The organism is Rhizobacter sp. Root404, from assembly GCF_001425865.1.
GTDB lineage: Bacteria > Pseudomonadota > Gammaproteobacteria > Burkholderiales > Burkholderiaceae_C > LMDS01.
Window position 1 is genome coordinate 332,928 of the sequence record NZ_LMDS01000005.1, and the last position, 55,330, is coordinate 388,257.

The 55,330-nt window shown below is 70.2% G+C and carries 53 protein-coding genes and 1 pseudogene (2 of these 54 only partly in view); 33 read left to right on the forward strand and 21 right to left on the reverse strand.

What is annotated here, in order from left to right; genetic code table 11:
* Window positions 1–46 carry the 5' portion of an L-histidine N(alpha)-methyltransferase gene (egtD, locus tag ASC76_RS15705; protein WP_056468247.1) on the reverse strand. It extends 917 nt beyond the left edge of the window, so 46 of the gene's 963 nt are visible here — the first part of the coding sequence; its start codon is at window positions 44–46; its stop codon lies beyond the left edge, outside the window.
* Between the two features lie 76 nt (window positions 47–122).
* On the opposite strand from egtD, the gene ASC76_RS15710 reads away from it, so the two are divergent.
* From ASC76_RS15710 to ASC76_RS15735, 6 genes are all read left to right on the forward strand, one after another.
* Window positions 123–689 (forward strand): TlpA disulfide reductase family protein, encoded by a 567-nt coding sequence (locus ASC76_RS15710; protein WP_162247131.1) that lies wholly within the window; start codon window positions 123–125, stop codon window positions 687–689.
* 83 nt (window positions 690–772) lie between these two features.
* The gene (gene lepB / locus ASC76_RS15715; RefSeq protein WP_056468252.1) at window positions 773–1,585 is read left to right on the forward strand and encodes a signal peptidase I; all 813 of its coding nucleotides are present in this window, start codon (window positions 773–775) and stop codon (window positions 1,583–1,585) included.
* Window positions 1,585–2,808 carry a bifunctional phosphopantothenoylcysteine decarboxylase/phosphopantothenate--cysteine ligase CoaBC gene (gene coaBC, locus ASC76_RS15720; RefSeq protein WP_056470920.1) on the forward strand — a complete coding sequence of 408 codons (1,224 nt, stop codon included), beginning with the start codon at window positions 1,585–1,587 and terminating at the stop codon, window positions 2,806–2,808. The genes lepB and coaBC overlap by 1 nt, the downstream gene beginning before the upstream one ends.
* Window positions 2,805–3,254 (forward strand): dUTP diphosphatase, encoded by a 450-nt coding sequence (dut, locus tag ASC76_RS15725; protein ID WP_056468255.1) that lies wholly within the window; start codon window positions 2,805–2,807, stop codon window positions 3,252–3,254. The genes coaBC and dut overlap by 4 nt, the downstream gene beginning before the upstream one ends.
* Before the next feature lie 151 nt (window positions 3,255–3,405).
* Window positions 3,406–4,623, forward strand: coding sequence for an efflux RND transporter periplasmic adaptor subunit (locus ASC76_RS15730; protein ID WP_056468258.1), 1,218 nt, complete (start codon window positions 3,406–3,408; stop codon window positions 4,621–4,623).
* Window positions 4,620–7,730: an efflux RND transporter permease subunit gene (locus ASC76_RS15735; RefSeq protein WP_056468261.1), complete on the forward strand. Its 3,111-nt coding sequence runs from the start codon at window positions 4,620–4,622 to the stop codon at window positions 7,728–7,730. Before ASC76_RS15730 ends, ASC76_RS15735 begins: the two co-directional genes overlap by 4 nt.
* Before the next feature lie 12 nt (window positions 7,731–7,742).
* On the opposite strand, the gene ASC76_RS15740 is transcribed toward ASC76_RS15735, so the two are convergent.
* Entirely contained in the window at window positions 7,743–8,264 is a 522-nt protein-coding gene (locus ASC76_RS15740; RefSeq protein WP_056468264.1) for a peptidylprolyl isomerase, read from the reverse strand.
* 24 nt (window positions 8,265–8,288) lie between these two features.
* On the opposite strand from ASC76_RS15740, the gene ASC76_RS15745 reads away from it, so the two are divergent.
* The 3 genes from ASC76_RS15745 to ASC76_RS15755 all read left to right on the forward strand — a co-directional run bounded on the left by ASC76_RS15745 (window position 8,289) and on the right by ASC76_RS15755 (window position 10,440).
* Window positions 8,289–9,428 (forward strand): JmjC domain-containing protein, encoded by a 1,140-nt coding sequence (locus ASC76_RS15745; RefSeq protein ID WP_056470921.1) that lies wholly within the window; start codon window positions 8,289–8,291, stop codon window positions 9,426–9,428.
* A gap of 13 nt (window positions 9,429–9,441) precedes the next feature.
* The gene (locus ASC76_RS15750) at window positions 9,442–9,936 is read left to right on the forward strand and encodes a hypothetical protein (RefSeq protein ID WP_056468268.1); all 495 of its coding nucleotides are present in this window, start codon (window positions 9,442–9,444) and stop codon (window positions 9,934–9,936) included.
* A 147-nt stretch (window positions 9,937–10,083) separates the two neighbouring features.
* On the forward strand, window positions 10,084–10,440 hold the full coding sequence (locus tag ASC76_RS15755) for a hypothetical protein (RefSeq protein WP_056468271.1): 357 nt from the start codon (window positions 10,084–10,086) through the stop codon (window positions 10,438–10,440).
* Window positions 10,441–10,524: 84 nt separating this feature from the next.
* Here ASC76_RS15755 and ASC76_RS15760 read toward each other — a convergent pair whose 3' ends face one another.
* The 5 genes from ASC76_RS15760 to ASC76_RS15780 form a co-directional block, all read right to left on the reverse strand.
* Window positions 10,525–11,304, reverse strand: a complete 780-nt coding sequence (locus ASC76_RS15760) for an MBL fold metallo-hydrolase (RefSeq protein WP_056468274.1) — start codon at window positions 11,302–11,304, stop codon at window positions 10,525–10,527.
* An 18-nt stretch (window positions 11,305–11,322) separates the two neighbouring features.
* Window positions 11,323–12,471 carry an outer membrane protein assembly factor BamC gene (gene bamC, locus ASC76_RS15765; RefSeq protein WP_056468275.1) on the reverse strand — a complete coding sequence of 383 codons (1,149 nt, stop codon included), beginning with the start codon at window positions 12,469–12,471 and terminating at the stop codon, window positions 11,323–11,325.
* 83 nt (window positions 12,472–12,554) lie between these two features.
* A complete protein-coding gene (dapA, locus tag ASC76_RS15770; protein WP_056468278.1) occupies window positions 12,555–13,436 on the reverse strand; it encodes a 4-hydroxy-tetrahydrodipicolinate synthase in 882 nt (293 codons plus the stop codon).
* On the reverse strand, window positions 13,433–14,029 hold the full coding sequence (locus ASC76_RS15775; protein ID WP_056470923.1) for a bifunctional 2-polyprenyl-6-hydroxyphenol methylase/3-demethylubiquinol 3-O-methyltransferase UbiG: 597 nt from the start codon (window positions 14,027–14,029) through the stop codon (window positions 13,433–13,435). The genes dapA and ASC76_RS15775 overlap by 4 nt, the downstream gene beginning before the upstream one ends.
* Window positions 14,030–14,039: 10 nt before the next feature.
* Window positions 14,040–14,999 carry an aldo/keto reductase gene (locus ASC76_RS15780; protein ID WP_056468283.1) on the reverse strand — a complete coding sequence of 320 codons (960 nt, stop codon included), beginning with the start codon at window positions 14,997–14,999 and terminating at the stop codon, window positions 14,040–14,042.
* A 58-nt stretch (window positions 15,000–15,057) separates the two neighbouring features.
* Here ASC76_RS15780 and ASC76_RS15785 point away from each other — a divergent pair, with 58 nt between their 5' ends.
* From ASC76_RS15785 to ASC76_RS15805, 5 genes are all read left to right on the forward strand, one after another.
* Window positions 15,058–17,031, forward strand: coding sequence for a DNA topoisomerase IV subunit B (locus ASC76_RS15785; RefSeq protein WP_056468288.1), 1,974 nt, complete (start codon window positions 15,058–15,060; stop codon window positions 17,029–17,031).
* 8 nt (window positions 17,032–17,039) lie between these two features.
* Complete coding sequence (locus ASC76_RS15790; RefSeq protein ID WP_235580483.1) at window positions 17,040–17,546, forward strand: GNAT family N-acetyltransferase; 507 nt, start codon at window positions 17,040–17,042, stop codon at window positions 17,544–17,546.
* A 17-nt stretch (window positions 17,547–17,563) separates the two neighbouring features.
* On the forward strand, window positions 17,564–19,189 hold the full coding sequence (locus tag ASC76_RS15795) for a long-chain fatty acid--CoA ligase (protein WP_056468292.1): 1,626 nt from the start codon (window positions 17,564–17,566) through the stop codon (window positions 19,187–19,189).
* A gap of 39 nt (window positions 19,190–19,228) precedes the next feature.
* Entirely contained in the window at window positions 19,229–21,544 is a 2,316-nt protein-coding gene (parC, locus tag ASC76_RS15800) for a DNA topoisomerase IV subunit A (protein ID WP_056468295.1), read from the forward strand.
* A gap of 114 nt (window positions 21,545–21,658) precedes the next feature.
* On the forward strand, window positions 21,659–22,174 hold the full coding sequence (locus ASC76_RS15805; RefSeq protein ID WP_056468297.1) for a pyridoxamine 5'-phosphate oxidase family protein: 516 nt from the start codon (window positions 21,659–21,661) through the stop codon (window positions 22,172–22,174).
* Window positions 22,175–22,184: 10 nt separating this feature from the next.
* On the opposite strand, the gene ASC76_RS15810 is transcribed toward ASC76_RS15805, so the two are convergent.
* The gene (locus ASC76_RS15810) at window positions 22,185–22,667 is read right to left on the reverse strand and encodes a disulfide bond formation protein B (protein ID WP_056468300.1); all 483 of its coding nucleotides are present in this window, start codon (window positions 22,665–22,667) and stop codon (window positions 22,185–22,187) included.
* Window positions 22,664–23,128 carry a RidA family protein gene (locus ASC76_RS15815; RefSeq protein ID WP_056468304.1) on the reverse strand — a complete coding sequence of 155 codons (465 nt, stop codon included), beginning with the start codon at window positions 23,126–23,128 and terminating at the stop codon, window positions 22,664–22,666. The genes ASC76_RS15810 and ASC76_RS15815 overlap by 4 nt, the downstream gene beginning before the upstream one ends.
* A gap of 48 nt (window positions 23,129–23,176) precedes the next feature.
* Between ASC76_RS15815 and ASC76_RS15820 the strand changes: the two genes are divergently transcribed.
* From ASC76_RS15820 to ASC76_RS15855, 8 genes are all read left to right on the forward strand, one after another.
* Window positions 23,177–25,615 (forward strand): DNA internalization-related competence protein ComEC/Rec2, encoded by a 2,439-nt coding sequence (locus tag ASC76_RS15820; RefSeq protein ID WP_056468307.1) that lies wholly within the window; start codon window positions 23,177–23,179, stop codon window positions 25,613–25,615.
* A 54-nt stretch (window positions 25,616–25,669) separates the two neighbouring features.
* Window positions 25,670–27,106, forward strand: a complete 1,437-nt coding sequence (locus ASC76_RS15825) for a circularly permuted type 2 ATP-grasp protein (protein WP_056468310.1) — start codon at window positions 25,670–25,672, stop codon at window positions 27,104–27,106.
* Window positions 27,107–27,128: 22 nt separating this feature from the next.
* On the forward strand, window positions 27,129–28,121 hold the full coding sequence (locus ASC76_RS15830) for an alpha-E domain-containing protein (RefSeq protein WP_056468312.1): 993 nt from the start codon (window positions 27,129–27,131) through the stop codon (window positions 28,119–28,121).
* Window positions 28,122–28,169: 48 nt separating this feature from the next.
* Window positions 28,170–31,592, forward strand: a complete 3,423-nt coding sequence (locus ASC76_RS15835) for a DUF2126 domain-containing protein (protein ID WP_056468315.1) — start codon at window positions 28,170–28,172, stop codon at window positions 31,590–31,592.
* Window positions 31,593–31,723: 131 nt separating this feature from the next.
* Window positions 31,724–34,216 (forward strand): circularly permuted type 2 ATP-grasp protein, encoded by a 2,493-nt coding sequence (locus tag ASC76_RS15840; protein ID WP_056468318.1) that lies wholly within the window; start codon window positions 31,724–31,726, stop codon window positions 34,214–34,216.
* Between the two features lie 2 nt (window positions 34,217–34,218).
* A complete protein-coding gene (locus ASC76_RS15845; RefSeq protein ID WP_056468322.1) occupies window positions 34,219–35,190 on the forward strand; it encodes a transglutaminase family protein in 972 nt (323 codons plus the stop codon).
* A gap of 152 nt (window positions 35,191–35,342) precedes the next feature.
* Window positions 35,343–35,753: a hypothetical protein gene (locus ASC76_RS15850; RefSeq protein ID WP_056468326.1), complete on the forward strand. Its 411-nt coding sequence runs from the start codon at window positions 35,343–35,345 to the stop codon at window positions 35,751–35,753.
* 96 nt (window positions 35,754–35,849) lie between these two features.
* On the forward strand, window positions 35,850–37,088 hold the full coding sequence (locus ASC76_RS15855; protein ID WP_056468330.1) for a serine/threonine-protein kinase: 1,239 nt from the start codon (window positions 35,850–35,852) through the stop codon (window positions 37,086–37,088).
* A 22-nt stretch (window positions 37,089–37,110) separates the two neighbouring features.
* On the opposite strand, the gene mltB is transcribed toward ASC76_RS15855, so the two are convergent.
* The 4 genes from mltB to ASC76_RS15875 are packed head-to-tail and all read right to left on the reverse strand — an operon-like array spanning window position 37,111 to window position 42,243.
* The gene (gene mltB, locus ASC76_RS15860; RefSeq protein WP_056468332.1) at window positions 37,111–38,235 is read right to left on the reverse strand and encodes a lytic murein transglycosylase B; all 1,125 of its coding nucleotides are present in this window, start codon (window positions 38,233–38,235) and stop codon (window positions 37,111–37,113) included.
* 29 nt (window positions 38,236–38,264) lie between these two features.
* Entirely contained in the window at window positions 38,265–40,307 is a 2,043-nt protein-coding gene (locus tag ASC76_RS15865) for a DUF3488 and transglutaminase-like domain-containing protein (RefSeq protein ID WP_235580485.1), read from the reverse strand.
* Entirely contained in the window at window positions 40,298–41,302 is a 1,005-nt protein-coding gene (locus tag ASC76_RS15870) for a DUF58 domain-containing protein (RefSeq protein WP_056468335.1), read from the reverse strand. Before ASC76_RS15870 ends, ASC76_RS15865 begins: the two co-directional genes overlap by 10 nt.
* A complete protein-coding gene (locus ASC76_RS15875; protein ID WP_056468337.1) occupies window positions 41,299–42,243 on the reverse strand; it encodes a MoxR family ATPase in 945 nt (314 codons plus the stop codon). The genes ASC76_RS15870 and ASC76_RS15875 overlap by 4 nt, the downstream gene beginning before the upstream one ends.
* Window positions 42,244–42,279: 36 nt before the next feature.
* On the opposite strand from ASC76_RS15875, the gene ASC76_RS15880 reads away from it, so the two are divergent.
* The 5 genes from ASC76_RS15880 to ASC76_RS15895 all read left to right on the forward strand — a co-directional run bounded on the left by ASC76_RS15880 (window position 42,280) and on the right by ASC76_RS15895 (window position 46,478).
* Window positions 42,280–43,215 carry a histone deacetylase family protein gene (locus ASC76_RS15880; protein ID WP_056468340.1) on the forward strand — a complete coding sequence of 312 codons (936 nt, stop codon included), beginning with the start codon at window positions 42,280–42,282 and terminating at the stop codon, window positions 43,213–43,215.
* On the forward strand, window positions 43,208–44,542 hold the full coding sequence (locus tag ASC76_RS15885) for a mechanosensitive ion channel family protein (protein WP_056468343.1): 1,335 nt from the start codon (window positions 43,208–43,210) through the stop codon (window positions 44,540–44,542). Before ASC76_RS15880 ends, ASC76_RS15885 begins: the two co-directional genes overlap by 8 nt.
* Before the next feature lie 102 nt (window positions 44,543–44,644).
* Complete coding sequence (locus tag ASC76_RS15890) at window positions 44,645–45,412, forward strand: hypothetical protein (RefSeq protein ID WP_056468347.1); 768 nt, start codon at window positions 44,645–44,647, stop codon at window positions 45,410–45,412.
* The gene (locus tag ASC76_RS25415; RefSeq protein ID WP_157615742.1) at window positions 45,409–45,576 is read left to right on the forward strand and encodes a hypothetical protein; all 168 of its coding nucleotides are present in this window, start codon (window positions 45,409–45,411) and stop codon (window positions 45,574–45,576) included. The genes ASC76_RS15890 and ASC76_RS25415 overlap by 4 nt, the downstream gene beginning before the upstream one ends.
* Window positions 45,573–46,478 carry a cytochrome c gene (locus ASC76_RS15895; protein WP_056468350.1) on the forward strand — a complete coding sequence of 302 codons (906 nt, stop codon included), beginning with the start codon at window positions 45,573–45,575 and terminating at the stop codon, window positions 46,476–46,478. Before ASC76_RS25415 ends, ASC76_RS15895 begins: the two co-directional genes overlap by 4 nt.
* Window positions 46,479–46,500: 22 nt before the next feature.
* Here ASC76_RS15895 and ASC76_RS15900 read toward each other — a convergent pair whose 3' ends face one another.
* The 3 genes from ASC76_RS15900 to ASC76_RS15910 all read right to left on the reverse strand — a co-directional run bounded on the left by ASC76_RS15900 (window position 46,501) and on the right by ASC76_RS15910 (window position 47,711).
* Window positions 46,501–46,764: a DUF5985 family protein gene (locus tag ASC76_RS15900; protein ID WP_056468353.1), complete on the reverse strand. Its 264-nt coding sequence runs from the start codon at window positions 46,762–46,764 to the stop codon at window positions 46,501–46,503.
* 209 nt (window positions 46,765–46,973) lie between these two features.
* Window positions 46,974–47,234: a DUF5985 family protein gene (locus ASC76_RS15905; RefSeq protein ID WP_056468356.1), complete on the reverse strand. Its 261-nt coding sequence runs from the start codon at window positions 47,232–47,234 to the stop codon at window positions 46,974–46,976.
* A gap of 99 nt (window positions 47,235–47,333) precedes the next feature.
* On the reverse strand, window positions 47,334–47,711 hold the full coding sequence (locus tag ASC76_RS15910) for a hypothetical protein (protein ID WP_157615746.1): 378 nt from the start codon (window positions 47,709–47,711) through the stop codon (window positions 47,334–47,336).
* 176 nt (window positions 47,712–47,887) lie between these two features.
* Between ASC76_RS15910 and ASC76_RS15915 the strand changes: the two genes are divergently transcribed.
* Complete coding sequence (locus ASC76_RS15915; protein WP_056468362.1) at window positions 47,888–49,021, forward strand: mechanosensitive ion channel family protein; 1,134 nt, start codon at window positions 47,888–47,890, stop codon at window positions 49,019–49,021.
* Between the two features lie 22 nt (window positions 49,022–49,043).
* On the opposite strand, the gene ASC76_RS25425 is transcribed toward ASC76_RS15915, so the two are convergent.
* The 4 genes and pseudogenes from ASC76_RS25425 to ASC76_RS15925 form a co-directional block, all read right to left on the reverse strand.
* Window positions 49,044–49,196: a hypothetical protein gene (locus ASC76_RS25425; protein WP_157615748.1), complete on the reverse strand. Its 153-nt coding sequence runs from the start codon at window positions 49,194–49,196 to the stop codon at window positions 49,044–49,046.
* 25 nt (window positions 49,197–49,221) lie between these two features.
* A complete protein-coding gene (locus tag ASC76_RS25430; protein ID WP_056468365.1) occupies window positions 49,222–49,443 on the reverse strand; it encodes a hypothetical protein in 222 nt (73 codons plus the stop codon).
* Window positions 49,415–49,597, reverse strand: a pseudogene (locus ASC76_RS26245) (alpha/beta fold hydrolase); the annotation flags it as partial. The pseudogene ASC76_RS26245 and the gene ASC76_RS25430, both read right to left, overlap by 29 nt.
* A 6-nt stretch (window positions 49,598–49,603) precedes the next feature.
* Entirely contained in the window at window positions 49,604–50,716 is a 1,113-nt protein-coding gene (locus ASC76_RS15925) for a DUF1615 domain-containing protein (RefSeq protein WP_056468368.1), read from the reverse strand.
* 80 nt (window positions 50,717–50,796) lie between these two features.
* On the opposite strand from ASC76_RS15925, the gene ASC76_RS15930 reads away from it, so the two are divergent.
* The 3 genes from ASC76_RS15930 to ASC76_RS15940 all read left to right on the forward strand — a co-directional run bounded on the left by ASC76_RS15930 (window position 50,797) and on the right by ASC76_RS15940 (window position 52,744).
* Complete coding sequence (locus ASC76_RS15930; protein WP_082549223.1) at window positions 50,797–51,627, forward strand: DUF2189 domain-containing protein; 831 nt, start codon at window positions 50,797–50,799, stop codon at window positions 51,625–51,627.
* 9 nt (window positions 51,628–51,636) lie between these two features.
* Window positions 51,637–52,110 (forward strand): YciI family protein, encoded by a 474-nt coding sequence (locus ASC76_RS15935; protein WP_056468371.1) that lies wholly within the window; start codon window positions 51,637–51,639, stop codon window positions 52,108–52,110.
* Between the two features lie 70 nt (window positions 52,111–52,180).
* Window positions 52,181–52,744, forward strand: coding sequence for a hypothetical protein (locus ASC76_RS15940; protein WP_056468374.1), 564 nt, complete (start codon window positions 52,181–52,183; stop codon window positions 52,742–52,744).
* Window positions 52,745–52,755: 11 nt separating this feature from the next.
* Here the strand turns inward: ASC76_RS15940 and ASC76_RS15945 are convergent, their stop codons facing one another.
* A complete protein-coding gene (locus tag ASC76_RS15945; RefSeq protein ID WP_056468377.1) occupies window positions 52,756–53,391 on the reverse strand; it encodes a glutathione S-transferase family protein in 636 nt (211 codons plus the stop codon).
* A 211-nt stretch (window positions 53,392–53,602) separates the two neighbouring features.
* Between ASC76_RS15945 and ASC76_RS15950 the strand changes: the two genes are divergently transcribed.
* Both ASC76_RS15950 and ASC76_RS15955 read left to right on the forward strand, forming a co-directional pair.
* Window positions 53,603–54,025 carry a MarR family winged helix-turn-helix transcriptional regulator gene (locus ASC76_RS15950; RefSeq protein WP_056468379.1) on the forward strand — a complete coding sequence of 141 codons (423 nt, stop codon included), beginning with the start codon at window positions 53,603–53,605 and terminating at the stop codon, window positions 54,023–54,025.
* Between the two features lie 102 nt (window positions 54,026–54,127).
* Window positions 54,128–55,330, forward strand: the 5' portion of a protein-coding gene (locus ASC76_RS15955) for a hypothetical protein (RefSeq protein WP_056468383.1). Its footprint extends 78 nt past the window's final position; only the first 1,203 of its 1,281 coding nucleotides appear in the window; it begins with the start codon at window positions 54,128–54,130; its stop codon lies beyond the right edge, outside the window.

Below are 55,330 nucleotides of genomic sequence, written 5' to 3' on the forward strand. Positions count from 1 at the left end.
CGGCGACATGGCGCTGGATGAATCGGGGCGTGCGCAATGGGGTCATGGACGGATGTGGTGCAATCGTCGTGGACACGGGTGTCGATCGACGTTGCCCGCACCTTACACCGGCTGGAATTCCGATGCAGACCATGGATGGGCAGGGCCCGAGTAGGACAACACGCCGTCGTTTCCTGACCGGGTCGGTGGCGCTTGCCGCGGTGGCAGCGGCCGGCCCTGCTCGCGCGGCCCACGTCGTTCGGCCCTGGCCTGCCGGCAGGCCGACCCCGGCCCTCGCGCTGACCGACCTGGACGGCAAGGCCTGGTCGCTTGCCGCGCTGAAGGGCCGGCCGGTCGTCCTGAACTTCTGGGCCAGCTGGTGCGAACCCTGCCGCGCCGAGATGCCGTCGCTCGAGCTGCTGCAGACGCGCCATGAGAAGGCCGGACTGGTGATCCTGTCCGTCAACTACCAGGAGCCGGCGCCGAAGATCAAGCGCTTCCTCGAGACGCTGCCGTTCTCGCTGCCGATCCTGCTCGACCGCGAGGGCGAGGCCGCCGCCGCCTGGACGCCGCGCGTGTTCCCGACCACGGTGTTGATCGATCGCGGCGGCACGGCCCGCAGTTCGGTGCTCGGCGAGCTCGACTGGCTGGGCGACACCGCGCGCGGCCTGGTCGAGCCGTTGCTTGCAGCAGCCCCGCGCGTCGCCTGATCATCGGTGCCCGTCGATAATCGGCCACCGTCCTACCGGACCGACGAGATGAACATGGACATGAAGATCCGCAGGTCGACCCCATGAGTGCCGGGTTGCAACTCGGTTTCTCGATCAACGAAATCCTTGCGCTCGCGACGCTGGCCACTGGCGCCTGCTGGGTCGCCTGGAAGGTTCGCAAGCGCCGCCTCGGCGGCGAGCCGGACAAGAAACCGCTGTGGGTCAGCTTCGGCGCCGAGCTGTTTGTCGTCGTCGCGCTGATGTTCACCTGCCGGATCGCGGTGGCCGACTGGCCGAAGGTGCCGTCGGGTTCGATGGAGCCGACGCTGCGTGTCGGCGACTACCTGCTCGTCAACCACCTGGCCTACGGGCCGCGGCTGCCGTTCACCAACACCGCGATCGAGTTCGGCCAGCCGCAGCGCGGTGACGTGGTGGTGTTCCGTTACCCGGTCGACGTGTCCGAGTTCTACGTCAAGCGGCTGGTCGGGCTGCCCGGCGACGTGGTCCGCTTCGACCGGGGCGTCGTCAGCGTCAACGGCGCGCCTTTCAACGTGCAGGTGGTCAGCGAGGGAACCGGGGCCAACGTGCCGCCCGAGGACCGCGGGCAATGGCTGCTGGACGAGACCGCCGGCAGCAAGAGCCGCACCATCAAGGTCAACCCGTTCGTGATGGGCCGCTTGGCGCCCACCGGCATGGGCGCGAGCTGCAGCACCGAGGGGGCGACGGCTTGGCAGTGCACGGTGCCGGCGGGCCAGTACCTGATGATGGGCGACAACCGCGACAACTCCTCCGACTCGCGGGTCTGGGGCTTCCTGCCGCACGAGCAGGTCTATGGCAAGGCGGTGCGCGTGCTGTTCAACCTGCACGACATGTCGCGCGCGTGGACGGCTCTCTGATGGCGGCTGCATCGCTGGGCCTGGCAGGCAGGCACATCGTGCTCGGCCTGTCGGGCGGCATCGCCTGCTACAAGGCGGCCGATTTCACCCGTGAGCTGGTCAAGGCGGGCGCCACCGTGCAGGTGGTGATGACCGAGGCGGCCGAGGAGTTCATCACGCCGGTCACGCTGCAGGCGCTGTCGAACCGCCGCGTCTACACGAGCCAGTGGGACGCGCGCGAGCCCAACAACATGGCGCACATCAACCTGACGCGCGAGGCCGATGCAATCGTCATCGCCCCGGCCAGCGCCGACCTGATCGCCAAGCTGGTCCAGGGCCGCGCCGACGACCTGCTCAGCCTGATGTGCCTGGCCCGGCCGATCGAGCGCTGTCCGTTGCTGGTGGCTCCCGCGATGAACCGCGAGATGTGGGCGCACCCGGCCACGAAGCGCAACCTGGCGCAGCTGCGCGCCGATGGCACCGCGATCCTCGGCCCCGGCAGCGGCGACCAGGCCTGCGGCGAGATCGGCGATGGCCGCATGCTCGAGCCGGCCGAACTGCTGGCCGACATGGTCGCTTGCTTCCAGCCCAAGCTGCTGGCGGGCAGGCGCGTGCTGATCACCGCGGGGCCGACCTTCGAGCCGATCGACCCGGTGCGCGGCATCACCAACCATTCGAGCGGCAAGATGGGATTCGCGATCGCGCGCGCCGCGGCCGATGCGGGCGCCGCGGTCACGCTGGTGGCCGGGCCGGTGCACCTGCCCACGCCGCGGGGCGTGGCCCGCATCGATGTGATGACGGCGCGGCAGATGTTCGATGCGACGCTGAGCGCGGTGGCCGCGCACGACGTGTTCGTCGCGACCGCCGCGGTGGCCGACTGGCGGCCGGCCCGCTTCAACGACCACAAGATCAAGAAGCAGGCCGGCGAGAAGGGCCCGCCGAGCTTCGAACTGGCCGAGAACCCGGACATCCTCGCCACCGTCGCGGCGCTGCCGAAGCCGCCGTACTGTGTCGGCTTCGCCGCCGAGAGCCACGACCTGCTGGCGCACGCGCGCGAGAAGCGGGTGCGCAAGGGCATCCCGTTGATCGTCGCCAACCTCGGCCCGGCAACCTTCGGGCAGGACGACAACGCGCTGACGCTGGTCGATGCGAATGGCGAGCGCGAGCTGCCGCGCGCCGACAAGTTGACGCTTGCCCGGCAACTGGTCGCCGAGATCGCGCGCCGCGTGGGAGTGGGGCAATGACGACCGTCGACGTCCGCGTGCTCGATCCGCGCATGGCCGATCAGCTGCCGGCCTACGCGACATCGGGCAGCGCCGGGCTGGACCTGCGCGCGTGTGTCGATTCGGCGCTGCCGATCGAGCCCGGGCAGACCGTGCTGATCCCGACCGGCCTGTCCATCCACATCGGCGATCCCGGGCTGGCCGCGATGATCCTGCCGCGCTCGGGCCTCGGTCACAAGCACGGCATCGTGCTGGGCAACCTCGTCGGGCTGATCGACTCGGACTATCAGGGGCCGCTGATGGTCAGCTGCTGGAACCGAGGGTCGACGACGTTCATCGTGCAGCCGCTGGACCGGATCGCGCAGCTCGTGATCGTGCCGGTGGTTCAGGCGAAATTTCGCGTCGTCGAGGCGTTCGACGCCTCGGGCCGCGGGGCGGGTGGTTTCGGATCGACCGGGCGCGGTTGAGGCGGCGCTGCGGAACTCGGCCCGGGCGAGCCGCACCAAGCGGCTTCCCCGTGGATCGGTGAGCGTTGTCGGCGGCGCGGCGATTGGCGAGAATCACAAGTTGTAACGAATTGGCGCGCTTCGCGGCGAACCGCGCCCAACCAGGATCTGCATGAACAAGAGCTTGATGCGCGGCACGGCGGCGCTGGTGTTGGCGACCGCCCTGGCGGGTTGCAGCAAGGAGTCGGCGCCGCCAGCCGCTTCGGCCTCCGGCGCGGCGCCGGCGTCCGGGGCAGCTTCGGGGGCCGGCGCACCGGTCAGCGTCAGCAGCGTGCGCGCCGTGGCGAAGAACGTCGACGTGATGCTGGAGGCCACCGGCATGATCAGTGCGCTCAACAGCGTCGACATCCGACCGCAGGTGTCCAGTGTGATCACCCAGGTCAACATCCGCGAGGGCCAGTTCGTCAAGGCCGGGCAGTTGCTGTTCACGCTCGATGCCCGCACCGACGAGGTCAATCTCGCCAAGGCCAAGGCGCAACTCGCACGCGATCAGGCCGCGCTGGGCGACGCGCAGCGCCAGCTCGCCCGCTCGCGCGAGTTGCTGGCGCAGGGTTTCATCTCGCAAGGCGCGGTGGACACGAACCAGACGCAGGTCGATACGCAGCAGGCGGTGGTCACCGCCGACAAGGCCGCCATCCAGGCCGCGCTGGTCGGGCTCTCGTACAACCGGATCGTCGCGCCCGCCGCCGGCCGCGCTGGTGCGATCAACGTCTATGCCGGCAGCACGGTGCAGCCGGCTGGCGCTGCGCTGGTGACGATCACGCAGCTCGACCCGATCGCCGTCAGCTTCAGCCTGCCGCAGCGCCACCTCAACGACGCGTTGCAGACGCTGCGCAGCGGCGGCGGCAAGGTTGTCGCGGTGCTGCCGGAGGCGCGCGGCGAGGTCGTCGGCAAGCTGCAGTTCGTCGACAACCTGGTCGACGCGAACTCCGGCACCGTCAAGGTCAAGGCGCAGTTCGACAACGCGAAGGAAGCGCTCTGGCCGGGCGGCTTTGTCACCGTCCGGTTGGCGGTGCGCACGCTGAAGGACGCGATCGTCGTGCCGCAGGCGGCGGTGATCCAGGGGCCGCGGGGCAGCATCGTCTACACGATCGACGCCGACAACAAGGCGGTCTCCAAGCGCGTCGACGTGCTGTATGCGCAGGGGCCGGATGCGGTGGCGAGCGGTGTCGCGGCGGGTGACCGCGTGGTCGTCGACGGCCGGCAGAACCTGCGGCCGGGCGCACGCGTGGTCGAGCGCGACGCCACCGGCGCGGCCGGCTCGCGCGCTGCGTCGGCGCCGGGCACCGGGGCCAGCTCCGCCGGGGCCGGTGCGGCGGTGACGCCATGAACCTGTCCGAGCTCTTCATCCGCCGCCCGGTGCTGACGGTGCTGCTGAACGCGGCGATCGTCGTCGCGGGCGTCATCGCGTACAGCAGGATCCCGGTGGCGGCGCTGCCGAGCTACAACACGCCGGTCATCAACGTGTTCGCGCAACTGCCGGGTGCCAGCCCCGAGACGATGGCCACCTCGGTCGCGCTGCCGCTCGAGAAGCAGTTCTCGACCATCCCGGGCCTGGCGATCATCAGCTCCAGCAACACGCTGGGCAGCACCGATCTGACGCTCGAATTCGACGAGGGTCGCGACATCGAGGCCGCGGCGGTCGACGTGCAGGCGGCGCTGCTGCGCGCCCAGCGCGCCCTGCCGCAGGACATGACGGCGCCGCCGTCGTACCGCAAGGTCAATCCGGCCGATGCGCCGGTGCTCTTCATGGCGCTGACCTCGCCGTCGCTCGAGCTGTCCGAGCTCAACGACTTCGCCGAACACCTGATCTCGCCGACGCTCTCGACGCTCGAGGGCGTGGCGCAGGTCACGATCTTCGGGGCCAAGCGCTTCGCGGTGCGGGTGCGGGTGCAGCCCCAGGCGCTCGCGGCGCGCAACATCGGCCTGGACGAACTCAGCGCCGCGCTCGGCGCCGCCAACGTCAACACGCCCGTCGGCACGCTCGAGGGGCCGCAGCAGACGCTGACGCTGCAGGCGAACCGGCAATTGCGCAATGCGGCGGAGTTCGGCGACCTGATCGTCAGCATCCGCGGCGGCAACCCGGTGCGGCTGCGCGACGTGGCCTCGGTCGAGGACAGCTACGAGTCGGTCAAGACATTCGCCAGCTTCAATGGTGAGCGCTCCATTTCGCTCGCGGTCTACCGCCAGCCCGATGCCAACACCGTGAAGGTGGTGGATGCCGTGAAGCGCGCGCTCCCCAACTTCCAGTCGCAGCTGCCGCAATCGGTGCGCGTCTCGCTGGTCAACGACCGCTCGGTGTCGGTGCGCGAGGCGCTGCACGACGTGTCGCTCACCATGCTCGGCACCATCGTGCTGGTGGTCCTGGTGATCTTCCTGTTCCTGCGCCGTTTCATGGCGACGGTGATCCCGACGCTGTCGCTGCCGGTCTCGCTGTTGGGCGGGGTCGCGCTGCTCTGGGCCTTCGGCTACACGCTCGACAACATCTCGCTGCTGGGGCTGACGCTCGCGGTCGGGCTGGTCGTCGACGACGCGATCGTGATGCTCGAGAACATCATGCGCCACGTGGAAGAGGGCGTGCCGCCGTTCCAGGCCGCGCTTCGCGGCTCGCGCGAGGTGGGCTTCACGATCATCTCGATCTCGACCTCGCTGATCGCAGTGTTCATCCCGATCTTCTTCATGCCGGGCGTGATCGGCCTGTTGTTCCACGAGTTTGCCGTGGTGGTCACGCTGGCGATCATCGCGTCGGCGTTCGTCTCGCTGACGCTGGTGCCGATGATGGCCAGCCGGTTCCTCAGCGACGAGGCGCACAAGAAGCCGCCCGGCTGGCTGGTGCGCCAGTTCGAGCGCGGCTTCGACGCCGTGCTCGGCGCCTACAGCCGCTCGCTCGACGCCGCGCTGCGGCACCGCTGGCTGGTCGGCGCCGTGGCACTGCTGACCTTCGCGGCGACCGCGTGGCTGTTCGTCACGATCCCGAAGGGTTTCTTCCCCGAAGAGGACATCGGCCAGATCCGCGTCAGCACCGAGGCGGCCGAGGACACCTCGTTCCCGGCGATGGTGCAGCTGCAGGACCGCGTCGCGACGATCTTCCGCAACGACCCGAACGTCGCCACCGTCAATTCGTTCAACGGCGGCGGCGGAGCGCAGAACACCGGGCGCCTGTTCCTGAACCTGAAGCCGCGCGACCAGCGCGCGCCGATGAAGGAGGTGGTCGAAGGCCTGCGCCGCAAGCTGCGTGAGGTGCCGGGCATCACGGTGTTCATGCGACCGATCCAGAACCTGCAGCTCGGCGGCCGCCAGAGCAAGGCGCAGTACCAGTACATCCTGCAGAGCGTGAAGGCCGACGAGCTCAACACCTGGGCCACCAAGCTGCAGGAGCCCATGCGTGCCGACCCGATGTTCCGCGACGTGACGAGCGACTCGCAGCTCAAGGGCCTGCAGGCCTCGCTGAAGATCGACCGCGACCTGGCCAACACGCTCGGCGTCTCCATCAACAGCGTGCGCAACGCGCTGTACAGCGCGTTCGGCGAGCGCCAGGTGTCGACGATCTACACCAGCGCCGACAGCTACCAGGTCATCATGGAAGTCGCGCCGGAAGCCAAGCAGGACGAGAGCGCCTTCAATGGCATCTACGTGCGCTCGAGCAACGGCACGCTGGTGCCGATGTCGAGCTTCACGACGGTCGAGCGCACCGTCGGACCGACCGCGATCAACCACGTCGGACAGCTGCAGGCGGTGACGGTCTCGTTCAACCTCGCGCCCGGTACGGCGCTCGGCGACGCCACGGCCAAGATCGAGAAGTACCGCGAACAGATCCAGCTGCCCTCGTCGATCATCACCAGCTACGGCGGCGACGCCGCGGTGTTCAAGAGCTCGCAGGGCAGCCAGGCGATCCTGATCATCGGCGCGCTGCTGGTGATCTACGTCCTGCTCGGGGTGCTGTACGAGAGTTACATCCACCCACTGACGATCCTGGCCGGCCTGCCGTCCGCGGCCGTCGGTGCGCTGCTGATGCTGAAGTTCTTCGGCCAGGACCTGACGCTGATCGCGACCATCGGCATCCTGCTGCTGATCGGCATCGTGAAGAAGAACGCGATCATGATGATCGACTTCGCGCTCGACGCGCAGCGCACCCGCGGGCTGACCGCGGTCGAGGCGATTCGCGAAGCCTGCGTGCTGCGCTTCCGGCCGATCATGATGACGACGCTGGCTGCGCTGATGGGCGCGCTGCCGATCGCGCTGGGCATCGGCGCCGGCGCCGAGCTGCGTCAGCCGCTGGGCCTGGCGGTCGTCGGCGGGCTGGTGTTCTCGCAGGCGATCACGCTGTACATCACGCCGGTGGTCTACCTCGCGCTCGACCGCTTCAGCGGCAAGGGGCCGATCACGACCGCGGAGGGCGAAGAGGGCGCGCCGGCACCGGTCGAGAAACCGGCCTGACGATCGACGCCCTCAGTGCAGCGACGTGCCGCTGGGCGCGGTGTTCATTACCGTGAACACCGGCTGGCCGACGCTGCGGGCTTCGATCTCTTCCTCGGTCGCGGCGCGCACATCGCGCACCGTGAGGTCCAGGCGCAGCGCGATGCCGGCGAGCGGGTGGTTGCCGTCGAGCACCACGTGGCCGGGGTAGACCTCGGTCACGGTGTAGACCGCGTCGGCCGGCATGTCCGGCGTCTGGGCACCCGGCGGCAGCCCGTCGAACTGCATGCCGACCTCGATCGCGTCGGGGAAGATCGAGCGGTCCTCGAAGCAGACGAGGGCCGAGTCGTAGTCGCCGAACGCGTGCTCGGGCTCGAGATGAAGCTGGGTCGTGAAGCCGGCCTCCTGGTCCTGGAGCGCTTCCTCCACTTTCGCGAGCAGGTCGTCGCCGCCGTAGAAGAATTCGACGGGATCAGGCAGTTCGTCGATGAGTTGGCCTGTGGTGTCTTGCAGCTTCCAGGTGAGGCTGACGACACACGGTGTGGTGATGAGCATCGCAAGATGATCGCACAATCGACCATGGACATTTCTCTCGCAACGCCGCTGTTGGGCGGGCTTTCGCCGCAGGTTTTCATGCGGCGGCACTGGCAGAAGAAGCCGTTGCTGGTGCGCCAGGCGGTGCCCGGCGGCATCACGTTGATCGAACGCGCGCAGCTGTTCGAATTGGCCTCGCGCGACGAGGTCGAATCCCGACTCGTCGTGCACAAGGGCGCGAGCTGGTCGCTGCGACAGGGCCCGCTGAAGCGCAGCGCGCTGCCGCCGCTGAAGCAGCGCGAATGGACGCTGCTGGTGCAGGGTCTCGACCTGCACGTGCCCGCCGCCCGCGCGCTGCTGGACCGCTTCCGCTTCGTGCCCGATGCGCGGCTCGACGACCTGATGATCTCGTACGCGAGCGATGGCGGCGGCGTCGGTCCGCATGTCGATTCGTACGACGTGTTCCTGCTGCAGGGGCATGGCCGACGGCGCTGGCGGATCGGCCGCGTGGCCTCGCCGGCGCTCGTGCCCGACGTGCCGCTGAAGATCCTCGCGGCCTTCGAGCCCGAGCAGGAGTGGCTGCTCGAGCCGGGCGACATGCTGTACCTGCCGCCCGGCTGGGCGCACGACGGTGTCGCGCAGGGCGAGTGCACGACCTGTTCGATCGGCTTTCGGGCCGCCGGCCGCGACGAGCTCGCGCGCGACGTGCTGCAGCGTGCGATCGATGCAGCCGACCACGACCTCGCCGGCCCGCTCTACCGCGACCCGGCGCAGCCCGCCACCGAAACGCCTGCGCTCGTGCCGTCCGCGCTGCACGCGTTCGCCGCCGACGCGGTGCGGCGCCTGCTGGACGACCCGAGCGCGCTGGCCTGCGCATTGGGTGAAGTGCTGAGCGAGCCCAAGCGCGGCGTCTGGTTCGACACCAGCGCGACCGGCGACGACGGTGACGCGGCAAAATGGCGGGGCATCGTGCTCGACCAGCGCACCCGGATGCTGTACGACGGCCGCCACGTGTTCATCAACGGCGAATCCTTCCGTGCGGCCGGACGCGATGCGCGGCTGATGCGCCGGCTCGCCGACGCGCGCCGGCTGAGCGCCCGCGAACTGGCAGATCTCGGGCTCGACGCGCAGGCGCTGGTGGAGGAGTGGCGAGCGGCTGGCTGGTTGCGGGCCGCCAACAACTGACCCAGGAGACGACATGAGCATCGAACCCGGCGGCAACGGCCTGATCACCTCCCGCAGCGAGTTCCACGACGCGTTGCGCGCCGCGCTGGCCGACGCCGCGAACCACGGCACGCGCGAGCTCTGGCTGTGCGACAACGATTACGCCGACTGGCCGCTGGGCGAGCGTGCCGTGGTCGAGTCGTTCGCCCAGTGGGCCGCGAGCAGTCGCCGGCTGACCGTGGTCGCGCGCCACTTCGACGACGTCGCGCGGCGCCATCCGCGCTGGGTCGAGTGGCGGCGGACCTGGTCACACATCGTGACCTGTCGCACCAACAATGAATTGCCCACCGGCGAGTTTCCGACCGTGCTGCTGGCATCCGGCACCGTCAGCGTGCGCCTCTCGGACACCGTGCACCACCGTGGGCGTCTGGCGCACGACAAGGGTGAAGAACTGCGGTGCAAGGAAATGATTGACGCAGTTTTGCAACGTTCGGAAGAGGCCTTTCCAGCCAGCGTTACCGGCCTCTAGGGAATGACCCTAGAGCTGGCTATAATCAGAGGCTAGGCACTGGAAAGCGCGAGCGTTTCTCTGCCTGCGAACGCTGGGGCTCTGCGCTGTTAGGGTTCCCACAATGATCGGTAATTGTTCGACCCCCTAATGATTCAGAGGACACCTATGACCAAGTCGCTTTTGCTCGCCTCCCTCGTTGCCGCCGTTGCACTGACCGCCTGCGGCAAGAAGGAAGAAATGCCCGCCGCTAGCGCTGCCTCGGCTGCTGCTGCTCCGGCTGTTGCTGAAGCCGCTTCGGCTGCCGCCAGCGCCGTCAGCACCGCCGCTTCGGCTGCTGCCACGGAAGCCATGGCCGGCGCGAGCTCGGCGATGGGTGCGGCTTCGGCTGGCGCTGCTGCGACCGCCGACGCGATGAAGGACGCCGCCGGCAAGGCTGCCGACGCTGCCAAGGACGCTGCCGGCAAGGCTGCCGACGCTGCCAAGGACGCTGCTGGCAAGGCTGCCGACGCTGTCAAGAAGTAAATCAGATCGGCCGATCCCTCGGATCAACCGGTTCTGCGAAAGCCGCCTTCGGGCGGCTTTTTCATGGGCGCGGGGACGGGGCGATCAGCGCAGGTCGAGCCAATCGAAACCGCGCAGCGGGTCCGCCACGACGATGTCGTCGGCCGCGCCGCCGCAGACAGCCGCCAGGGCCGCACGCGCCAAGGCCGGCGAGTTGTTGCGCTCGCTGAGGTGGGCCGCCACGAGATGCCGCAAGCCGCCGTGCAGCACGTCGGCGAGGATCTGCGCCGCCGTGTCGTTCGCCAGGTGGCCGAGCCGTCCGCCGATTCGCGCCTTGAGGGATGCCGGGTAGCTCGAGTTCGCGAGCATCGTGCGGTCGTGGTTGCACTCGAGCAGCAGCGCGTCGCACCCACGCAGGTTGTCGATCATGTGCGGCGTGCTTGCGCCGGCGTCGGTCAGCACGCCCAGGTGTCGTGCGCCGTCCGACACGCGCAGCTGCAGCGGCTCCAGGGCATCGTGCACGACGGTATACGGCATCAGCTGCAAGTCGCCGATCTCGATGACGTGCAGGTCGCGTGCGAATCGCAGCAGGCCGTCCTGCAGCTCCGGCTGGCCGATCGCGCGCCAGGTGCCGCGGCTCATCCACACAGGAAGGGAATGGCGCCGCGCCAGCGTCAGTGCGCAACCCACATGATCGCCGTGCTCGTGCGTGATGAACACTGCGTCGAGGTCGTCGCAGCCGAGTCCGATCCGCGCAAGGCGGGCTTCGAGCTCGCGCAGCGAGAACCCGCAGTCGATCAGCACCCGGCTGGTGCTGATGCCGCAGGTCGCCTCGATCAGCGTTGCGTTTCCGGCGCTGCCGCTGCCGAGGCTGCAAAAACGCATCGGTCCGGCAGCGTCTCTTTACTTCAGGTCGTCGAGCAGCAACGCCGTGATGCGCTTGCCGGCGTCACCGTTCTCGGGCGCGCCCTGGCTGGTCAGCACGGTCACGTTGCTGCGTTCGCCTTCGCCCTTGACGACGACGCGGTAGCGCGTCGGGTTGCCGACGTCGTCCTTCTTGCCGAAGCTGAAGATCTTCGACAGGAGACTCGGCTCTTCCTTGCCGGCGAACTTCGGGTCGATGTAGCGGACGAAGTAGACGCCTTGCGTGCGGTCGCGGTCCTCGACGGTGAAGCCGCTGCGATCGAGCGCCACGCCGACGCGGCGCCAGGCGCGGTCGAAGCCGTCGTCGACCTGCAGCGTCGCGGTCGGCTGGCCGGCCACGATGCGCGCGCGCGCCGGCGCGCCCGGCGCACCCGGTGCCGCGGTGGCGGTCTTTGCCACTTCCTCGGTCGCGCCGAGCGTGAGCATCAGGCGCGACAGCAGTTCGCCCTCGAGTTGCGGGTCGGGCTGGCGCGGCTGCCACACGGTGCTTTCCTTGCGCTCGCCGGTGTAGACCTCGATCATTCCGCGGTGCGTGATATAGACCTCGGTGCCGTTCGGGCCGCGCTCGACGCGGGTGCGGAACTTGTCGAGTTCGCCGGTGGAATACGCGCCGTCGAACACCTTGCCGATCGACGAGCGCACGAAGTCCAGCGGCAGCTTGCCGCGGTTCTCGGCCCAGTCCGTTTCCATCACGCCGGTGGCAGGCTGGTCCTGCGTCAGGACGAAGCCGCGCTCCTTCCAGAAGGCCTGCAACTGCGGCCAGAGCTGCTCGGGCGTCAGGCTGGTGCGCAGCCAGCGCTCGTTGCCCAGGCGCTCGAGGCGCACGTCGCCGGCTGTCTGAGGCGCGATCGTCGTGGCCGCCGTCGGCGCGGCGCTGGCGGCCGGCGTGCCGGCCTGGTAGGCCGCCGCGCTGACCGCGCCGCCCTGCGGCTGCTGGTAACGCGAGTCGCGCGTCAGCTGCGTCAGATCGGGCGGCACCTCGAGTCCGGTGGTCCGCGCGGTGCTGTTGGTCCGGTAGTCGATCTTGTCGCCGGACATGAAGCTGTCGAGCGTGGAGCAGCCGCCGAGGGCCAGCGCCGCCGTGATGGCCAACGCGATGGGGGTGGGGGAACGGGTCACGAGGTGCATCTCCAATGGGGCGGCTGGCACGGCGAGATGCCGTGCGCGGCCCCGGTGATCGGGAACGGAACGGGGCGCTCGGCGGGAGGGGGTCAAAGCAGGCCCGACTCGCGCATCGCGTGGCCGACGACCTGCTGCCCCGCTTCGGTGAGCGGCGTGATCGGCAGGCGCAGCGCAGCGCCGCACAGGCCGAGCTGGGCCATCGCCCACTTGGTCGGCGCAGGGCTCGATTCGACGAACAGGTTCTTGTGCAGCGGCAGCAGCTTCAGGTGCAGCGCGGCCGCGGTCTTCACGTCGCCGGCCAGCGCCGCGGCGCACAGCTCGCGCATTGCGCGCGGCGCGACGTTGGCGGTGACGCTCACATTGCCGTGGCCGCCGAGCAGCATCAGCGCGACGGCGGTGCTGTCGTCGCCGGAGTAGATCGAGAAGCCCTTCGGCGCCTGCTTGATCAACCAGGCCGCGCGGTCGATCTCGCCGCTGGCTTCCTTGATGCCGATGATGCCGGGCACGCCGGCCAGACGCACGGCAGTCTCGACCTGCATGTCCGCAACGGTACGGCCGGGCACGTTGTAGAGCACCATCGGGATGTCTACGGCTTCGGCGATCGCCTTGAAGTGGCGGTAGATGCCCTCTTGCGACGGCTTGTTGTAGTAGGGCACGACCGACAGCGAACAGTCGGCGCCGACCTCGCGCGCGAAGCGCGACAGCTCGATCGCCTCGGCCGTCGAATTGCCGCCGGTGCCGGCCATGATCGGCACCCGCCCCTTCGCGTGCTCGACCGAGACGCGGATGATCTCGCAGTGCTCCTCGACCGACACGGTCGGCGACTCGCCGGTCGTGCCGACGACGCCGATGCAGTCGGTGCCTTCAGCGATGTGCCAGTCGATCAGGCGGCGCAGCGCGGGGTAGTCGACGCTGCCGTCCTCCTGCATCGGCGTGACCAGCGCGACGATGCTGCCAACAATGGGTTTCATGCGGAATCCTCTGAATCCAAAGATTTTACCTGCGCGCCGGAGGCCGGCGGAACCAGTGGAAACCGCCGCGCCGCGGGCGTCGGCGGGCCGCCGTCGCGCACCGCCACGATTCTTTGCACGAAGCGGTCGGGGGTTGGCTCGAAGCCGTCCTCGAACGCGACGACACGCCAGCCGGCCACGACCTGCAGCAACTCGCCCGGGCGCAGCAGGAACTTCGGGTTCGACGGCTTGCCGATGGTCTCGTTGCCCGCCGCGAACGTCTCGTAGATCAGCACGCCGCCGGGCGCCACGCTTGCCAGGATGTCCGGCAGGCGCTCGCGCCAGAGGTAGTGGGTGACGACGACCGCGTCGAAGGTCCGCGCACGGAACGGCCACAGACCGCCCTCGATGTCGGCGACGACGATCTCGGCGACGTGGGCCAGCGGCGCCACCGCCGCCGCGTCCCGATCGACCCCGGTCACGCGCGCGCCGCGCTGCGCGAACCAGCGCACGTGGCGGCCGCCGCCACACGCGACGTCGAGCACCGTGGCGTCGGCGCCGACAAGGTGCGACCAGCGCTGCACCCAGCGCGAGGCCGCCTGGCCGCCGTGCATGTCCACCACGTCAGGCGCTCGCTGCGTCGATGGTGCGGATCGCGTCCGCGTCGAGCTCGAGCCGGGCCGCGGCGACCAGACCGTCGAGCTGCTCGACCGACGTCGCGCTGGCGATCGGTGCGGTGATGCTCGGCCGCGCGATCTGCCAGGCCAGCGCCACCTGCGCCGGCGTTGCGTTCAGCCGCTGCGCCACCGCGTCGAGCGCGTCCAGCACCGCCAGGCCCTTCGGCGTCAGGTACTTCTTGACGCCTTGTCCGCGCGCGCTCTTTCCGAGGTCGGCCTCGCTGCGGTACTTGCCGCTGAGGAAGCCGCTGGCCAACGCGTAGAAATTGATCACGCCGATGCCGTGAGTGACGCAGACCTGCTCGAGCTCCGCCTCGAACGCCGGCCGCTCGACCAGGTTGTAGAGCGGCTGCAGGCTTTCGTAGCGCGGCAGGCCCAGCTTCTGGCTGACCGCCAGCGCCTCGGCCAGTCGCGGCGCGGTGTAGTTCGACGCGCCGATCGCGCGCACCTTGCCGGCCTTGATCAGGTCGGCGAACGCACCCAGCGTGTCTTCGAGCGGCACGGTCGCGTCGTCATCGTGGGACTGGTACAGGTCGATCACGTCGGTCTGCAGCCGCTTCAGCGAGGCCTCGACGGCGCTGCGGATATAGGCCGGCGCCAGCCCGACCCGCCCGTCGCCCATCGGCTTGCCGACCTTGGTCGCCAGCACGACCTTGTCGCGTTGGCCGGTCTGCTTCAGCCACTTGCCGATGATCGTCTCCGACTCGCCGCCGGTGTGGCCCGGCACCCAGCGCGAGTACACGTCGGCGGTGTCGACGAAGTTCATGCCGGCATCGACCCAGGCGTCGAGCAGGCGGAACGAGGTGGCTTCGTCGGCGGTCCAGCCGAACACGTTGCCGCCGAAGCAGATCCTAGACACCTGCAGGCCGGAGCGGCCGAGTTCACGGTAGGTCATGCGCGTCTTCATCGTTCCGTCCTGTGAATCCGTACAGCTCGATTCTTGCAGGCTCCTAGAATCCGCGCCCATGGCAACCAAGCAGAACAGTTCTTACGGCGAGGCGTCGATCCGTGTGCTCAAGGGTCTGGAGCCCGTCAAGCAGCGGCCGGGCATGTACACCCGCACCGACAACCCGCTGCACATCGTCCAGGAGGTGATCGACAACGCGGCCGACGAGGCCCTGGCCGAATTCGGCAAGCGCATCGACGTGACGCTGCACACCGACGGCTCGGTCAGCGTCGAGGACGACGGCCGCGGCATCCCGTTCGGCCTGCATCCGGAAGAGCAGGTGCCGGTGGTGGAGATCGTCTACACCCGGCTGCACGCCGGCGGCAAGTTCGACAAGGGGGCCGGCGGCGCGTACAGCTTCTCGGGTGGCCTGCACGGCGTGGGCGTCAGCGTGACCAACGCGCTGTCGAAGCGGCTGGAGGTGACGGTGTGGCGCGAGGGCCAGGTCGCGAAGCTCGCGTTCTCGGGCGGCGACGTGATCGAACCGCTGGTGCTGCGCAAGATGGCGGCCGGCGACCGGAAGGGCGGCACGACCGTGCGCGCCTGGCCAGACGCCAAGTACTTCGAAAGCGCCGAGCTGCCCAAGGCCGAACTGACGCACCTGCTGCGCAGCAAGGCGGTGCTGATGCCGGGCGTGACGGTGACGCTGACGATCGAGAAGACCGGCGAGAAAACGAGCTGGCTCTACAAGGGCGGGCTGCGCGACTACCTGATGCAGACGCTGAACGCCGACCCGGTGATCCCGCTCTTCGAAGGCGCCCACTACGCCGATGGCGGCGAGACCGAGAACTTCGCCGAAGGCGAGGGCGCCGCGTGGTGCGTGGCCTTCACGGAGGACGGCGCGCCGATGCGCGAGAGCTACGTGAACCTGATCCCTACCGTCGCTGGCGGCACGCACGAGTCGGGCCTGAAGGACGGCTTGTTCCAGGCCGTCAAGGGCTTCATCGACATGCACTCGCTGCTGCCGAAGGGCGTCAAGCTGATGCCCGAGGACGTCTTTTCGCGCGCCAGCTTCGTGCTCTCGGCCAAGGTACTCGACCCGCAGTTCCAGGGCCAGATCAAGGAACGCCTGAACTCGCGCGACGCGCTGCGGCTCGTCTCCACCTACGTCAAGCCCTCGCTCGAGCTGTGGCTGAACCAGCATGTCGAATTCGGCAAGAAGCTCGCCGAACTGGTGATCCGCTGCGCCCAGACGCGCCAGCGCGCGAGCCAGAAGGTCGAGAAGCGCAAGGGCTCGGGCGTGGCCGTGCTGCCCGGCAAGCTCACCGATTGCGAGAGCCGCGACCTGACGCTGAACGAGCTGTTCCTCGTCGAGGGCGATTCGGCTGGCGGGAGCGCCAAGATGGGCCGCGACAAGGAGACGCAGGCGATCCTGCCGCTGCGCGGCAAGGTGCTGAACGCGTGGGAGGTCGAGCGTGATCGCCTTTTCGCGAACAACGAGATCCACGACATCGCGGTGGCGATCGGCGTCGATCCGCACGGCGCGAACGACATGCCTGACCTGAGCGGGCTGCGCTACGGCAAGATCTGCATCCTCAGCGACGCCGATGTCGACGGCTCGCACATCCAGGTGCTGCTGCTGACGCTGTTCTTCCGCCACTTCCCGAAGCTGGTCGAAGCGGGCCATGTCTACATCGCCAAGCCGCCGCTGTTCCGCGTCGACGCGCCGGCACGCGGCAAGAAGCCCGCGGCCAAGCTCTATGCGCTGGACGAGGGCGAACTGACCGCCACGCTCGACAAGCTCCGTAAGGAAGGCGCGCGCGAGAACGCCTGGAGCATCAGCCGCTTCAAGGGCCTGGGCGAGATGAATGCCGAGCAGCTCTGGGACACGACGCTGAACCCCGACACCCGCCGCCTGCTGCGTACCGAGTTCGGTGTCGCGGGCTTCGACGCGACGACCAGCGCGCTGACCAAGCTGATGGGCAAGGGCGAGGCGCAGGCGCGCCGCGACCTGATGGAACTGCACGGCGACTCGGTCGACGTGGACGTGTGAGGCCCGCGTTGCTGCGGCTGCGACCGACGATGCTGTCGGACCTGGACTTCGTGATCTCGGTCGAGCAGGACCTCGCGAACCGGCCGTTCATCACGCCGTGGGAGCGCATCCAGCACGAGGGCGCGATCCGTTTCCCGGACAGCAGGCACTTCATCGTCGAGGCGGGCGAGGGCTACCCGTCGGGCGGCTTCGTGATCCTGCAGGGTTGCCGCAACCCGCACCGCTCGATCGAGCTGAAGCGCATCGTGCTGGCGTCCGCGCTGCACGGCCGGGGCATCGGCCGCGCCTGCCTGCGGCTGCTCGCGGACATGGCGTTTCGCGATCTCGGCGCACACCGGTTCTGGCTCGACGTGAAGGGCTTGAACGTGCGGGCCCAGGCGCTCTACCGCAGCGAAGGCTTCGTCGAGGAGGGGCGCCTGCGCGAAAGCGTGCGCACCGCCGACGGCTACGATTCGCTGATCGTGATGAGCATGCTGGCGCACGAACACGCGCTGCGCCAGGCTGCACCCGCTTGACGACCCCGGAGACGACGATGCAGACGACGATGATGGACGTGCCGCTCTCGCTCAACCACCTGCTCGAGCGCGCCGGGCGATTGTTCGGCTCGAACGAGATCGTGTCGCGGCTGCCGGACAAGTCGTTGAAGACGCACACCTACGCCGAGTTCCACCGCCGCAGCCGGGCGCTCGCATCGGCCCTGCAGTCGCTCGGACTGAAGAAGGGCGAACGGGTCGCGACGCTGGCGTGGAACCACCATGCGCACCTCGAGTGCTACTTCGGCATCCCGGCCACCGGCGGCGTGATGCACACGCTGAACCTGCGCCTCGCGCCCGACGAGATCGGCTGGATCGCGGCCGACGCGAAGGACCGCTTCCTGATCGTCGACGACGTGCTGCTGCCGCTGTACCGGCAGTTCGCGCACCTGCATGCGTTCGAGCGCGTGATCGTGGTGCCGTACTCCGGCGCCGCGGTGCCGGCGGAGTTCACCGACTACGAGGCACTGCTGGCCGGTGCCGACCCCGATGGCTTCGTCTACGCGCCGCACGACGAGAACGACGCGGTCGCGATGTGCTACACGTCCGGCACCACCGGCCGGCCGAAGGGCGTGGCCTATTCGCACCGCTCGACGGTCCTGCACACCTTCGTCGGCTGCCTGGCCGATCACTGGGGGCTGCGCAGCACCGACGTGGTGTTGCCGGTCACCCCGATGTTCCATGCCAACTGCTGGGGCATCCCGTACGCCGCCGTGATGCTCGGCACCAAGCTCGTCTTCCCCGGCCCGCACCTGCACCCCGACGACCTGCTCGACCTGATGCAGCTCGAGCCGCCCTCCGTCGCGCTGGGTGTGCCGACGATCTGGATGGGCCTGATCCAGCGCTTCGACCAGGCACTGACGACCGAGCCCGGCCGCTGGAAGCTGCCGGAGGGCATGCGTTCGCTGGTCGGCGGCGCGGCCGTGCCGGAGGCGCTGATCCGCGCGTTCGCGAAGCACGGCGTGTGGATCCTGCAAGGCTGGGGCATGACCGAGACCTCGCCGATCGCGACGATCTCGTACCTGCGCAACGAGCTGAAGGACGCCGGCGACGAGGTCCGCTACCAGCGCGCGGCGATGGCCGGCGTGCCGGCGCCGCTGGTCGACGTGCGCATCCGCACCGAGGCCGACGAGGACGCGCCGTGGGACGGCCAGACCATGGGCGAGATCCAGGTCCGCGGCCCGTTCATCACCGGCTCGTACCACGAGGTGCCGGTCACGCCCGACAAGTTCACGGCCGACGGCTGGCTGCGCACCGGCGACGTCGCGACGATGGACGAGCTGGGTTTCGTGCGCATCACCGACCGCACGAAAGACCTGATCAAGTCCGGTGGCGAGTGGATCAGCTCGGTCGACCTCGAGAACGCGCTGATGGCGCATCCGGCGATCGCCGAGGCCGCGGTGATCGCGGTGCCGGACGCCAAGTGGAGCGAGCGGCCGCTGGCCTGCGTCGTCGTCAAACCGGGGCAGAATGCGCCCCTTGCCGACGCGCTGGCCGCGCACCTGCTGCAGCACGGCTTCGCGAAATGGCAGGTGCCGGACCGCTTCGAGTTCATCGACGCGGTACCGCGCACCTCGACCGGCAAATTCTGGAAACTGAAACTGCGCGAGCGCTTCCCGCGCTGACGCGACCACCGGCGCCCGAGGGGCGCCCGAACGATCCCCATGCAAGAACAACTCGATCTCACTGCCGGCGACGACGGCGGCACCGACGCCGTCGGCCTGGCGCAGTACGCCGAGCGTGCGTACCTCGAATACGCGCTGAGCGTCGTCAAGGGCCGCGCGCTGCCGGACGTGTGCGACGGCCAGAAGCCGGTGCAGCGCCGCATCCTGTTCTCGATGGAGCGCATGGGGCTGGCGTTCACCACCGCCGCGGGGCCGAAGGCGGTGAAGAGCGCGCGCGTCGTCGGCGACGTGCTCGGCAAGTTCCATCCGCATGGCGACACCGCCGCGTACGACGCGATGGTGCGGATGGCGCAGGACTTCTCGCAGCGCTACCCGCTGGTCGACGGCCAGGGCAACTTCGGCTCGCGCGACGGCGACGGCGCGGCGGCGATGCGCTATACGGAGGCGCGCCTCGCGCCGATCACGCGGCTGCTGCTCGACGAGCTCGACGAAGGCACGGTCGACTTCGTGCCCAACTACGACGGCGAGTTCGAGGAGCCGAAGCAGCTGCCCGCGCGCCTGCCGTTCGTGCTGCTGAACGGCGCCAGCGGCATCGCCGTCGGCCTGGCCACCGAGGTGCCGAGCCACAACCTGCGCGAGGTGGCCGCGGCCGCGGTCGCGCTGATCCGCAACGAGCGGCTCGACGACACCGAATTCGCCGCGCTGATCCCCGGCCCCGACTACCCCGGTGGCGGCCAGATCATCAGCAGCACCGACGAGATCCGCGCCGCGTATGCGAGCGGCCGCGGCAGCCTGAAGGTGCGCGCGCGCTGGAAGATCGAGGAACTGGCGCGCGGCCAGTGGCAGCTCGTCGTCACCGAACTGCCGCCCGGCGCGAGCACGCAGAAGGTGCTGGAGGAGATCGAGGAACTCACCAACCCGAAGGTGCGCGCCGGCAAGAAGGCGATCAGCAGCGAGCAGGCGCAGCTCAAGACCACCGTGCTCGCGGTGCTCGACGCGGTGCGCGACGAGTCGAGCAAGGACGCGCCGGTGCGGATCGTGTTCGAGCCCAAATCGCGTGCGATCTCGCAGCAGGACCTGATCACGACGCTGCTGGCCCACACCTCGCTCGAGAACTCGGCGCCGATCAACCTGACGATGATCGGCAGCGACGGCCGCCCGACGCAGAAGAGCCTGCGCCAGATCCTGGCCGAGTGGATCGCGTTTCGTACCGTCACCGTGCAGCGGCGCACCCGCCATCGGCTCGACAAGGTGCTCGCGCGCATCCACATCCTCGAAGGCCGGCAGCTGGTGCTGCTCAACATCGACGAGGTGATCCGCATCATCCGCGAGAGCGACGAGCCCAAGGCCGCGCTGATCGCGCGCTTCGCGCTCAGCGAGATCCAGGCCGACGACATCCTCGACATCCGGCTGCGCCAGCTGGCGCGGCTGGAGGCGATCAAGATCGAGCAGGAGCTGGCGGGGTTGCGCACCGAGCAGGCCAAGCTCGAGGACATCCTCGGCAGCCCGGCCTCGTTGAAGCGCTTGCTGATCAAGGAGATCGAGCAGGACGCCAAGACCTATGGCGATGACCGCCGCACGCTGATCCAGGCCGAGAAGAAGGCCGTCGCGGAAGTGAAGGTGATCGACGAACCGATCACCGTGGTCGTCAGCCTGAAGGGCTGGGTGCGCGGGCTGAAGGGCCACGAGGTCGATGCGGCGACGCTCGCGTTCAAGGCCGGCGATGCGCTGTACGGCACGTTCGCGTGCCGCAGCGTCGATTCCTTGCTGGTGTTCGGCAGCAACGGCCGGGTCTACTCGACCGCCGTCGCGCAGTTGCCGGGCGGGCGCGGCGATGGCCAGCCGATCACGTCGCTGATCGATCTCGAGACCGGCACGCAGCCGGCGCACTACTTCGCCGGCGCGGCGCAGCAGACCCTGCTGCTGGCCGGCACCGGCGGTTTCGGGTTCCTGGCGCGCGTCGGCGACCTGGTCGCGCGGCAGCGCGGCGGCAAGGGCTTCCTGAGTCTGGAGGCCGACGAGAAACCGCTGCCGCCGAGCCTGGTGGACGGGCAGTCGCAGGTCGCGTGCCTGTCGCTCGCGGGCCGGCTGCTGGTGTTCGCGCTCGACGAGCTGAAGCTGCAGTCCAACGGCGGCCGCGGCCTCACGTTGATCGACCTCGAAGCGAAGGACGCGCTGGTGAGCGTCGCCGCGTTCGGCACCAACCTGCAGGTGCTCGGCACCGGCCGCGGCGGCAAGCCGAAGGACGAGCTGCTGCGCCCGACGGCGCTGGCCGCCTACGTCGGCAAGCGCGCGCGCAAGGGTCGCGTGCAGGACGTGATGCCGAAGGCGATGCGGGTGATCGGCGCCGTGTGACGGCGGCCTCGCACCGGACACGTCCTACAGGCACCGGGCGTCGCGCCTGATCGCGCTGCGGGGCTGCGCACGGTGGAATGGGTCTTTCGCATGGAATGCATGAAAGGCCCACCCATGAACAAGACCGTCACCGACAGCACCGAAGCCCGCAGCACGCTGTGGGACCTGATCAAGGACATCCGCTTCGCGATGTTCACGACCCGCCACGACAACGGCCACCTGCACTCGCGGCCGATGACGACCCAGAACTCCAAGCTCGACGAGGACCAGAACCTGTGGTTCTTCATGTCGAGGAAGGGCGACCCGGTCGCCGACTTCGAGGCCGAGCCGAACGTGAACGTGAGCTACGCCGACACCGGCGCGGACAGCTACGTGTCGGTCTCCGGCACGGCAGCGGTCGTCGACGACCTGGCGAAGAAGCAGCAGCTGTGGAGCAAGATGGCCGAGGCCTGGTTCCCGGGCGGCGTCACCGACCCCGATCTCGCGCTGGTGCGCGTCAAGATCACCCACGCCAACTACTGGGACGTGAAGGAAAGCAAGGTCGTGCAGCTCTTCAAGATGGCCAAGGCCGCGATCACCGGCCAGCCGCCCACCGACCTCGGTGAGCACGGCGAAATCCGGATGAACTGAGGCGCCGCGTTCAGCGCGCTGGCGCGCGGCGCAGCCCGCGTGCCAGCGCGATCGCGATGGCCACGAACAGCGCCAGGCTCCACAGGTCGTAGGGGATGCCGAGCAGGTCGACCGCGGCATCCGCGCAGGTCGCCCGCGGCGCGAACACCTCGGGCCACAGGCTGTCGAGGTGCAGCCACAGGCTGACGACCTGGTCCGCAAAGGTCAGGTTGCACGAGGCGGACGCGGCGGCCTTGAAATGCTGCCAGACCGCCGCGCCGATGCCGCAGAGCGCGAGCAACAGGCCCAGTCCCGCGGCGACCGTTCGCCCCGCGGCGCGGCGCCACACCAGGCCGATGACGCAAGCGAGCGCGATCGCCAGGTAGATCACCCGCTGCAGCACGCACCAGGGGCAAGGCTGCATGTCGAAGCGGTACTGCGACACCAGCGCCGCGCCGACCGCGGCGAGGCAGACCAGCGCGACCCCGGCGAACAAGCGGTCGCTGCGGCTCATTTCACCTGCGCGATCAGCTCGATCTCGACGCACGCGCCCATCGGCAGTTGGGCCACGCCGAACGCGCTGCGTGCATGCGCGCCCTTGTCGCCGAAGACCTCGGCCAGCAGTTCCGAACAGCCGTTCGTGACCATGTGGTGCTCGGTGTAGTCGGGCGTGCTGTTGACCAGGCTCATCACCTTGACGATCCGCTCGATGTCGTTCAGGTCGCCGACCGCCGCGTGCAGCGTGCCGAGCAGGTCGATCGCGATCGAACGCGCCGCATGCTTGGCCGTGGCCGTGACCATGTCGCGTCCGAGCTGCCCGATCCAGGCCTTGCCTTCGCGCCGCGCGATGTGGCCGGACACGAACACCAGGTTGCCGGTGCGCACGAACGGCACATAGGCGGCCGCCGGCGTCGATGCCGGGGGCAGCGTGATCCCGAGGGCGGTCAGGCGGTCGTAGACGGAGGGCGTTGACATGGTTTTGCCGCGTGTCGGATGGGAAGGCGCAAATCCTACACTGCAGCGATGCAGAGACGAGCCGGGTTCGGGGCACGACTGGTGCTCCTGGCCGGTGCCTGGATCGCCGGCGTGGCGCTGCAACTCCAGCAGCGCGCGCTCTGGTCCACCGAGACCTACCAGCTGATCCTGGCCGGCGGGCTGTGCTGTGGTGCGATCGGCTGGGCGGGCTGGCGCGGCCGCGGCGCGCTGGCCGCCGCCTGCCTCGGCGTGCTGCTGACCGCCCATGGTGCGACCGGGCTGCGCGCCGCGCTGCGCCTGGCGGATGCGCTGCCGGCCGCGATCGAAGGCCGCGACCTGGTCGTCAGCGGCGTCGTCGCCGGCCTGCCGCAGCGCAGCGCGGCGGGGTTGCGCTTCCGGTTCGAGACCGACGCGGCGATGCTCGACGGCCAGCCCGTCACCGTGCCGGCGCTGCTGACCGTCGGCTGGTTCAAGGGCCAGCACGAGGATGCGGTGCTGAGCGAGCCGCAGGCCGAGCTGCGCGCCGGCCAACGCTGGCGCTTCACGCTGCGCCTGCGCCGGCCGCACGGCAGCATGAACCCGCACGGCTTCGACTACGAACTGCTGTTGTTCGAGCAGGGCGTGCGCGCCACCGCAAGCGTGCGGGACGCACCACTGCCTGAGTTGCTGCAGCGTGCCGCGGGCTACCCGGTCGAGCGCCTGCGGCAGCGCGTGCGCGACGCGATCGAGGCCAGCGTGCCCGACCGCCGCGCCGCCGGCGTGCTGGCCGCGCTCGCCGTCGGCGACCAGGGCGCGATCGAGCGCGAGGACTGGGATCTGTACCGCAACACCGGCATCGCCCACCTGGTCAGCATCAGCGGCCTGCACATCACGATGTTCGCGTGGCTCGCCGGCAGTCTGATCGCGCGCCTCTGGTGCCGCAGCCGGCGTGCGACGCTGTGGTGGCCGGCGCCGCTCGCGGCCGCGTGGGGCGGCCTGGCGTGCGCGGGCGCCTACGCGGTGTTTTCCGGCTGGGGCGTGCCCTCCCAGCGCACGATCTGCATGCTGGCGGTCGTCACGCTCGCGCGCAGCGGCGGAGTGCGCTGGCCCTGGGGGCTGGTGCTGCTGGCCTCGGCCGTGGCCGTCACCGCCTTCGACCCGTGGGCGCTGCTGCAGGCCGGCTTCTGGTTGTCGTTCGGTGCGGTCGGTCTGCTGATGGCGTCGGCACCGCGGCAGGCGACGCGCGTCGTCGAACCGGTCTCGGGCTGGCGCGGCTGGACCGCCCGCGCGTGGACGGCGTGGCGCGCCGACCTGCGCACGCAACTCGTCGCGACGATCGGCCTGACACCGTTGTCGTTGGTGTTCTTTCAGCAGGTGTCGGTGGTCGGCTTCGCGGCCAACCTGATCGCGATCCCGGTGATCACGCTGGTGATCACGCCGCTGGCGCTGCTCGGGGTCGCGTTCGTGCCGCTGTGGACCGTCGGCGCGTGGGTCGTGCAGGGGCTCAATGGCGTGCTTGCATCGCTGGTCGTGATGCCGGCGGCGGTCTGGCTGGTGCCCGTCGCGCCGGCGTGGGCGCAACTCGCCGGATTGTTGGGCGCGTTGCTCGCCGTACTGCCCCTGCCGTGGCGCGTCCGGGTGCTCGCCGTCCCGCTGCTGATCCCGTTGCTGCTGCCGCCGCGCGACGTCCCGGCCGAGGGCCGCTTCGACGTGGTGGCGCTCGATGTCGGCCAGGGCAGCGCGGTGCTCGTGCGCACGCGGGCGCACCTGCTCGTGTTCGACGCCGGCCCGCAGTACGCGCGCGAGAGCGACGCCGGCCAGCGGGTCGTGCTCCCGCTGCTGCGGGCGCGCGGCGAGGCGCGCATCGACCGGCTGGTGCTGAGCCACCGCGACATCGACCACGTCGGCGGCGCCGCGGCACTGCTGAAGGCGATGCCGGTGCAGGAGCTTATGAGTTCGCTCGAGCCCGACCACCCGCTGCTGCGCCTGGCACCGCGCACGACCCGTTGCGAGGCCGGGCAGGCCTGGGAATGGGACGGCGTGCGCTTCGAGATGCTCCGCCCACCGATCGACGACTACGCGCGCCCGATGAAATCGAACGCGATGTCGTGCGTGCTGCGCGTCGTCGGCGCAGGCGCCGGCGCGCCCAGCGTGCTGCTGACCGGCGACATCGAGCGCGACCAGGAACTGGCGCTGCTCGCGCACGTACCCGGCGTGCTGCGCAGCGACGTGCTGATCGCACCGCACCACGGCAGCAAGACCTCGTCGAGCGACGCCTTCCTGGACGCGGTGGCGCCGCGGGTCGCCGTCTTCCAGGCCCGTTACCGCAACCGCTTCGGCCACCCCGCGCCGCAGGTGGTGGAGCGCTATCGGACGCATGGCATCGCCACCGCCAGCACACCGGGTTGCGGCGCCTGGACGTGGCGCAACGGCGCCGTCGGCGAGGCCCGGTGCGAGCGCGAGGTCGCTCGCCGCTACTGGCATCACGCCGCCGACTACCATGAATGATCGAGGTCGTCATTGGCCTGGAATTTGCTACCCTGTGCCCGAGGAGACTTGCCTATGAGACCCAGCTTCGACGAAATGCGCGCCGATGCCAACACGATCCGCGAGCACTACCGCGGCTACGACCGTTGGCTGTCACTGCAACCCAATGATGTGATGCTGTCGCGCCGCGAAGAAGCCGAAGTCATCTTTCGCCGCGTCGGCATCACCTTCGCGGTCTACGGCGCGAAGGACGAGGACGGCCATGGCAACGAGCGGCTGATCCCGTTCGACCTGATCCCGCGCGTGATCCCCGCGCACGAATGGGCCGAGATGGAGAAGGGCCTCGCGCAACGCGTGACGGCGCTCAACCGCTTCATCCACGACGTCTACCACGGCCAGGAGATCATCAAGGCCGGCCACGTGCCTGCCGAGCAGATCCTGAACAACGCGCAGTTCCGACCCGAGATGATGGGCGTCGATGTGCCGGGCGGCATCTACTCGCACATCTCCGGCATCGACATCATCCGCGCCGCCAATGCCGACGGCAGCGGCAGCTACTACGTGCTCGAGGACAACCTGCGCGTGCCCAGCGGCGTGAGCTACATGCTCGAGGACCGCAAGATGATGATGCGGCTGTTCCCCGAGCTGTTCAGCCAGCACCGGGTCGCGCCGGTCGCGCACTACCCCGACCTGCTGCTCGAGACGTTGCGCTCGGTCGCGCCGGCCTCGGTGAACGAGCCGACCGTCGTCGTGCTGACGCCGGGCATGCACAACAGCGCGTACTTCGAGCACGCGTTCCTGGCCCAGCAGATGGGCATCGAGCTGGTCGAGGGGCAGGACTTGTTCGTCAAGGACAACTTCGTCTACATGCGCACGACGCAGGGCCCGAAGCGGGTCGACGTGATCTACCGCCGCGTCGACGACGACTTCCTCGACCCGCAGGTCTTCCGCAAGGATTCGACGCTCGGCTGCGCCGGACTGCTGAGCGCCTACCGCGCCGGCAACGTCACGCTCAGCAACGCGATCGGCACCGGCGTGGCGGACGACAAGTCCATCTACCCGTACGTGCCGAAGATGATCGAGTTCTACCTCGGCGAGAAGCCGATCCTGCACAACGTGCCGACCTACATGTGCCGCAAGACCGAGGACTTGAGCTACGTGCTCGCCAACCTCGACCAGCTGGTCGTCAAGGAGGTCCACGGGGCGGGCGGCTACGGCATGCTGATCGGGCCCGCGGCCACCAAGGCCGAGATCGAGGATTTCCGCACCGCGCTGCTCGCCAACCCGAGCGGCTACATCGCGCAGCCCACGCTGAGCCTGTCGACCTGCCCGACGTACGTGGAGAGCGGCATCGCGCCGCGCCACATCGACCTGCGGCCGTTCGTGCTCTCGGGCAAGGAGGTGCAGATGGTGCCGGGCGGGCTGACCCGCGTGGCGCTGAAGGAAGGGTCGCTGGTCGTCAACTCGTCGCAGGGCGGCGGGACCAAGGACACCTGGGTGCTGGAAGCCTGATCGGCGAAAGGGAGAGAACGAGATGCTGTCAAGAACCGCCGATCACCTGTTCTGGATGGCCCGCTACATGGAGCGGGCCGAGAACACCGCGCGCATGCTGGACGTGAACTACCAGGCGTCGCTGATGCCGCAGTCCGCCGAGGACGCCGAGAAGGGCTGGAAGGGCCTGCTCGGCATCAGCGAGCTGACCGGTGACTTCGCGAAGCGCTACGGCGCCGTCACGCCGGACAGCGTGATGCGCTACATGGTCAGCGACGAAGGGAACGGCTCGAGCATCCGCAACTGCCTGCAGGCCGCGCGCGAGAACGCCCGCGCGGTGCGCGGCACGCTGACCACCGAGGTCTGGGAGACGCAGAACCAGACCTGGCTCGAGTTCCAGCGCATGGTCTCGAACGAGTCGTTCCTGCGCGACCCGAGCACGCTGTTCGAGTGGGTCAAGTTCCGCTCGCACCTGTCGCGCGGCGTCACGGTCGGCACGATGCTGCAGGACGAGGCCTTCCACTTCCTGCGCATCGGCAGCTTCCTGGAGCGGGCCGACAACACGGCGCGGCTGCTCGACGTGAAGTTCCACGCCGTCGAGAGCGAGTACCACGGCTTCCAGACCCAGAGCCAGAACGGCGTCGGCGAGACGGCCGCGGCGCGCGACACCGAGGTCGACTTCTACCACTGGTCCGGCATCCTGCGCTCGGTCTCGGGCTTCGAGGTCTACCGCAAGGCCTACCGCAACGTGATCCGGCCCGAGAAGGTGGCCGAGCTGCTGATCCTGCGCCCGGACATGCCGCGTTCGCTCGCGGCCTGCATGCACGAGGTCGTGATCAACCTGAAGATGGTGGCCAACGAGCAGTCGACCGAGACGCTGCGCAAGGCCGGCCGGCTGCAGGCCGACCTGCAGTACGGTCGCATCGACGAGATCCTCGCGACCGGCCTGCACGCCTACCTGACGCAGTTCCTCGAGCGCGTCGGCACGCTGGGCATCGGCATCAGCCGGGACTTCCTCGTGCCGGTCGCGGCCTGAGCGTCACCCACCTCTCCACCAGAACTCGAACATCCCTCCGGAGACCCCATGTCCATCCACGTCGCGCTGAATCACGTCACGCACTACCGCTACGACCGGCCGATCAACCTCGGCCCGCAGATCGTGCGGCTGCGCCCGGCGCCGCATTCGCGCACGCGCATCCTCAGCTACTCGATGCGGGTCGAGCCGGCCACGCACTTCATCAACTGGCAGCAGGATCCGCAGTCGAACTACCTGGCGCGGCTGGTGTTCCCGGACAAGACCACGAGCTTCCGGATCGAGATCGACCTGGTCGCCGAGATGGCGACGCTGAACCCGTTCGACTTCTTCCTCGAACCGTCGGCCGAGCACTACCCGTTCAAGTACGAGCCCGAGGTCGAGACCGAGCTCGCGTCGTACATGATCAAGGCGCCGCTGACGCCCGAATTCGCGGCCTACCTCGCGCAGGTGCCGCGCGAGAAGACACCGACCAACGACTGGCTGGTCTCGCTGAACCAGAAGCTGCAGCGCGACATCGGCTACCTCGTGCGCATGGAGCCCGGCGTGCAGACGCCGGAGGAGACGCTGGTCAAGGCCAGCGGTTCGTGCCGCGACACCGGCTGGCTGCTGGTGCAGCTGCTGCGCCACCTCGGCCTGGCGGCGCGCTTCGTCTCGGGCTACCTGATCCAGCTGAAGAGCGACGTCAAATCGCTCGACGGCCCGAGCGGCACCGAGATCGACTTCACCGACCTGCACGCCTGGTGCGAGGTGTTCCTGCCCGGCGCCGGCTGGATCGGCCTCGACCCGACCTCGGGCCTGCTCGCCGGCGAGGGCCACATCCCGCTCGCGTGCTCGCCCGAGCCCGGTTCGGCGGCGCCGGTCAGCGGCGCGATCGACGAGTGCGAGACGACCTTCGAGCACTCGATGTCGGTCACCCGCGTCTGGGAGGCGCCGCGCGTCACGCTGCCCTACACCGAGGAACAGTGGAGCGCGATCGACGCGCTCGGCCACCAGGTCGACAACGACCTGCGCAAGCACGACGTGCGGCTGACGCAGGGCGGCGAGCCGACCTTCGTCTCGGTCGACGACCGCGAGGGCGCCGAGTGGAACACCGAGGCGATGGGTCCGACCAAGCGCCTGCTCAGCGCCGACCTGATGGACAAGCTGCGCGCCAAGTACGGCGACGGCGGCCTGCTGCATTACGGCCAGGGCAAGTGGTACCCGGGCGAGCAGCTGCCGCGCTGGTCGCTGAACCTGTTCTGGCGCAAGGACAAGGAGCCGGTCTGGACGCACCCCGAGTTGTTCGCGAGCGAGCACCAGGACTACGGCGTCACCGAGGCGCACGCGCATCGCTTCCTGGCCGGCGTCGCCAAGCGGCTCGGGCTCGATCCGACGTACGTGTTCCCGGCCTATGAAGACACCTGGTACTACCTGTGGCGCGAGCGCAAGCTGCCGACCAACGTCGATCCGTTCGACGCGCGCCTGTCCGATCCGCTCGAGCGCGACCGCATCCGCAAGATCTTCACGCAGGGGCTGGACAAGGTCGTCGGCCACGTCTTTCCGGTTGCGCGCCACCCGGCCGGATCGCCGCGCTGGCAGACCGGCCCGTGGTTCCTGCGCGCCGAGCGCTGCTACCTGATCCCGGGCGATTCGGCCATGGGCTATCGCCTGCCGCTGGACTCGCAGCCGTGGGCCAAGGACACCGACCTGCCGTGGGTCTACCCGCCCGACCAGACCCAGCCGTTCGCGCCGCTGCCGCCGTACCGGCGCCTGCGTTTCGCGAACGGCGCCAACGAGATGGGCGCCGGGGCCGGCACCGCCGGCGCCGCGAGTTCGCCGGCCGCCAGCGCGCCGGCCTCGGGCAGCTTTGCCGACCGCTCGCGCGCCGCGCTCAGCGGTGATCGCTCGCCGACCGCGAACGTCGCGACCGGCCCCGCGCCGCGCGCGCCGGGCAAGTTCGAATCGGCCGGCTATGTGACCCGCACCGCGATGAGCGCCGAGCCGCGCAACGGGCGCCTCTACGTGTTCATGCCGCCGGCGACCGCGCTCGAGGACTACCTCGAACTCGTCTGCGCCGTCGAAGACACCGCGCTCGAGATGAACCTGCCGGTGATCCTCGAAGGCTACGAGCCGCCGAAGGACCCGCGCCTGGCGCTGCTGCGCGTCACCCCCGACCCGGGCGTCATCGAGGTCAACATCCACCCGGCGCACAGCTGGGGCGAACTGGTCGACCAGGCCACGCACCTGTACCAGTCCGCGCACGAGACGCGGCTGTCGACCGAAAAGTTCATGCTCGACGGCCGCCACACCGGCACCGGCGGCGGCAACCACTTCGTGCTCGGCGGCGCGACGGTGGCCGACTCCCCGTTCCTGCGCCGGCCCGACCTGCTCGCCAGCATGGTCGCGTACTGGCACAACCACCCGGCGCTGAGCTACCTGTTCTCGGGTCTGTTCGTCGGCCCGACCAGCCAGGCGCCGCGGGTCGACGAGGCGCGCAACGACTCAGTCTACGAGATCGAGATCGCGTTCGCCGAACTCAAGCGCATCACCGCGCAGCAGGGGCAAGTGCCCCCGTGGCTGGTCGACCGGCTGATGCGCAACCTGCTGATCGACGTCTCGGGCAATACCCACCGCGCCGAGTTCTGCATCGACAAGCTGTATTCGCCCGACGGCCCGACCGGGCGCCTCGGCCTGCTCGAGATGCGCGCGTTCGAGATGCCGCCGCATGCGCGCATGAGCCTGACCCAGCAACTGCTGATGCGCGCGCTGGTGTCGCGCTTCTGGCAGCAGCCGTACCGTCCGGAACGCCTGAAGCGCTGGGGCACCGAGCTGCACGACCGCTTCATGCTGCCGCACTTCATCTGGCAGGACCTGTCGGACGTCTGCGAGGAGCTGAACGCGGCCGGTTACCCGGTCGAGCTGGAGTGGTTCGCGCCGCACCTGAACTTCCGCTTCCCGCGGCTCGGCGACTTCGCGGCGATGGGCGTCAACGTCGAACTGCGGCTCGCGCTCGAGCCCTGGCACGTGATGGGGGAGGAGGGCGCCGTCGGCGGCACCGCGCGCTTCGTCGATTCGTCGGTCGAGCGCATCCAGGTGCGCGTGACCGGGCTGGTAGGCGATCGTCACGTGCTGACCTGCAACGGCCGCGCGATCCCGCTGCAACCCACCGGCAAGGTCGGCGAGTTCGTCGGCGCGGTGCGCTACCGCGCCTGGAACCCGCCGTCGGCGCTGCACCCGAGCATCGACGTGCACGCGCCGCTGACCTTCGACCTGCTCGACACCTGGATGCACCGCTCGATGGGCGGCTGCCAGTACCACGTCGCGCACCCGGGCGGCCGCAGCTACGACACCTTCCCGGTCAACATGCTCGAGGCCGAGGCGCGGCGCCTGGCGCGCTTCTTCCGCACCGGCCACACGCCGGGCTACCTGAACGCGCCGAAGGAAGAGCGCAACCCGAACTTCCCGTTCACGCTCGACTTGCGCCGCGCGTGAATGGACCCCGCGGCTGCGGGGTCGCCGCCACCCCATCGGGGGGTCGCGGGCTGCCTGGGAGCGGCCCGACGCCGGTCCGCGCGCGCTGACGAGGCGACAATGCGCGTCGTGATGAACGACGCCCCACTTCGATGTTGAGAGACCTGCTCGACGCCTACGCCGTCCCCGGTAGCCGCTTCGACGAGATGCTGGCGGCGCCGGGCGTGCCGCGTCCGCACTGGGACGCGTTCCTGCGCTCGCTGGCGGCGCGCGACGGGCCCGAAATCGGCGACACGCTGTCGCTGATGGAGCGCGAGATCCGCGAGAACGGCATCACCTACAACGTCTACGCCGATCCGCAGGGCGCCGACCGGCCCTGGGAGGTCGATCCGCTGCCGCTGCTGCTGGCCGCCGACGAATGGGCCGCGATCGAGGCCGGCATCGCCCAGCGCGCCGACCTGCTGAACCGCGTGCTGGCCGACATCTACGGCCCGCAGACGCTGCTGCGCAGCGGCGCCATTCCCGCGCCGGTGATCTTCGGCCACAGCGGCTTCCTGCACCCGGTCAAGGGCGTGCGGCCGGCCGGCAACGTGCACCTGTTCCAGTACGCGGCGGACCTGGCGCGCTCGCCCGACGGCAGCTGGTGGGTCGTCGGCGACCGCACCCAGGCGCCGTCCGGCGCCGGCTACGCGCTCGAGAACCGGCTGGTCGTCTCGCGCGTGTTCCCGCAGATGTTCGCGGACCTGAACGTGCAGCACCTCGCATCGTTCTTCGCCGCGGTGCGCGACTCGCTGCTGCACTGGGCGCCGAAGCCGATGCCCGGTGACGACACGAGGGCGGGCGCGCCGCTCGTCGTGCTGCTGACGCCGGGCCCGTTCAACGAGACCTATTTCGAGCACGCGCTGCTGGCCCGCTACCTCGGCTTCCCGCTGGTCGAAGGCAGCGACCTGACGGTGCGCAGCGGCTGCGTCTGGATGAAGACGGTCGAGGGCCTCAAGCGCGTCCACGCGATCCTGCGCCGCCAGGACGACGACTACTGCGACCCGCTCGAACTGCGCTCCGACTCCGCGCTCGGCGTCGCCGGCCTGACCGATTGCGCGCGCCGCGGCACGGTGTTCCTCGGCAACGCGCTCGGCTCCGGCGTGATCGAATCGGGCGCGCTGCTCGGCTATCTGCCCAAGCTCTCGGAGCAGCTGCTCGGCGAGCCGCTGAAGCTGCCGTCGGTCGCGACCTGGTGGCTCGGCGAGCCGGCCGCGTTCGACGACGCCTGGAAGCGACTCGACAAGCTGCTGATCAAGCCGCTCGAACGCTCGGCCCGCGAGCCGGCGATTTTCGGTGCCGACCTGTCGCACGACGAGCGCCTGCTGCTGAAGGCGCGCGTCGCCGCGCGGCCGCAGCGCTTCGTCGCGCAGGAGTGGGTGCACGTCTCGCAGGCGCCCGTGCTCGAACGCGGCGACCCCCGTTCGCCGACCCGCGGCGCGCCGGACATGCTCGCGCCCCGGGCCGTCGGCCTGCGCGTGTTCGCGGTCGCGACGCCGAACGGCTACCGGGTGATGCCGGGCGGGCTGACCCGCGTCGCGGTCGACGGCGATTCACGCGTGATCGCGATGCAACGCGGCGGCCGCTCCAAGGACACCTGGGTGCAGTCCGGGGCGCCGGTCAACGCGGCGTTCTCGCTGCTGTCGACGACGGTGAAGCCGGAGGACCTGGTCGGCTCGCGCGTCAACCTGCCGTCGCGCGCCGCCGAGAACCTGTTCTGGTACGGCCGCTACGGCGAGCGCTGCGACAGCGCGGTGCGCGCGCTGCGGGTCGCGATCGCCGGCGTGCTCGACCATGCCGCCGAGCCCGGCGAAGCCATCGCGCCGGCCATCGTCCTGGCGCACCGCCTCGGTCTGATCCACGACACCAGCGACGCCAACGTGGCGCTGCTGCGTGCCGCGACCCATCCGGACGAAGCGCTGGCGAACCGCCTGCGCCAGCTCCAGCGTGCCGCCTTCAACCTGCGCGACCGCATGTCGGCCGACAACTGGCGCACGCTGAACCAGCTCGCGGCCGATCCGGTGTTCCAGCGCGGCGCCGCCTTGCCGCTGGCGCTGAGCTGGCTCGACCGCGCAGTCACGTCGATGATGACGCTGTCGGGCTTCGTGCTTGACGGCATGACCCGCAGCTCGGGCTGGCGCTTCCTGTCGATCGGGCGACGGCTCGAGCGCCTGTCGCACCTGTGCGTGTCGCTGCAGGTCGCGACGACCGACGGCGCCGCGCACGGCCTGGACTGGCTGCTCGAGCTGACGGACTCGACCGGCACCTACCGCGGCCGTTACCTGGTCGCACCCGAGTGGCTGCCGGTGCTCGACATCCTGATGCGCGACGAGACCAACCCGCGCTCGCTGGCATTCCAGGTCAAGGGCCTGGCCGAGTACATCGCCAAGCTCGAGCTCAGCCACGGGCGCTTCGCCAGCGACGTGCTCGCGCCGGCGCACGCGGCGCTGCGCGACCTCGCGCCGCGCGACCTGCACCCCGAGAGCGAGGCCGTCGCGCAGGTGCTCGAGCAGTTGCGCCGCTGCGCCGGCGCGGTGTCCGACGAACTGACGCTCAAGTTCTTCCAGCATGCCGCGTCGCGCAGCGTGCTGTCGCTGGTGGCGTGACGATGGAACCGCAGCGCTACACCGTTCACCACGAGACGCGGTATGCCTACACGGCGCCGGTCTCGCAGTCGTGGCAGCTGGCGCGGCTGACGCCGCGCATGCTGCCGTGGCAGCGCTTGCTCTCGTACACGCTCGAGATCGAACCGAAGGCCGACGAGCGTCGCGACGAACTCGACAGCTTCGGCAACATGGTCACGCACTTCGGCCTGCACGGCGCGCACCGGATGCTGAAGGTGCGGATGGAGTGCCTGGTCGAGGTGCTCGAACGGCCACCCGTGGATCGGACGACGCCTGCGCTGCAGGAGCAGCTGTCCTTCGCGATGCAGACCCAGACGGAGGCACAGGCACAGTCGCAAACGCTCGCGCGGCAGCCGCCGGCCGAGCTCGCCTGGGAGGCCGTGCGCGAGGCGATCCGCCGCGAACCGCAGCAGGACGACCTGATCCCCGCCAGCATGAGCGAGCCGACCCCGCTGGTGCCGTTGTCGGAGGGCGCCCGCCACTACGCCAGCAAGTCGTTCGCGCGCGGCCGGCCGTGGCTCGACGCAGTCAGCGAGCTGATGCGCCGCATCCACGACGACTTCGAGTTCGAGCCCGGCGCCACGACGGTCAGCACCTCGGTCGACGAGGTGCTGTACCAGCGCCGCGGCGTCTGCCAGGATTTTGCGCACCTGATGCTGGCGTGCCTGCGTGGCCACGGCCTGCCCGCGCGCTACGTGTCGGGCTACCTGCTGACCGATCCACCGCCGGGCATGCCGCGGCTGATGGGCGTCGACGCCTCGCATGCCTGGGTCGCTGCCTATTCGCCGCAGCACGGCTGGGTCGAGTTCGACCCGACCAACCGCCAGCTCGCCGACCAGCGCTACATCACGCTGACCTGGGGCGCCGACTTCGCCGACGTGGTGCCGCTGCGCGGCGTGATCTACGGCGGCGGCGACCAGCGCATGGACGTCGAGGTCAGCGTCATCCCGGCCTGAGCGCCAACCGCCCCGCCCAGGGGCCCCCCGCCGAGGGAGCGTCCCGGTCCCCCCGATTCCCCGCCCGCATTCCGCCTTCGCGGGGATGGCCCGCGCCGCGGCGGGCCGCAACACTGAGGGCACCGCATCGACCCCTGTCCGAGACCTCGACCATGGCCCGCTTCCAGTTCATCTCGCGTTCGTTCCTGACCTCCCGCCGCACGGCCTGCACGATCGTCCAGCGCGCGCTGCGCGAGCAGCCGCCGCAGGCCGCCTTCGAGCCCGCGCAAGGCCCGGGTTGGTTCGACTCCAGCTTCGAGCTGTCGCACGGGCTCGACGTGCGCGACGCCGGGGAGGGCGGCTACGACGACTGGCTGGCCGCCCGGGCGGTCGCCGAACGCCGCGCCGCCGCGAAACGCACGCCGCGTCGCGCGGCCGCCGCACCGCGTGCCGAGCCCGGCGACATGATGGATCTGGCCGATCTGACCCATCTGGCCCGGCGCGTGTCGGCGGCCCCCGCCGCAGCCACGCCGACGGTGGACGAGTTCAGCCGCTTCGGCATCGAGGGGCTCGCGCTGGCCTGACGCCCGGTGTGCCACGTTCCCACGAATGACGGATTGCGGCGTCCGGGTGCGCCACCTACCCTTCATCGAATCAACCTCGACCCGACGACGACTGAGATGAACCGGACCCCGGTGGCCGACTGGCAACAACTCTCCGCGCTGTACAAGCTGGCGGACGCGCTCGACGCCGACTCGCTCGAGGACTGGCTGCTCCGGCTGGAGGCCCAGGCACACCCGCTGCTGCCGCAATTGCAGCAGATGCTCGACGACCGCGCGCGCACGCCCTACAGCGATCTCTTCGAGGACCTGCCGTCGCCGCGGTCGCCGCGGCCGGCGCGGCGCGAGGAGACTCGCGATGCGGCGCGGCGCGAAGGCAGCCGCTTCGGCCCGTACCGTCTGCAGCGCCGCATGGCCGACGGCGACGCGGCCGAGGTCTGGCTGGCGCAGCGCGACGATGCCGCGGCGTCCACGCGCGAGGTCATCACGCTGCTGTCGCGGCAAGCCGGCGCGGTCGAGCGCGACACCTTCACCCAGCGCTTCGAGCGCGAACGCGACCTGCTCGCCGCGCTCAATCACCCGAACATCGCCGGCCTGCACGGCGCCGGCGTGACGGCGTCCGGCCGGCCCTGGATCGCACGCGAATTCGTCGACGGCGAGCCGCTGATGGCGTGGTGCGACGGGCGGCGGCTCGGCATCCGTGCACGCGTCCTGTTGTTCAGGCAGGTGGTGCTGGCCGTCCGGCACGCCCATGCGCACCTGGTGCTGCACCGCGACCTGAACCCCGACAATCTCCTGGTCACCCGGCAGGGCGAGGTGCGGGTGCTCGACTTCGGGCTGGTCCAGCTGCTGGAGCCCGATGGCGTCGCCTCGGTCGAGACCGAGATGACGCGCCTCGCCGGCAACCCCGTGCTGCCCTGGTACGCCGCGCCGGAGCAGCTCCTCGGCCAGTCGCTGACCACCGCCTGCGATGTCTATGCGCTGGGCGTGATCCTCTACGAACTGCTGTGCGGGCATCGTCCGGACGAGCCGACGATAGAAAGTGCCGCCGTGCTGGAGCAGTCGATCCTCGACATCGTGCCGCGTCCGCCGAGCGAGCGTGGGCTCGGGCCGGAGATCGCCCGGCAGCGCGGCAGCACGCCGGCCCGGTTGCGCCGCACGCTGGCCGGTGACCTCGACGCCGTCGTGCTGAAGACGCTCGCGAAGCAACCGAGCCAGCGCTGCGTGTCGGCGGAGGCGTTGCGCGCCGAACTCGATCGCTGGCTCGCCGGCGTGCCGGTCGAATCGCGCGCCAGCGGGCGCTGGGGCCGGGCCGGGCGGTTCCTGCAGCGCCAGGTCGAGCGCATCGCCGCCCTCTGAACGGGCGGGCGGTGCCGCGGCGTCAGCGCGGCGTGCGGGCCCGTTCGCGCGCTACCGCTTCGCCGAGTTCGATGACGGCCAGCGCGTAATAGCTCGACCAGTTGTAGCGCGTCACCGCGTAGAAGTTCGACGTGCCGGCCACGTAGCTCGGCGCCGCGTCGCCGTTCTGCACCTCGACCAGCGCGAGCTTGCCCACACCGCCGGCTTCGGCCAGCCGCGCGTCGGCCGCCGCCACCGCGTCGTCGAGCACTGCGCCGCGCTCGGCGAACTCCGCCGCGCTGAAGCTCGGGACGATGTCCGGGCCCAGCAGCACCGCGCGGTCGGCCGTGTCGACCGGCACCGCGACGTCGAAGCGCGTCGGCAGCGCGCGGCGCCAGCCGAACTCGGCCAGGTAGTGCGCGACACTGCCGATCACGTCGGCCGGACTGCCGCGCAGGTCGACGCGGCCGTCGCCGTCCAGGTCGACCGCGTACTTGTTGAAGCTCGACGGCATGAACTGCGGCATGCCCAGCGCGCCGGCGAAGCTGCCGGTCGGCCGCAGCGGGTCCAGGCCTTCGCTCTGGCACATCACGAAGAACTCTTCGAGCTCGCTGCGGAAGAACGGCGCGCGGTCCTTGCGGCCGCTCGGGAAGTCGAACGCCAGCGTCGCCAGCGCATCGATGATGCGGAAGCTGCCCATCTGCTGACCGTAGAGCGTCTCCACGCCGACGATGCCGACCACGATCTCCGGCGGCACGCCGTACAGCGCCTCGGCGAGCTGCAGCCACTTCTCGTTCGTGCGCCAGAACGCCGTGCCGGCACGGATGCGGATCGGCTCGACGAAGCGGGCGCGGTACGCGGCCCAGTTCTTCGCGGTGCCGGCCGGCGGCGGCATGATGAAGCGCGTCACCGCGGGCTGGTAGCGCGCGCTTTGCAGCGCCGCCTGCACGCGCGCCACGTCGAGGCCGCGCCGTTCGGCGAGCTCGGCGCCGAAGCGCATCACGTCCTCGCGCTGGCCGTAGGTGACGATGTCGGGGGCGTCGTCGGTGCGGACGTGGTCGGCGGTCGGCTTCTTCTTGCGCGCGGCGGCCGCATCGGCGGCGGCGACCAGCAGCGTGGTCGAGAGCAGGGCCAGCGCGACGCGATGGCCGAGGGTGAATCGATGCATGCGCCGATTATCGGCGGCGCGTCGGCCGATCAGCCCGCCGCGGCACGCAGCGCACGCGCCTGCGCGACGAAGCGGCGCGTCAATGCGTGATCGGGGCGCGCGATCGTCGTGCGGCTGTAGCGCTGCCGCTCCAGTGCGTCGAGCAGTTCCGCCAGCGGCTCGCCGGCCGCGCCCCAGCGCGCGCGCACCCGCTGGGCCAGCGCGCGCGGCGGCTCGTGCGCGGCGGCGCTGACGCCGGCACGCTGCAGCGCCGCGCGCAGGCGGTCCATCTGCCGTGTCCACGGGTCGACGCGGTGCCGGTCCCACCACGCCCAGGCCGCGCCGACCAGCGCCAGCGTGCTGAGCGCGCCGATCAGCAGCAGCGTCAGGTCCTCCCAGCTCGGCGAGTCGAAGCCGATGTTCTTCAGCAGGTCGAGCTGCTGGCCACGCGAGTAGTTCATCACCCACTGGTTCCAGCGGTTGTTCAGCGCCTCCCAGCCGCCGCGCAGCCGCTCGAGCAGCTGCGGGCTGACATTGGCGATCGCGCCGGCGACGACGCCGCGCGGCGCGAGCAGCCGCACGCTGCGGTTGATGCGCTCCGGGGCGACCGCCGCGGTCGGGTCGGCGCGGACCCAGCCGATGCCGGGCTGCCAGTACTCGGCCCACGCATGCGCCGAGCTCTGGCGCACGACGTAGTAGCCGTCGACCGCGATCGGGTCCGCACCCTGGTAGCCGGTGACGACGCGCGCCGGCACGTCGAGCGCGCGCATCAGCACGACGAACGCCGCCGCGAAGTGCTCGCAGAAGCCTTCGCGCCGGTCGAGCCAGAACTCGTCGACCGCGTCGCGGCCGTACTCGCCGGGCGCGAGCGTGTAGGTGTAGTTCGACGTGCGGATGTGATCGAGCAGCGCCTGCGCGAGCACGCGCGGCTCGGCATTCGCGTAGCGCGGGTCGCGGCGCATCGCGGCGGCCCATTCGAGGGTGCGCGGGTTGTAGCCGGGCGGCAGCACGAGCTGGTCCTGCAGCGCGAGCTGCGGCGTCGTCGGGCCGTGGCGGAAGTCGGTGAACGCGAAGGCGTCGAAGCGCACCCGCTCGAACAGCGGGCGGTCGGTGCGCCACTCCAGGTCGGCCAGGCCGGTGACGCGCACGCCGTCGATCTTCGGCGCGTCGACGCTCGCCTCGAGCAGCGGCAGCGAGGTCAACCGCGACGGCTCGACCGTCATCTCGTACGCCACGCCCGCGCCACTGGTGCGCAGGTTGCGGCGCACCGGTCCGAAATCGCTGACGCCGGGCGGCGCGACGCGCCACTCGACGCCGTCGAAATGCGACAGCACCGGTCCGCGGAAGTACAGCGTGCCGGGCGACGGCGGTGTGCCCGTGAAGCGCAGGCGCAGCGCGATGCTGTCGTCCTGCGCGACCTCGGCGACCGAGCCCATGCGCATCGAATTCGACAGACCCGTGGTCGACTGCCCGTCCTGCGGGACGCCCCACAGCGGCCCGATGCGCGGGAACAGCACGAACAGCAGCGCCATGATCGGCGCGCCCCACAGCGCCGTTCTCGCCGACAGCCGCGCCGCCTGGCGCAGGCTCGGCTGGCCGACCGGCATGTGGGCCAGCACCAGCGCGGTCAGCAGGCCCCAGACCGACACCAGCATCGCCGCCGCGACCGGAAGCGACTGCGAATACAGGAAGTGCGTGAGGACGATGAAGAAGCCGAGGAAGAACACCACAAACGCGTCGCGGCGCGCGCGCAGCTCGAGCGTCTTCAGCGCCATCAGCACCACGGCCAGCGTGACGCCGGCCTCCTTGCCGAGCAGCGTGCGGTGCGACCAGAACGTGAGCGCCGCAGCCAGCGCGAGCGCCGCGACCAGCCACCAGCGGTTCGGCAGCGGCGCATTCGCGACCGCGAGCCGCGCCCGCCACAGCAGCACCACCGCCGTCAGCAGCGAACACCACAGCGGCAGGTGCGAGACGTGCGGCAGCACGGTCCAGCCGATCACCGCGAGCAGGAACAGCGTGTCGCGCGCATCGCGCGGCAGCGTGCGCCACTTCGGCAGCGGCAGCAGGCGGGCGGTGGGCGCGATCAGTGCCACAGCGCGAGCGCCTCCAGACATTGCCGGCGCTGCGCGTCACCGTCGGCGGGCGCGATGTCGACGCCCGGGAGGTGCAGCCCGTAGTCGGCGCCGGCGCGGTGCGCGGCCAGCGTCCAGGACGTCAGGCGCGACAGGCGCTCCTCGGGCGCGAGCGTGCCGCAGGCCTGCCAGTCCAGCCACAGCTCCTGATGGGCCGACGCGCTGGTGTCGCGGCTGACGAGGTCGCCGCCGCTGTCCAGCGTCTTCGCGGCCTTCTTCCACGCGATCAGCTTCAGCGGGTCGCCGCGCCGGTACGCGCGCACGCCTTCGACCTCGCCGCCGTCGGCGCTGCGCGACTGGGTCGGGCCGCCCGGCACCGCACGGGCAGCCGGCAACGCGGCAGGCGGGCGCTCGGGCGAGGGGTAGACGAGCAACTGCCCGGCCGGCCGCCAGACCGTCCAGACGCGGAACAGGCCGAGCGGGAAGCGCGTCTCGGCGCCCAGCGTCGGCGGCTCGTGCCGGCCGCGGCGCGGCGGCACGAAGCTGACCTGCGCATGCGCCTGGCCGAGCGCGGGCACGTCGATCCAGGTCAGCGTGTCCTCGGGCGCGCCGTAGACCTTCAGGCCGATGCCGAAGCGCGCCGCCCCCGGGCTGGTCAGCACCACGTCGAGCACCGCCGGGTCGCCGGCGAACACCGGCGCGACCGGCTTCAGGTGCAGGGTGAGCCCGCGCAGCGTCGCGTGCGTCAGGTGCATCGAGACCACGCCGCTGCCGGCCAGCAGGAAGGTCAGCACATAGCCCAGGTTCAGCTGGTAGTTGACCGACGCCACCAGCAGCACCAGCAGCGTCGCCCCGAACATCCAGCCCGCGCGCGTCGGCAGGATGTAGACGTTGCGCTGCGTCAGCTGCAGCGTGTCGGTGCGCGGCTGGCGCGCATCGATCCAGGCGCGGAAGCGGGCGCGGATGTGCGCGGCCGGGTTCAGCCCCGGCGGGGCCAGACCCGCGTCGACCGTCACGGCAACGCCACCGCCTCGACCATCGCGCGCACCTGCTCGACCCGGCCGCGGCCGGCGCCGGCGACGGGCACCAGGCGGTGGGCGATGGTCTGGGGCAGCACGTACTGCACGTCGTCGGGCGCCACGTAGTCGCGCTGGCCGAGCAGGGCGCGGGCGCGCGCGGCGCGCAGCACGCCGATGCCGGCGCGCGGGCTCAGGCCCTCGACGAACCAGCGGCCCGAGCGGGTCGCGGCGATCAGCGCCTGCAGGTAGTCGAGCAGCGCGTCCGACACGTGCACCGCCTGCACCGCCTGCTGTGCCTCGACGAGTTGCAGCGGCGTCATCACCGCGCGCAGGCCGTGGATCGCCTCGCGGCGGTCCTGTCCGGCGAGCAGCGCGCGCTCGCTGGCCTGGTCGGGGTAGCCCAGTGTCAGGCACATCAGGAAGCGGTCGAGCTGCGATTCGGGCAGCGGGTAGGTGCCGAGCTGGTCGCTCGGGTTCTGCGTCGCGATCACGAAGAACGGCTCGGGCAGCGCGCGGGTCTCGCCCTCGACGGTGACCTGATGCTCCTCCATCGCCTCCAGCAGCGCGCTCTGCGTCTTCGGCCCGGCGCGGTTGATCTCGTCGGCCAGCAGCACCTGCGCGAACACCGGGCCGGGGTGGAAGACGAAAGTTTCCTTGCTGCGTTCATAGACACTGACCCCGATCAAGTCCGAGGGCATCAGGTCGGCGGTAAATTGGGTCCGCGAGAAGCGCAGCCCGAGCGACACCGCCAACGCGTGGGCCAGCGTGGTCTTGCCGACGCCCGGAACGTCCTCGATCAGCAGGTGCCCGCCCGCCAGCATGCAGGCGACGCAGTCTTCGATCTGGGCGCGCTTGCCGACGATAATCGTGGCGATCTGGTCGACCAGAGCCGTCAGCTGTGCGGCGAGCGCCTTGGCAGTGTCCACGCGTTTGTCCATGCAGGAACCTTACCCGAAAAGCCCCGACCGCCGCCGATGACCACTGCCTTCTACAGCCATCCCGACTGCCGCGGCCACGACATGGGCCACGGCCACCCCGAGTGCCCGCAGCGGCTCGACGCGATCGACGACTACCTGCTCGCGACTGGCCTGGACATTGCGCTCGAGCGCTTCGAGGCGCCACTGGTCGACCTGACCGACGTGGCCAACGCCCACACCAGCGGTTACGTGGCCGAGCTGCGCGATGCGCTCGAGCACCTGGGCGGCGACGACTCGCGCCACGCCTTCGACCCCGACACCTGCGCCAACGCCGGCACCTGGGCCGCGGTGCAGCGCGCCGCCGGCGCCGCGGTGGCCGCGACCGACGCGGTGCTCGACGGCCGGGCCAGCAACGCGTTCTGCTCGGTGCGCCCGCCGGGCCACCACGCCACGCGCAGCGAGACAATGGGTTTCTGCTTCTTCAACAACGTCGCGATCGCGGCGCGCCATGCGCTCGACGTGCGCGGGCTGGAGCGGGTGGCGATCGTCGATTTCGACGTCCACCACGGCAACGGCACCGAGGACATCATCGCCGGCGACGAGCGCGTGCTGATGGTCAGCATCTTCCAGGACCGGCTCTATCCGTTCAGCGGCGGCGTGCCGCTGGGCGAGAACATGGTGAACGTGCCGATCCCCGCCTACACCCGCGGCGCCGAGGTCCGCGAGCTGATCGAGGCCAACTGGATGCCGCGCCTCGACGCGTTCCGGCCGCAGATGATCTTCGTCTCGGCCGGCTTCGACGCGCACCGCGAGGACGACCTGGGCCAGCTCGGCCTGGTCGAGGCCGACTACGAATGGATGACGCTGCGCATCAAGGCCATTGCCGATCGCCACGCCAAGGGCCGCATCGTCTCGTGCCTGGAAGGCGGCTACAACCTCGGCGCGCTGGCGCGCAGCGTCGCCGCCCACCTGCGCGTGCTCGCCGGTGTCTGACGCGGCGGCGGCGGCGGGCCAGCCGTTCGGCCGCATCGAACTGAAAGCGCTGCTGCTCGCGCTCGGCGAGCCGGGCACGCTGGTCGAACTGGCGGTGCTGGCCGGCTGCCTGCTGCTGGCCTGGGTCGTCGTCCGCCTGATCCGCGGCGCCGAGCCGCCGGACGACGAATCGATCTGGTTCGGCCGCCGCATCATCGACGGTGTCCTGTTCCCGATCCTCGCGCTGGCGCTGGCCTTCGCCGCGCAGGTCGCCGTGCATGCGACGGCGCAGGCGGCGGTGTTCCGGCTCGCGGTGCCGATGCTGATCTCGCTGGCGGTGATCCGCCTGAGCGTGCGCGTGCTCGGCGTCACCTTCCCGGACGTGCGCTGGGTGCGCATCGTCGAGCGCAGCATCTCGTGGCTGGCGTGGCTCGCGGTCGTGCTGTGGGTCACCGGCGTGCTGCCGATCCTGATGGACGCGATGGACGACCTGCACTGGAAGATCGGCGCCAGCCGCGTCTCGCTGCGCAACATCGTCGAGGGCACGCTGACCGCCGGGCTGGTGATGGTGCTCGCGCTGTGGATCTCCGCGGCGATCGAGAAGCGGCTGCTGCGCGGCAGCGGCAACACGCTGTCGCTGCGCAAGATGGCCGCCAACATCGTGCGTGTGCTGCTGCTGGTGGTCGGGCTGCTGCTGGCCATGTCGGCGGTCGGCATCGACCTGACCGCGCTGTCGGTGCTCGGCGGCGCGATCGGCGTCGGCGTGGGCCTGGGCCTGCAGAAGATCGCGGCCAACTACGTCAGCGGCTTCGTCGTGCTGGCCGAGCGCTCGCTGCGGATCGGCGACATGGTCAAGGTGGATGGATTCGAAGGCCGGATCAGCGATATCCGCACCCGCTACACCGTGATCCGCGCGCTCAACGGCCGCGAGTCGATCGTGCCGAACGAGATGCTGATCACCCAGCGGGTCGAGAACTCGTCGCTGGCCGATCGGCTGATCGCGCTCAACAGCGCGGTGCAGGTGGCCTACGGCACCGACATCCGCGCCTTGCAGCCCAAGCTCGAGGCCGCGATGCGCGCCGTGCCGCGGGTGCTGGAGCAGCCCGGCCCGGCCGTTCACCTGAGCGAGTTCGCCGCCGACGGCATCAACCTGAACCTGGCGTTCTGGATCGGCGACCCCGAGAACGGGCAGGGCAACGTGCGCTCGGACGTGAACCTGGCCGTGCTGGACCTGCTCGCCGCCGAGGGGGTCGAGATCCCGTTCCCGCAGCGGGTGATGCACGCGCCGCCCGGCGCCGCCGCCGCCGAACCGCCCGCGCCGGGCGCGCCGCCGCCGCCGCCCGGCTGATCCCCGGATGGCTCCTCGGCGGGGAGCCAATGGCTCCTTCGGTCGATGTGCGCGCGGGCGCCGGTTTCTACAGTGAGGCACCTCAAGACAAGGAGCCTCGCCATGAACACCGCCACCTTCCAGACCGCCCCCGCCGCCGCCTCGTCCACCCCCGCCGTGCACGCGCCGGAGCGCTACAACCTCTACCTCGACATCCACAAGGCGCTGCGCAGCTTCATGTGCGACACGCTGTGCCGCGTCGGCCGGCTCGACGTGTACGACGCCGACGAGTTCGCCGCCACGCTGGGCCAGCTCGACAGCCTGCTGACGCTGTGCCAGAGCCACATCCAGCACGAGAACGACTTCCTGCACAGCGCGATCGAGGCCCGCGTGCCGGCCGGCTCGGCCCGCACCGCGGGCGATCACGAGGACCACTTCGAGTCGATCGCGATGCTGCGCGCCGAGGCCGCCGCGCTGGCCGCGGCCGTCCCGGCGGAGCGCGGCATGCGCGCGCTGCGCCTGTACCGTCACCTCGCGCTGTTCGTCGCCGAGAACTTCGAGCACATGCAGATCGAGGAGACGGTCAACGCCTCGACCCTCTGGGCGCACTACAGCGACGCCGAACTGCACGCGATTCACGAGCGCATCCTGGCGTCGATCGCGCCGCAGGAGCATCTGCTGGTCGCGCGCTGGCTGGTGCCGGCGCTGAGCCCCGCCGAGCGTGCCGGCATGTTCGGCGCGATGAAGACGCAGATGCCGCCGGAAGCGCTGCTCGGCGTGCTGATGCACGTGCGCCCGCACCTCGACGCGAGCGGCTGGACCAAGCTGGCGCGCGTCGTCGGCGTGACGCTGGACCCCGCCGCCGCGCCCGAGCCGGTGCCCGCGCCATGAAGCCCACGCCGTACCAGGCCTGCGCCGGCACCAGCGCGGTGACGCTGCTCGCGATCATCGCCTTCTGCGTCATCGCGCTGTACGGCGCCGGCCACGCGGCGCCCCGCGACATCGAGGCCGCCGCCGTCGCCGGCGCGGCCTCGCAACGAGGATCACTGCAATGAACAAATGGCTCAAGCGCAGCGGCATCGCGCTGCTCGGCCTCGTCGCCACCGCAGCCGCCGCGCTCGTGGTCGGCGCGCAGCTCGGCGAGCGCAAGATGCAGCGCCGGGTCGAGGTCAGGCTCGACGCGGTGCCGTACCGCAGCGACGCCGCGACCATCGAGCGCGGCAAGTACCTCTACGTCTCGCGCAACTGCGCCGAGTGCCACGGCGCCGACGGGGCCGGCAAGGACGTGGTCAACGACGGCAAGGGCCTGCTGGTGCACGCGCCCAACATCACGCCGGCCCCGGGCGCCGCCGTCGCGGCCTACACCGCGCTCGACTGGGTGCGCACGATCCGCCACGGCGTCAAGCCCGACGGCCGCCCGGCCATCGTGATGCCGAGCGAGGACTATGCGCGGCTCACCGACGACGACCTCGCCGCCGTCGTCGCCTACGTGCGCCAGCTGCCCCCGGCCGCCGGACCGGGCGCGACGATCGCGTTCCCGCTGCCGGTCAAGGCGCTGTATGCGGCCGGTCTGGTCAAGGACGCCGCCGAGCGCATCGACCACACGCTGCCGCCTGCGCTGCCCGTGCCCGAGGGCGTGACCGTGGCGCATGGTGCCTACGTGGCCAACACCTGCATCGGCTGCCACGGCGAGCACCTGTCGGGCGGCAAGATTCCCGGCGCGCCGCCGGACTGGCCCGCCGCCGCGAACCTGACGCCGGGCGAGGGCTCGGCGCTGGCCAGATACCCGGACGCCGACGCGATGATCGCGATGTTCCGCAGCGGCAAGCGGCCCGACGGCAGCGCGGTCAGTCCGGTGATGCCGTTCGCCGGCCTGCAGGCGATGAACGATACGGACGTGCGCGCGCTCTACCTGCACTTGAAGGGCGTGCCGCCGCAGGCCAGCGGCCAGCGCTGAAGCGCCGGCCGGCCGGCCGGCGTCAGTGCCGGCCGGGTCGGTTCTTCAGCCAGATCGCCAGCAGGATCAGCAGGTACGAGATCAGCCGGACCACGTAGTGCACCGGCAGGGCCTCCTCGTTCCAGCTCGCGGTCACCGCCATGTGGACGCGGTTCAGCCCCTCGAGCCAGAACGACGCCGTGAACAGCAGGAAGAAGCGGTCGCGGGTGCTCAGCCAGTAGCGCAGGAAGATCAGCCCGGCCACGAACGAGGCCACGGCAATGCCCCCGAGCAGCAGTTCATGCATCGCAGCCTCCGCTCAACGCGCCGGGTCCAGCAGCAGGCCGCAGACCAGCAGCAGCGTCGAGACCAGCGCGATCGACAGGCGCCACAGCGACATGTCGACCGACGTGAACNCGGCACACAGCACCGCGGTGGCGGCGCACAAGGCGAAGACGATCTTGTCCATCACGATCCCTTTCCGAACTTGAATGCATCCGAGAAACGCTGCGCGCCTCAACGCGCCGGGTCCAGCAGCAGGCCGCAGACCAGCAGCAGCGTCGAGACCAGCGCGATCGACAGGCGCCACAGCGACATGTCGACCGACGTGAACACGTAGCGGTCGACGATCAGCAGCACGTTGTTCAGGCTCAGCCCGACGAAGCACAGGCAGGCCCACAGCAGGCCGCGCGCGCCGCTGCGCAGGTAGCCGCGCAGCAGCAGTCCGGCACACAGCACCGCGGTGGCGGCGCACAAGGCGAAGACGATCTTGTCCATCACGATCCCTTTCCGAACTTGAATGCATCCGAGAAACGCTGCGCGCNCCGGCACACAGCACCGCGGTGGCGGCGCACAAGGCGAAGACGATCTTGTCCATCACGATCCCTTTCCGAACTTGAATGCATCCGAGAAACGCTGCGCGCTGCGCTGCGTCGCGTCGTGGATCAGCCGGGTCACGCCGACGAGATCGCTGGTGTAGGCGCGCACGAGGCGGTCGATCATGGCGGCCATCGCCGGATCGGCCGGCGCGTATTCGTGGCGGTCCTCGGCGTCGTGCGGCAGCTTGCGGACGATTCCCGCGACCGCCAGCGCCGTGATCAGCGCCTGCGCCGCCGACTCGCCGATGTAGAGCACGGCCGCCAGCGATGCCGCCGAGCGGGGGGCCCGCGGGGGCGCATGAAACTGCAGGATCGCCTCCAGGTAGGGCACCGAGGGGACGCTGGTGAGGATGAAGCGACGCAGGTCGTCGCTCAACGGCTCGTGCATGGGCAGGGCGGCCATTCCTTCGGCGGTCCGCGAGTTTTCAGGTAATACATTCTGCCAAATGTATCGCGCGCACCGCGGGCCGCGGGACCGCCGTAACCCCATGCGGGGGTGCGGCATCGCGGGCGTGCGGCATGCGAGCGGCATGCGGATGCTACGGTCGCGACATGGAGTCCTCGTCCTTTCTCGACTGGGCCGGCCACACGACAGTGGCCGGCGTTTCGCTTGCCAGCCTCGCGCTGGGCATTGGCGCGGCCATGCTCGCGTATCTCCTGATGTCGCTGGCGCTGCGCGTCGCGCTGTCACGCCTCACCCGCGTCGCGGAACGCACCACGAACCGTGCCGAGGACATGCTGGTCGAGGTGCTGGCCGGCACCAACCGCTGGCTGCTCGCGCTCGTCGCGATCCTGGTCGGCGTGGGCATGCTCGACCTGCCCGAGCGCTGGTCCTCGCGCGTGGGCCAGTTGTGGTTCATCGCGCTGGCCCTGCAGGTCGCGCTGTGGGCCAACCGGTGCGTGTCGATCGGCCTGCGGCGCCATGCGCTGAAGCACGCCGCGACGCCGTCGGCCACGGTCGGCGCGGCCGCCACGCTCGTCTCGTGGGGCCTGCGCACGCTGCTGTGGGCGATCGTGCTGCTGGCGATGCTCTCCAATCTCGGCGTCAACATCACCGCGTTCATCGCGAGCCTGGGCGTCGGCGGCATCGCGGTCGCGCTGGCGGCGCAGAACATCCTCGGCGACCTGTTCGCCTCGGTCGCGATCGCGGCCGACAAGCCGTTCGAGGTCGGCGATTTCATCGTGCTCGGCAGTGTCGCCGGCACGGTGGAGCTGGTCGGCGTCAAGACCACGCGCATCCGCAGCCTCGGCGGCGAGCAGATCGTGGTGTCCAACACCGAGTTGCTCAAGCAGACGGTCAGCAACTACAAGCGCCTGCGCGAACGCCGCATCGTGTTCGGCTTCGGCGTCAGCTACGACACGAGTGCGGAGCAGGCCGAGGAGATCCCGCGCATCGTCCGGCGCCTGGTCGAGCAGAGCCCGCGCCTGCGTTTCGACCGCGCGCATTTCAAGGGCTTCGGCGCCAGCTCGCTCGACTACGAGGTCGTCTACATCGTGCTCGACCCGGCCTACGGGGTCTACATGGACGAGCAGCAGCGCATCAACCTCGCGCTGATGCGCGAACTCGGCGAGCGCGGCATCGGCTTCGCGTTTCCGACGCAGACGCTGCACGTTGCGTCGCTGCCCCGCGGCGTGCGCGAGCTGCGGCCCGAGGACGGCGACGCGCGAGCCTGGCGCCGGGCCTAGCGCACGGGCCGCGCCGCCGGCCTCACAGCTCGCACAGCTTGCCCATCATCATGCCGCCGTCCAGGCAGCCCTTGTCGTCGATCTTCAGCACCATCGTGCCCTGGCTGCCGAGCAGCAGCGCGAGCGGGGCGGCGGCCAACAGCGTCGTGGTCCGGCGCAGGCTGGATCGGTTCATGTCATCACCTCCGTGGTTCGGTTGTTCACAGCGACGGCGCCTTGCCGTTCCTGGCGGCCTTGTCGACCTCCTGCGCGCGGCGGCGCTGGTCGAGCTGGGCCAGCCCCTGCTCGGTCGCGCCGATCAGCCGGTAGCCGAGCGCCTGGTCGACGATGCCGACCTGCAGTCGGTCGACCAGCTCGGGATTGGTCTTCTGCGGGACCAGCACGGCCTGCACGACCACGCCGCATTCGGGCGTCACGTGCATGCTGCCGTTCGGGTCGCTGGTGCCGGACGACGCGGTAGCCGTGCCGGACGAAGAACAGCATCTGCGCGTCCCAGTCGTCCGAGGACAGCGGCCAGCCGTGGTGGAAGACGATGGGCTGCGCATCGCGCGGACCTCAGTCCTTGTAGAAGATCAGTCCCGGTCAGCCGCCCTTGGCGCGGCAGCGCTGGTAGCGCTCGTCGACGCGCCGCGCGAACCACTCGGTGGTCAGCGGGCGCGTGATCTTCGGGCTGTTCAGGCGGATGCGCGGCAGCAGGGCGCGCGCCACCGGCCGGCGCGCCGCGGCGTCGGCCAGCTCGAAGGTGCGGGTCCACACGCGCGTCTGCTCCAGCGCGAGCCGCGCCTCCTGCTCGAGCGCGCGGCGGATCTCGTCGTCCCGCACGCCCAGGCGCGGGCCGAGCGTACGCACCGCGGCCTCGGTGCTGCCCGGCCGGGCCGCGTCGCTGCCCGGCGCGATCAGGTCGCCATCGAGCTCGAGCGTGACGCCGGCGAGCGTGCCCACCGCGCTCTGGAACGCGGCGTTGCGGCTCGCGTACTGGCCGGCGTTGAAATCGGCGAAGCGGTAGATCGGCTGGTCGTAATGCGCCGGGTAGTCGAGCAGGTGGGCGATGCCGAAGTAGAGGCCACCGCGGCGCGAGAACACCTCGTCGCGGACCGAGCCGATCATCCGGTACGGGTACGGCCGCGCCTTCGCGTGCGCCTCCGCGAACTCGACGCTGACCTGCATCGGCCCGCCGGTGCGCACCGGGTTGTAGCCGGCGAAGAAGCGCTGGCCGAGCGGCACCTGGGCGATGAAATCCTCGAACAGGTTGCTCAGCTCCTTCTCGCTGCGCGCCGCGCCGATGCGCTCGTTCCAGGTGCGGCTGTCGGGCGAGCGCAGGTTGAGCGCGGCCTGCACCAGCATCTGCGGCACGCCGGCGCGCTCGGCGCGGCGGTCGATCTCCTCGCGCGCGATCTTGCCGAGCCCCGGCACCTGCGGGTCGGCGCGGTAGGTCGATTCCTGCTCCGCGACGGCCAGCACCGCGCAGATGTTGACCGGGCTCGGCTCGATGCGCAGCGCATCGAACGCGGCGTAGATGTCGACCGCCCAGCCCGGGCGATCCGGCACGCTCGCCGGCAGCAGCTCGGCGATGCGCGCGCGCACCTCCTCCGGGCGCGGCGGCACCGGGGCCGACGACGGCGCGGTGCCGCAGCCGGCGACGAGGGCGCTCGCGGCGACGACGAGCGACGAGATCAGTGAACGCGGCAGGCCCATGGCGCCAAGCGTAACCCGGCCGCCGCCTCGGGCAAGGCCCGATTGCACGCGCGCCGCAGCGGGTCAACGATGCCGCACCCATGAACACGACCCTCCGACCCGACCCGGCACCGCTCGCCGACACCGCGGGCCCGGCCGCGGGCGCCGCCGACGCGGCCCGCGTCGACGCCGCGCCGATCCGGCTCAACCCGCTCGCCGCGACGGCACCGTTTCAGTGGCTGAAGCTCGGCTGGCGCGATTTCACGCGGGCCCCGTTGCTCGGCTTGTTCTACGGCGCCTGCTTCGCGGCGATGGGCGGGCTGCTGATGCTGCTGTTCCGCCAGGCGCCGGCCTGGGTGCTGGCGCTGTCGGCCGGCTTCCTGCTGGTCGGGCCGTTCCTGTGCCTGGGGCTGTACGACACCAGCCGCCGCCTCGAGCGCGGCGAGCGCCCGCAGCTCGGCCGCTCGCTGGTGGCGTGGCGCACGCGCAGCGGCACGATGGCGATCTTCGGCGCGGTGCTGCTCGTGATCGAGATGCTGTGGGCGCGCGCGTCGCTCGTCGTATTCGCGCTCAGCTTCGACGGCATGCCCGACTTCAAGGGCTCGCTGCTGGCGCTGCTCGACCCGCAGAACCTGACCTTCATCGTGGCCTACCTGATCGTCGGCGGCCTGTTCGCGACGCTGATCTTCGCCTGCAGCGTCGTCGCGATGCCGATGATCCTCGACCGCGAGACCGACGCGATCAGCGCCGGCATCACGAGCATCCGGCTGTGCTTGGCGCAGCCCGGGGTCATGCTGCTGTGGGGGCTGACGATCACCGCGATCGTCGTCGTCGCGCTGCTGCCGTGGTTTCTCGGCCTGCTGGTGGCGGCGCCGGTGCTCGGCCACGCGTCGTGGCACGCGTATCGGGCGGCAGTGGCCAACGCCAACTAGTTGAATCGCATGGTCAAGCTCCCGGTCCTGGTCGGCGGCGCGGCACTGTGGCTGCTGTGCCTGCACGCGGCCGCGCAAGCACCCACGGCGGAAAAGCCGCCCTACGACCCGGCGCTGGCCCGCGCCGTCGGCGCGGACGAGAACGGGATGCGGGCCTACGTGCTGGTCGTCCTGAAGACCGGGCCGAACAAGGTGCCGGCCGGGCCCGAACGCGATGCAATGTTCAAGGGCCATTTCGCCAACATGAGCCGCCTGTCGGCCGAGGGCAAGCTGGCCCTGGCCGGCCCCTTCGACGGTGTCGACGGCTGGCGCGGGCTGTTCATCCTGGCCGTCGCCGACATCGAGGAGGCCAGGCAGATCACCGCCACCGACCCGGTGATCGCCAGCGGCGAAATGGTCGCCGAGTTCCACAAGTACTACGGCTCAGCCGCGCTGATGCTCGTCAGCCGCGATCACGACCGGGTGATGAAGAACCGCCGCTGAGACCGCGGCGGGCCGATTGGCGCGAGAATCCGCCGGGAGGTCGAGATGGACGCTCGGCTTCGACTGCGCCATGTCCGATTTCGAACACCAGATCGTCACCATCGTGCTCGACAAGGGCCTGCTGGCGCTCGTCGTACTGCTGGCCGGCTACAAGCTCAACCAGGCGCTGGAGGGCCTGAAGAGCCGGCTGTCGCGCGAGCAGGAGTTCGCGCGGACCGTCAACACGGCCGTGGTCGACCTGACCAAGAAGCTCGCCGCCGGCAGTCACCTGATCACCTGGATCGCCTGGTCCGCGACGCAGGACGACGATGCACTCGAGCGCGACGACTTCATCGCCTACGACCGCGACATGCGTGCACTGCTGAGCGACCTGGTGGGGCTGCAGGTGGCACTGGCTGCCGTCAGCCGCACACGCTGGGACGTGCTCTCGCCGTTCGCCCAGAGGATCTACGCGCTCGACGAGGAGATGGGCAAGGCGCGCGACCTGCACAAGACGGGCGACACCTGGAAGATCGCCCAGGCCCGGCTGATCCTGCGCGACTGCTACTTCCGCGCCATCGCTTTCGACGAGCAACTCAACGAGACGGCCATCGGCTTGCTCGAAACGACCAACGTCCAGACACCCGAACGCTGAAGCGCGAGGGCTCAGGCCGCGCGGTAGACGCCGTCGCCGTGCGGCGCAGCGATGAACTCGGGCAGTTGCTCGGCCGCGCGCGTGTGCGCCTGCAGCAGCGGGTAGGCGCTCGCAGGCACCACCTCGGGCCGCACGGCCTGGATGAAGGTCCACACCACCGCGGTCGTCACACCCGCCTGGTCGATGGTCCCGCGCGCCGCCGCGAGCGGCTGGCGCGCCAGCTCCGCTTCCAGCAGATCGCAGGCCGTGCGCAGCTGGCGGGTGATGCGATCGACCCACGGCTGGTGCAGCTTCTCGGCCGGACGCACGCCGTGCTCGTAGACGATCTGCACGCACTTCTCGCAGGCCGCGAGCGCGACGCCGAGCACGCGCAGCGCGTGTTGCCGCGCCGGCACGTCCGCGGGCATCAGGCTGCGGCGCGGGGCGGCCAGCGCCTCGGCGTAGTCGAGGATCAGCGTCGAGTCCATCAGCACCGTGCCGTCGTCGCAGACCAGCGTCGGCGCCTTCACGACCGGGTTGATCGCCTCGAATTCAGGGACGCCGCGGAAGACCGAGATCGAGCGGTGCTCGAAGGGCAGGGCGAGCAGTTGCAGCGAGACCGCGACGCGGCGGACGTAGGGGGAGTCGAGCATGCCGATGAGGTGCATGGTTCAGGCCTTCGAGCTTCGATGGCGATCATGCTACTTCCCGCGGTCCAATCCGGCACTGTGAGCCTTGCTCGGGTGCACCGCTGCGCGGGGCGGGGAGGCCCGTATGCAGCGAAAGCAGCCGACTTCCAATGCGCCGCGCGTTAGTCAACCAATGCTGCGATCAACCCCACTGCTTGACTTTGATCGATATCAGTAGGAAACTACCAACATGTCGCATCCCACCCTCGAACTCAAGCGCGCCTACTTGGCGATGCGCCGCGCCGTGGAGCAGACGGTCAAGCCGTTCGATGTCACCGGCGCGCAGTTCGACGTCTTGCAGTTCCTGCTGCACGGCGACGGCATGGAGCACCGAGAACTGCAGCGCCGCCTCTCGGTGACCTCGCCAACGCTCACCAACATCCTCGACGGGATGGTCAAGGAAGGGCATGTGGTGCGGCATGCAGACCCGCACGACGGGCGCGTCAAGCGCCTGTATCTGGGACAGGCGGCTCGCAAGCTGGTCTCGTCGCAGGCTTTCTGCGACACCGGCGACGCGCTGGTCTCCAAGATGTTCCAGGGCTTCACAGAAAAGGAACGCCAGGAGTTCCTGCGCGCCCTGAGTCGCATCGAGTCCAACCTCGACGGCGGCTAATCTCTAATCAGTTTCACCCAGGCACTTTCACGCCCGCATCGGTAGCTTCCTACCTCTTGGCACCCTCACGTCCTCTTCGTTAGCTTCCTACAGGAGTTCCTCATGAACATGCTCACCTTGCTCATTCAGTCGCTGGTCGCGCTGGGCTTCATTGCCCGGGCGGCAGGCAAGTTGCTCGGCACCGAGCAGGTCCGTGCCCAGTTCGCCGCGCTGCGACTCGGACGCCCGGCGCGCTGGGCCTTCGGCGGCCTGGAACTCGTCGGCGCCATTGCCATGCTGGCCGCCATCGCCCAGCCCTTCCTCGTCTTCTTCGTCGCGGTCTACCTGGTGCTGCTGAGCGTCGCGACGCTGCTGCTTCAGATCGCTCGCAAACACACGCCAGGAGCTTCCAAAGTCGCGCTCCTGATGGCCGGTGCGGTGATCGCCGCTGCTCTTCAACCCTTGGGCCTGAAGGTCCTGACCCTGCCCAAGGCCGAAGCCCTGCCGCTGGACCCAGTGGCCTCGGCCCGCACTGTCAAGTCCTATGCCGAAGGTCAGTGGTTCGAGAGTGTGAAGCTCGGGCCAGATGGCACGGTCTACCTCACTGCCAACACGGGCGAGAACTACGCCACCGGCGACAAGAGCCAGGCGCGGGCACAGGTCATTGCACGATCGCCGGGAGGCAGCGAGCGCATCTTCTTCGAGCTGCCGCAAGGGTCCACCGCCGGCGTGATCGCGTTTGATGGTGACGGCCGCATGTTCATGACCGGCCAAGGCAGCCAGCTCGGCGTGTGGCGCTTTACCGCCGATGGCCAGGGTGAGCTCTTCGCGAAACTGCCGCGCGGCTCTTGGCCCAACGGTATCACTGTCGGCCCGGACAAGCAGCTCTACGTCGCCGACGCAGCACTGGGCCTAGTCTGGCGCATCGACCCCAATACGGGGGCGGCCGAGCGAGCCATCGAGAGCGACGCACTGCGTGCCCGCCGATTCATCGCCTTGGCTCCTGGTGCCAACGGCCTGCACTTCTTCGGACGCGACCTGTACGTCACGGTGTCGGACGCAGCCGAGGTACTGAAGCTCACGCTGGGTCAGGACGGTAAGTTCGGTGCGCTCAGCGTCTTCGCCGCGGGCATCCCGGGCGACGACTTCGCCATCGATGACCAGGGCACGCTGTACATCACCACGCACCCGTTCAACACCATCGTGCGCGTCACGCAGAGCGGTCAGCGCACCGTGATCGGCAACGCGACGCAGGGCATCGTTGGCGCGACGGATGTGGCCTTCGGTGTCATGCCGGGAGATCGCGACACGCTCTACGTCGCGACC

Excerpts from the sequence above, each read along its gene's own strand:
- dapA (WP_056468278.1), bottom strand. The coding sequence starts at position 13,436 with ATGAAACCCATTGTTGGCAGCATCGTCGCGCTGGTCACGCCGATGCAG.
- ASC76_RS15915 (WP_056468362.1), top strand. The coding sequence starts at position 47,888 with ATGGAGTCCTCGTCCTTTCTCGACTGGGCCGGCCACACGACAGTGGCC.
- ASC76_RS15850 (WP_056468326.1), top strand. The coding sequence starts at position 35,343 with ATGGCCCGCTTCCAGTTCATCTCGCGTTCGTTCCTGACCTCCCGCCGC.
- ASC76_RS15905 (WP_056468356.1), bottom strand. The coding sequence starts at position 47,234 with ATGGACAAGATCGTCTTCGCCTTGTGCGCCGCCACCGCGGTGCTGTGT.
- ASC76_RS15950 (WP_056468379.1), top strand. The coding sequence starts at position 53,603 with ATGTCGCATCCCACCCTCGAACTCAAGCGCGCCTACTTGGCGATGCGC.
- ASC76_RS15775 (WP_056470923.1), bottom strand. The coding sequence starts at position 14,029 with ATGCACGGCGGCCAGGCGGCCTCGCGCTGGGTGCAGCGCTGGTCGCAC.
- ASC76_RS15835 (WP_056468315.1), top strand. The coding sequence starts at position 28,170 with ATGTCCATCCACGTCGCGCTGAATCACGTCACGCACTACCGCTACGAC.
- ASC76_RS15825 (WP_056468310.1), top strand. The coding sequence starts at position 25,670 with ATGAGACCCAGCTTCGACGAAATGCGCGCCGATGCCAACACGATCCGC.
- ASC76_RS15805 (WP_056468297.1), top strand. The coding sequence starts at position 21,659 with ATGAACAAGACCGTCACCGACAGCACCGAAGCCCGCAGCACGCTGTGG.
- ASC76_RS15815 (WP_056468304.1), bottom strand. The coding sequence starts at position 23,128 with ATGTCAACGCCCTCCGTCTACGACCGCCTGACCGCCCTCGGGATCACG.
- ASC76_RS15930 (WP_082549223.1), top strand. The coding sequence starts at position 50,797 with ATGAACACGACCCTCCGACCCGACCCGGCACCGCTCGCCGACACCGCG.
- ASC76_RS15785 (WP_056468288.1), top strand. The coding sequence starts at position 15,058 with ATGGCAACCAAGCAGAACAGTTCTTACGGCGAGGCGTCGATCCGTGTG.
- dut (WP_056468255.1), top strand. The coding sequence starts at position 2,805 with ATGACGACCGTCGACGTCCGCGTGCTCGATCCGCGCATGGCCGATCAG.
- ASC76_RS15730 (WP_056468258.1), top strand. The coding sequence starts at position 3,406 with ATGAACAAGAGCTTGATGCGCGGCACGGCGGCGCTGGTGTTGGCGACC.
- ASC76_RS15740 (WP_056468264.1), bottom strand. The coding sequence starts at position 8,264 with ATGCTCATCACCACACCGTGTGTCGTCAGCCTCACCTGGAAGCTGCAA.
- ASC76_RS15855 (WP_056468330.1), top strand. The coding sequence starts at position 35,850 with ATGAACCGGACCCCGGTGGCCGACTGGCAACAACTCTCCGCGCTGTAC.
- ASC76_RS15845 (WP_056468322.1), top strand. The coding sequence starts at position 34,219 with ATGGAACCGCAGCGCTACACCGTTCACCACGAGACGCGGTATGCCTAC.
- ASC76_RS15750 (WP_056468268.1), top strand. The coding sequence starts at position 9,442 with ATGAGCATCGAACCCGGCGGCAACGGCCTGATCACCTCCCGCAGCGAG.
- ASC76_RS15875 (WP_056468337.1), bottom strand. The coding sequence starts at position 42,243 with ATGGACAAACGCGTGGACACTGCCAAGGCGCTCGCCGCACAGCTGACG.
- ASC76_RS15935 (WP_056468371.1), top strand. The coding sequence starts at position 51,637 with ATGGTCAAGCTCCCGGTCCTGGTCGGCGGCGCGGCACTGTGGCTGCTG.
- ASC76_RS15780 (WP_056468283.1), bottom strand. The coding sequence starts at position 14,999 with ATGAAGACGCGCATGACCTACCGTGAACTCGGCCGCTCCGGCCTGCAG.
- bamC (WP_056468275.1), bottom strand. The coding sequence starts at position 12,471 with ATGCACCTCGTGACCCGTTCCCCCACCCCCATCGCGTTGGCCATCACG.
- ASC76_RS15830 (WP_056468312.1), top strand. The coding sequence starts at position 27,129 with ATGCTGTCAAGAACCGCCGATCACCTGTTCTGGATGGCCCGCTACATG.
- ASC76_RS25415 (WP_157615742.1), top strand. The coding sequence starts at position 45,409 with ATGAAGCCCACGCCGTACCAGGCCTGCGCCGGCACCAGCGCGGTGACG.
- ASC76_RS25425 (WP_157615748.1), bottom strand. The coding sequence starts at position 49,196 with ATGAACCGATCCAGCCTGCGCCGGACCACGACGCTGTTGGCCGCCGCC.
- ASC76_RS15795 (WP_056468292.1), top strand. The coding sequence starts at position 17,564 with ATGCAGACGACGATGATGGACGTGCCGCTCTCGCTCAACCACCTGCTC.
- ASC76_RS15735 (WP_056468261.1), top strand. The coding sequence starts at position 4,620 with ATGAACCTGTCCGAGCTCTTCATCCGCCGCCCGGTGCTGACGGTGCTG.
- coaBC (WP_056470920.1), top strand. The coding sequence starts at position 1,585 with ATGGCGGCTGCATCGCTGGGCCTGGCAGGCAGGCACATCGTGCTCGGC.
- ASC76_RS15760 (WP_056468274.1), bottom strand. The coding sequence starts at position 11,304 with ATGCGTTTTTGCAGCCTCGGCAGCGGCAGCGCCGGAAACGCAACGCTG.
- parC (WP_056468295.1), top strand. The coding sequence starts at position 19,229 with ATGCAAGAACAACTCGATCTCACTGCCGGCGACGACGGCGGCACCGAC.
- ASC76_RS15745 (WP_056470921.1), top strand. The coding sequence starts at position 8,289 with ATGGACATTTCTCTCGCAACGCCGCTGTTGGGCGGGCTTTCGCCGCAG.
- ASC76_RS15900 (WP_056468353.1), bottom strand. The coding sequence starts at position 46,764 with ATGCATGAACTGCTGCTCGGGGGCATTGCCGTGGCCTCGTTCGTGGCC.
- ASC76_RS15820 (WP_056468307.1), top strand. The coding sequence starts at position 23,177 with ATGCAGAGACGAGCCGGGTTCGGGGCACGACTGGTGCTCCTGGCCGGT.
- ASC76_RS15895 (WP_056468350.1), top strand. The coding sequence starts at position 45,573 with ATGAACAAATGGCTCAAGCGCAGCGGCATCGCGCTGCTCGGCCTCGTC.
- mltB (WP_056468332.1), bottom strand. The coding sequence starts at position 38,235 with ATGCATCGATTCACCCTCGGCCATCGCGTCGCGCTGGCCCTGCTCTCG.
- lepB (WP_056468252.1), top strand. The coding sequence starts at position 773 with ATGAGTGCCGGGTTGCAACTCGGTTTCTCGATCAACGAAATCCTTGCG.
- ASC76_RS25430 (WP_056468365.1), bottom strand. The coding sequence starts at position 49,443 with ATGCACGTGACGCCCGAATGCGGCGTGGTCGTGCAGGCCGTGCTGGTC.
- ASC76_RS15890 (WP_056468347.1), top strand. The coding sequence starts at position 44,645 with ATGAACACCGCCACCTTCCAGACCGCCCCCGCCGCCGCCTCGTCCACC.
- ASC76_RS15840 (WP_056468318.1), top strand. The coding sequence starts at position 31,724 with ATGTTGAGAGACCTGCTCGACGCCTACGCCGTCCCCGGTAGCCGCTTC.
- ASC76_RS15810 (WP_056468300.1), bottom strand. The coding sequence starts at position 22,667 with ATGAGCCGCAGCGACCGCTTGTTCGCCGGGGTCGCGCTGGTCTGCCTC.
- ASC76_RS15755 (WP_056468271.1), top strand. The coding sequence starts at position 10,084 with ATGACCAAGTCGCTTTTGCTCGCCTCCCTCGTTGCCGCCGTTGCACTG.
- ASC76_RS15940 (WP_056468374.1), top strand. The coding sequence starts at position 52,181 with ATGTCCGATTTCGAACACCAGATCGTCACCATCGTGCTCGACAAGGGC.
- ASC76_RS15945 (WP_056468377.1), bottom strand. The coding sequence starts at position 53,391 with ATGCACCTCATCGGCATGCTCGACTCCCCCTACGTCCGCCGCGTCGCG.
- ASC76_RS15880 (WP_056468340.1), top strand. The coding sequence starts at position 42,280 with ATGACCACTGCCTTCTACAGCCATCCCGACTGCCGCGGCCACGACATG.
- ASC76_RS15925 (WP_056468368.1), bottom strand. The coding sequence starts at position 50,716 with ATGGGCCTGCCGCGTTCACTGATCTCGTCGCTCGTCGTCGCCGCGAGC.
- ASC76_RS15710 (WP_162247131.1), top strand. The coding sequence starts at position 123 with ATGCAGACCATGGATGGGCAGGGCCCGAGTAGGACAACACGCCGTCGT.